The organism is Pseudomonas sp. A-RE-22, assembly GCF_019956035.1.
In the GTDB taxonomy this organism is placed as follows: Bacteria; Pseudomonadota; Gammaproteobacteria; order Pseudomonadales; family Pseudomonadaceae; genus Aquipseudomonas; species Aquipseudomonas brassicacearum.
Map to the genome: position 1 here is coordinate 170,980 of NZ_JAHBCZ010000055.1, position 57,671 is coordinate 228,650.

Genomic DNA, 57,671 nt, shown 5'->3' on the forward strand with positions numbered 1-57,671 from the left:
AAACCTATGACGTCATTGTCGAACCAACCCAGGAGGCCTACACCCTGTTCGCCCAGTCCATGGACCGCACCGGCTATGCCCGCGGCACCCTCGCGGCCAGGGCCGGGTTGTCGGCACCGGTGCCGCCCCTGGACCCGCGGCCATTGGTGACCATGGACGACATGGGCATGGGTGGCATGGACCACGGCTCGATGCAGGGCATGGCCGGGATGGACGACAGCCAGATGCAAGGTATGGATCATAGCCAGATGCAGGGCATGGGCGACATGGCCGGGATGGATCACGGTGCCATGCAGGGCATGGACGGCATGCTGTCGCATCCCGACACCGAGAAAGACAACCCCCTGGTGGACATGCAGGCCATGACCGTCAAGCCCAAGCTCGACGACCCGGGCATGGGGCTGCGTAACAACGGCCGCAAAGTGCTCACCTACTCAGACCTGCGCAGCACCTTCCCCGACCCCGACGGCCGCGAGCCGGGCCGTACGATCGAGCTACACCTGACCGGGCACATGGAAAAATTCGCCTGGTCGTTCAACGGCGTGAAATTTTCCGACGCCGCGCCGCTGCTGCTCAAGTACGGCGAGCGACTGCGCATCGTGCTGATCAACGACACCATGATGACCCACCCCATCCACCTGCACGGCATGTGGAGCGACCTGGAGGACGAGAGCGGCCAGTTCATGGTGCGCAAGCACACCATCGACGTGCCACCGGGTGCCAAGCGCAGCTACCGCGTCACCGCCGATGCCCTCGGGCGCTGGGCGTACCACTGTCATCTGCTGTTTCACATGGAGATGGGGATGTTCCGTGAAGTTCGGGTGCAGGAATGAGGAGCCGACCATGACCACTGTTTTTCACTACCCCATGGCACTCATTGCCAGCCTGACCCTCGGCGCCACCACCTCGGCCTGGGCGGCGGGCAACGACATGCAAGGCATGGATCACAGCCAGATGCCCGGGATGGACCATAGCCAGATGCAAGGTATGGATTCGATGCAAGGCATGGACTCGATGCAGGGCATGGAACCCATGCAATCAGCGCCGACCACCAGTCGCACGCCGATCCCGGAACTGACCGCCGCCGACCGCGCCGCCGTCTACGAGGATCATGGCGGACACGCGATGCATGACAGCGCCATCAATTCGTTTTTCCTCATCGACCAGCTGGAGTGGCAAGACGCCGATGACGGCAGCGCCCTGAGCTGGGATGCCTCCGGCTGGATCGGTGGCGACATCGACCGTTTGTGGCTGCGCTCCGAAGGTGAACGCCTCAACGGCAAGACCGAAGAGGCGGAACTTCAGGCCCTGTGGGGCCACGCCATCAGTCCTTGGTGGGACGTGGTGGCCGGCGTACGCCAGGACTTCAAGCCGGGCGATCCACAAACCTGGGCCGCCTTCGGCGTGCAAGGCATGGCGCTGTACAACTTCGAAGCCGAGGCCACCGCGTTCATCGGCGAAGGTGGCCAGAGCGCGGCGCGGCTGGAAGGCGACTACGACATCTTGCTGACCAATCGGTTGATCCTGCAGCCCACCGCCGAGGTCAACTTCTATGGCAAGAACGATCCTGCCCGCGGCGTCGGATCAGGGCTGTCGGACACCGAACTCGGCGTACGGTTGCGTTATGAAATACGCCGCGAATTCGCACCCTACATTGGCGTCACCTGGAATCGGGTCTACGGCAACACCGCCGATTACGCCCGTGAAGAAGGCGAAGACCGCAGCGAAGCCCGCCTGGTGTTGGGCGTGCGCATGTGGTTCTGAGCCACTGACCTGTTTCACTCAAAACTAAAAAACCAAGCTGTAGGAGTCCTTGCATGTCATTCATCAAAACCGCTGTTGTTGCTGTCGCCTTGTCCACCGGCCTGTTGGTCAGTGGCCTGGCCCAGGCCCACCCGAAACTGCTGTCCTCTACCCCTGCCGAAGGCGCCGAAGGTGCGGCACCGGCAAAGATCGAGCTGCATTTTTCCGAAAACCTGATGACCAAGTTTTCCGGTGCCAAGCTGATGATGACCGAGATGCCCGGCATGGCGGCGCATTCGCCCATGCCTATGCCAGCCAAGGTCTCCGGCAGCGATGACCCGAAAACCATGGTCATTGTCCCGAATGGTCCCCTCACCGCCGGCACCTATCAGGTCCAATGGCGCGCGGTGTCGTCCGACACTCACCCGATCACCGGTAACGTCACGTTCAAGGTGAAGTGAGTTGATGAGCGACTCGATCAACATTGCGCTGCGCTTTGCCCTGTACCTGGATTTGATGTTGTTGTTCGGCCTGGCCGCGTTCGGGCTCTATAGCCTGCGAGGCCAGGAACGGGTGTCAGGCGCGCAACTGCCTTTCACACCGCTGTTAGTGACCACGGCGGTGCTGGGCGGGTTGCTCTCCCTCGCCGCCATGGCGTGCATGGCCTGGGCCATGAGCGGCGTTGCAGACTGGGCCGAGCTGTGGCCGCACATTGAAATGATGGTGTTGGAGACCGACGTCGGCTCGAGTTGGACACTGCGGATGGCGGCGCTGCTGCTGGCCGTTGTCGCCGTGACGCTCAATAAACGTTGGCCGACTGCCAGCCTGGGCCTGGTCACGCTAGGCGGGGCCGTGGCCTTGGCGACGCTGGCCTGGGCAGGACACGGCGCCATGGACGAAGGCGCACGCCGCAACTGGCACTTCATCACCGACTTCCTGCACCTCTGGGCAGCGGGTGGCTGGGTCGGGGCCTTGGCCGCGTTTGCCCTGCTGCTTCGCCAGGCCGAACCGCAGTTGGCGGTACTGGCTCGGACATTGATCGGGTTTGAAACCGCCGGGGCGGTGATCGTGGTGCTCATCACCGTGACAGGGGTGGTCAATTATCTGTTCATCGTCGGCCCAAGCGTCGAAGGACTACTGGACAGCACCTATGGTCAGTTGCTGGCGCTCAAACTCGTCTTGTTCGCGGCCATGCTGGTGTTCGCCGCGCTGAACCGCTTTCACCTGAGCCCATTGCTGGAGCAGGCCCGACACACCGGCGAGCACAGGGTCGCGGTGACAGCCCTGCGGCGCAGCATGGTCCTGGAGTTCGCTGTGGCGGTGGCCATCCTTGGGTTGGTGGCATGGCTGGGGACACTGAGCCCGATGCCGGATTAAACCTTCCCCTCTGTGGGAGCGAGCTTGCTCGCGATAGCGGTGGGTCAGCTCGTACTGATGTGCAGGTATTGCCGCCATCGCGAGCAAGCTCGCTCCCACAAGGGATGGGCATTGGGCTCTCGGACAAGCTCCGTAGCGCTATCGAATTTTTAAATACCTCTGTCCAATTTTCAATTTGCCCACAACGTCCGGAGCCAGCCTAAATGCCCCTTTGCCCAGCAAAGGCGGCTCCATGGAAAATATTCGAACCTCAAGCACCCACGCCATCTGGCTGATGGTCAGCATCGTCTTGGTGGCGCTGAACCTGCGGCCCTCGATGGCAGCGGTCGGGCCGTTGTTGTCAGCTATTCGCGGCGAGGTGCCCTTGAGTTTCAGTACCGCCTCGCTGCTGACCATGTTGCCTGTCATGGCGATGGGCCTGGCGATGTTCTTGGGCATGCGCATCGCCCTGCGCATCGGTGAACACCGCACCATCGTGCTGTCGCTGTTGATCATTGGCATCGCCACGGCCTCGCGCTTGTACCTGGACAGCGCCGCCGGGTTGATCGCCAGTGCGATCGTGGCCGGGCTCGGGATCGCCTTGATCCAGGCTGTGATGCCGGCACTGATCAAGTCGCGCTTCGCCGACAACGTCTCGCTGTTCATGGGCTTGTACGTGACCTCCATCATGGGTGGGGCGGCGATTGCCGCATCGTTTTCACCCTTTGTCCTGACCCAGACCGGCAGTTGGCGCGTCGGCCTGGCAATCTGGGCATTGTTGGCGCTGGTCGCCCTGGGCTGCTGGTATGCCCAGCGCTCGAACATCACGCCCTTGCCCGACGCAGCGTCCCGGCATCACGAAGCGTTTTCCAGCAACGCCCGGGCCTGGCTCCTGGCGATTTTCTTTGGCCTGGGCACCGCCTCCTACACCTGCGTGCTGGCCTGGCTGGCACCGTACTACGTGGAAAAGGGCTGGAGCGAACAGCACGCTGGCCTGTTGCTGGGGTTCCTCACGGCAATGGAAGTGTTATCCGGCCTGGTCACTCCGGCGATTGCCAACCGCAGCCGGGATAAACGCCTGGTCCTGGCCGTCCTGCTGGCCCTGATCATCGGCGGCTTCTGCGGCCTGATCCTCAGCCCGGAACGCTTCAGCCTGCTCTGGGCCTGCCTGCTGGGGCTGGGGATCGGCGGCCTGTTCCCCATGAGCCTGATCGTCTCCCTCGACCACCTGGACAACCCACGCCGGGCCGGCGGCCTTACCGCGTTCGTGCAGGGTGTCGGCTATCTCATCGCCGGCCTCTCGCCATTGATTGCCGGGATGATCCGCGACCAATTGGGGAGTTTTGAGTGGGCCTGGTGGTCGCTCACGGCGGTCATGGTGTTGATGATGGTGATGGTATTGCGGTTTGACCCAAAGGGTTATGGGCGACATATCCGCTAACGCTACTACTTTGTCCCGGTGAAAAAACGACTGCTGTACTCTTCCAAGGCTCGGATTTTCTCCTCGGTATCGGTCGAGAAGCGCAGTTGCAAGGGATCTTCGTCAACAACGGAAGTCGCCGCCGTGTAGGACAGCAGGTAACTGGCAAGGCCACTCTTCCAGGCAAGGATGCCGATCGCCTTGGTCAGCTCGTTCAGGTTCAGCGGCAGCGCATCTTCAATGGTGAATAAACCGATACCGTAATTGGGGTCGAACAACACCAGCTTGTCCCCGCCTCGGATGATGTAGCCAATATGGTTGGTCAGCCATTTGGAGTTTTTCAAGTAGGACGCATAACCCAGCACTGGAAACCATCCCGACAAGCTCAGGAGGACTTTACAGCCTCGCGCTTCAAACTTGGACTTATGCAGGTCACCGCAGACGTCACGGGTTTGCTGGTATCGGCCCAGGACGGCCTGCAGCGTTTCGGCCGTGTTGAGGTTGGAATTGATCTTCAGCAACGCCGCCTTGGCTTTTACAAAAGCGACATGCTCGACCCAATGCCCAAAATCGGGTTGCCCTTCCACATCATAGGAGCCGACGGCAATGCCGACCGTGGCGGTTACCCCGGCACACCATCCGCCCTTGATATCAGCCTTGATATCCTTGCCCTGATCGAATGGAGCAAACTGGGTAATTCGCAGCTTCATGTCGAATCCTCCTTGATCGAACCTCTCGCGTTTTATAACGAGGTGCACGCTGCGCTTGAACAAGGAGCGGGCTTCAACAGTCTAGGAGTTGAGGCCGGCTTTTCCAGGTTAATGGCGTAATCTCCCAAGGACTGGCGCCACACCAGTCAGATTCGGGACTTGTCCGGCCACTTTCTCGCAGGCAAAAAAAAATCCGGAAATCCTCACTTTCGTGGGCCTTCCAGACTTTTAAAACTGCAAAAAATGGTGGGTCGTGTGGGATTCGAACCTACGACCAATTGGTTAAAAGCCAACTGCTCTACCAACTGAGCTAACGACCCGCTGTGTGGTGGCGCGTATAATACTGATTTCTAAGGACTATTCAACACCTAATTTGAAATAAATCAAAAATAACGGGTTGGATCGCTCACACCCGCCGCAGCGAAGCCTTCTGCGCGCAGGCGGCAGCTGTCGCATTTGCCGCAAGCACGGCCCTGATCGTCGGCCTGATAGCAGGAAACAGTGAGCCCGTAGTCCACGCCAAGCTTCACACCGGCCTTGACGATGTCGGCCTTGCTGAGATTCTGCAACGGCGCCAGGATGCGGAAACCCTGCCCTTCTACACCGGCCTTGGTCGCCAGGTTCGCCATGCGCTCGAAGGCTTCGACGAACTCCGGGCGGCAATCCGGGTAACCGGAGTAATCCACGGCATTGACGCCGATGAAAATGTCACGAGCGCCCAGCACTTCGGCCCAGCCCAATGCCAAGGACAGGAATACGGTGTTACGCGCCGGCACATAGGTCACCGGAATGCCTTCGCTAGGCGCCTCCGGCACGTCGATGGAACTGTCGGTCAAGGCCGAGCCACCAATGCCATTGAGGTTCAGGCCGATCACTTTGTGTTCCACCACGCCCAGGTCCCGGGCCACTCGCTCGGCAGCGTGCAGTTCAGCGCGGTGGCGCTGGCCATAATCGAAACTCATGGTGTAGCAGCGGTAACCCTCGGCACGGGCCATGGCCACGACGGTGGCCGAATCCAGGCCGCCGGACAACAGGATGACCGCACGTTTTTCAGCAATGTTCGAGTGTTCAGTCATATCAGCGCCCCGGCTCGTCGTTCCAAAGATATTTATGCAGCTGCAGTTGCAGGCGCACCGGCAGGTTATCCGCCACCACCCAGTCCGCCAGGTCCCGGGCGCTCAAATCGTGATGGCTCGGCGACAACAACACTTCGCCGGCACGCTGGTCGAGCCCATACTGAATCAGCTTGGACACGGCCCAGTCGTAATCTTCCCGCGAACAGATCACGAACTTGACCTGATCGTTGGAGGTCAGCAGCTCGATATTCTCGTAACGGTTGCGGTGCGCTTCCTTGGAGCCTGGAGTCTTCAGGTCCACGACGCGACTGACGCGCGGGTCGACGGCCGAGATATCCAGGGCGCCGCTGGTTTCCAGGGAAACCTCGTAACCGGCATCGCACAACTGCTTGAGCAAGGGGATGGCGTTGGGTTGCGCCAATGGCTCACCACCCGTGACGCAGACATAACGCGGACGATAATTGGCCACTTGCTCCAGGATATCGTCGAGGGTTCGCAAGGTGCCGCCGCTGAACGCGTAGGCACTGTCGCAGTATTGGCAGCGCAACGGGCAACCGGTGAGGCGCACAAATACTGTGGGCAGCCCAGCCGTCCGCGTTTCACCCTGCAACGAGTAAAAAACTTCGGTGATTCTCAATGTGTCTTGCATAGTCGCCACGGGCGTAACAGCTAAACAGGCTGTCCGCCTCCGTCAGGCACTTCAAGGAACCCCGCCAACGCGCAGATCCCAAAAAGCGTGTTTCATAAAATGGGCGTGAATTCTAACGAAAAAACCCGCGACAGGCGCGGGTTTCTTCAAAACAGGTCAAGCCGACTTACATGCGTTGCAGATCACGCTGGGCCAACTGGGCGGCGGATGTACCCGGATATTGGGCCACCACCTGCTGCAGAATGCCTTTTACCTTGTCGGTGTGACCGAGGCGGCGCTCTACATCAGCCAGCTTGTACAGCGAATCCGGCACCTTGGCGTGCTTGGGATACAGTTGCGAAACCTTGGCGAATGCCTGGCCGGCACCTTGCAGGTCGCCTTTGGCCAGGTTCACTTCACCCAGCCAGTATTGGGCATTGCCCGCGTACTGGCTGTTTGGGTATTTGCGCAGGAAGGCGGCAAAGGCCTGGCTGGCCTTGTCGAAATCCTTGGCCTTGATCAGGTCGAAGGCAGCATCGTAATAGAGCTTTTCCTTCGCCGGATCAGCCGGCTCGCCACCGGCGGCAGGTGCTGCAGGGGCAGCTGCCCCCGCACCTGCGGCTGCACCGGGGGCGTTCAAGTCGCCACCGGCAGGAGAATTCTCAGGAGTCGCGGCAGGTGCAACGCCGGTTCCTATGCGCCGATCAAGATCCTGGTATCGCTCCAGGTTTTCCTGCTTCATGCGCGAAATATCATTCTGCAGAACTTCGATCACGCCTTGCTGGCGCGAAAGCTGATCCTGCATTTGCTGGAGCTGGTTGAACAGCTCGCCCTGTGCCGAGACAGGGGCCGAAACCCCTCCCCCGGCATAGGCGCCGTTCGTACCGTAACCTGCAGGCGGATAGCTGCTCCCGCTATTGTTATAGCCGGCATCGTTATCGACCACAGGAACCGCAGCCCACGCCGCAAGCGGCGCGAGGCTGAGAGCCAGAACAGTTACAGCACGACGGCACGTTCGCATGACGAATTACTTACGCAGTTCGACGCGACGGTTTTGAGCCCAGGACTGCTCGTCGTTGCCGGTAGCAACTGGACGCTCTTCGCCGTAGGAAACCAGTTCCAGCTGAGCTGGGGAAACACCTTGCAGTACCAGGTAGCGTTGAACGGCTTTCGCACGACGCTCGCCCAGTGCCATGTTGTACTCACGAGTACCACGTTCGTCGGTGTTGCCTTCCAGAACAACGCGAGCGCCGTTCGACTTCAGGTCTTTGGCGTGAACATCCAGAGCGCGCATGGCTTCTGGCTTCAGGTCCGAGCTGTCGTATTCGAAGTAGAAGGTGGTGATTGCGCGCAGAGCAGCTTCTTCGCTCAGGGAGCCGTCAACTGCACCGGTGTTAGCGCCGTAACCAGCGTTTGGATCAACAGCGCCTTCACCGGCATTGTCGCCGCCTTTGGACGAGCAACCTACAGCTACAGCCATGGCCAGAGCCAGCGCAGCAAATTTACCAAACTTCAGCATTTCCATCGTGAAACTCCTAATGAACCCCAGTGTGTTAAGTAAAACGTATAGCGCCGCGTCAGTTCAGGTAAGGGGACCAGGACGGTTCTCTGACTTCGCCTTGAGCGGTAGGAAGCGGGAGCCTCACGCGTCCATTAATGGACACGAGCATCAAGACTCCCCGGCCCTGCTGGCGGGTGGCGTAGATTACCATGGTGCCGTTGGGCGCAACAGTGGGTGACTCGTCCAGAGTGCTATCAGTGAGGATTTTTACGCTACCGCGCTGCAAATCCTGGGCCGCCACCTTGAAATTAGTGAAACCATCCTGGCGATGGATCATTACCAGGGTCTTTTCGTCCGCCGACAGTTTAGGGTTGGCGTTGTAGTTACCGACGAACGTCACGCGTTCGGCACCGCCACCACCAGCACTGGTCTTGTAGATCTGTGGCTTGCCGCCACGGTCGGAGGTGAAGTAGATGGTCGAGCCATCCTTGCCCCAGAACGGTTCGGTGTTGATGCCCGGGCCATTGGTGACGCGGGAGATCGAACGCGAAGCCAGGTTCATCACATAGATGTCCGGGTTACCGTCCTTGGACAGCACGAACGCCAGGCGCGAACCGTCCGGCGACCAGGCTGGCGCGCCGTTCAGGCCTTCGAAGTTGGTGATCTGCTCACGACGACCGGTGTCGATGTGCTGCACGAAAATGCGCGGACGCTTCTGCTCGAACGAGACATAGGCGATGCGCTTGCCATCGGGGGCGAAGCGCGGCGACAGGATTGGCTCGCGCGATTGCAGCAAGGTCACTGCACGGGCACCGTCATAGTCGGAGCGCTGCAGGGTGTAGCGGGTGTTGTTTTCGGAGAAGCGCTCGGCCGTCACGTAGAGCATGCGGGTAGAGAACGCGCCCTTGATGCCGGTGAGCTTCTCGAACGACTGGTCGGCGATGTAGTGCGACATGTCGCGCAACTGATCGACGCTGCCCGACACGCTGCCGGTCAGCACTTGCTGCTCGGTGGCGACGTTGAACAGGGCGTACTGCACCTGCAGGCGACCGCCGGCCGGAACGATGCTGCCGACCATGATGTACTGGGCGCCCAGGGCCTTCCAGTCACGGTAGATGACTTCGCTGGCCTGGGTCGGCAGGCTGATCATGTTCTGCTTCGGAATCGGCGCGTAGTAACCCGAGTTGCGCAGGTCGTTGCCGATGATTTCCGCCATGTCGTCCGGCAGGACGCTACCGCCCTGCCAACCGAACGGTACGACGGCGATCGGGGTCGCCCGGTCGCTGCCGCTGGTGACCAGGATGTTCTTTTCCTCTGCTACCGCTATCCCTGCCAGGCAGCAGATAACGACCAGCATTGATCGAAGAAGGTTTCTCACAAGGCTAGATCCTCAGGTGTGAATGTCATCTTGAATGAACGATAGGGAGCAAAGTCGCTCGGTTTCATTCCTTGCATTTCCGTCAATCGCCCAATGTTCTTGACCGCTGCGACCGCCGAAGCGTCGAACGGACCGTCACCACTGGACTTGGCGACGCTGACCGAGGTAACCGTACCGTCGGGCAACATGCCGATTTGCAATACTACCGTCATGCCTTTGCGCGCCGAAGGGGGACGAGCCCAGCCTTCCGCCGCTCGTGCGCGAATCAAATCATCGTAGCTGCCGGCGACTTCATCGCCCTGCTCATCAGCCAATGCCTGCTGGCGCTCCGGCGTGTCGGAAAGCAGATCTGCCAAGGCCTGGGCCTTTTTGTCTTCGGCGGATTTACGCGCTGCGTCCTGGGCCTTTTTCTTGGCAGCGTCGGCGGCGGCTTTCTTCTTCGCGTCTTCGGCGACTTTCTTTTTCGCCTCTTCAGCTTCAGCTTTCTTCTTGGCGTCTTCGGCCGCTTTCTTCTTCGCGTCCTCGACGATCTTTTTCTTCGCTTCTTCAGCGGCCGCTTTCTTGGCCTCTTCTTCAGCGGCTTTCTTGGCTTCTTCTTCGGCCTTCTTCTTGGCTATATCAGCCAATTGTTTCTCTTCTGCCTTTTTGGCCTCGGCGGTTTTCTTCGCTTCGTCGGCTTTCTTGGCTTCGTCAGCCTTTTTCGCCTCGTCAGCTTTCTTCGCCTCATCGGCCTTCTTGGCTTCCTCGGCCTTTTGAGCCGCTTCCTCTTTCTTTTGTTCCGCGGCCTTTATCGCTTCCTGCTCGACCTTCTTCTGCTCCATCTGCTCGACTTCAGTCTGGCGCGCGGCGGATTTCTTCGCCTCACCGGCAAGCTTCTGGTTGGTCTGGGTGGTCGCCTGGCTTTTCGACTTGAGCTGGTACAACGTCGCCTGCACGATCGGCTTGGCCGGCGGCAGCTCAGGGGTCATGGCAAAACTGACGAACAGCATGCCGAACACCAGTACGTGCAGACCGATTGCCAGGACACTAGGCCAGAAGTAGCTTTCCGAGGCGGACGGCTCTCGCTGTTGCTGCATCAGGGCGCCTCAGTGATCAAGCCAACATTACCGACCCCGGCTTTCTGCAGGCCGCCCATGGCGCCCATCACGGCACCGTAGTCGACGGTCTTGTCACCGCGAATGAAGACCTGCGTGCGCTTGCCGGCGTCGTTGCCGACACGAATGATCTTGGTCACCGCATCGGTCATCTGCGGCAAGGTCATGGCCCGGTCCTGCTGCTTCTCGGTGTCGACTTCGCTGCCAAGGTTCCAGTAGTAGGTCTTGTCAGCCTTGATCGAAATGGTCAGTACCTGGGTGTTGTTGTCCTGCGGCAAGGCTTCGCTGGAAACCTTGGGCAGATCGACCTTCACGCCCTGATTGAGCATCGGCGCGGTCACCATGAAGATGACCAGCAGCACCAACATCACGTCGATGTAGGGCACCACGTTCATCTCGGCAACCGGCTTGCGCTTGTTTCGGGCTCGAGCGATTAAAGCCATGGGGAAATACCTGCTTATTCTTCGCTGGTGTGCACTTTGCGGTGCAGGATCGCCTGGAATTCATCGGCGAAGGTGTAGTAACGGCTGGTCAGCGCTTCGCTACGGGCAGCGAAGCGGTTGTAGGCGATCACGGCCGGAATGGCCGCGAACAGGCCGATGGCGGTGGCGACCAGTGCCTCGGCAATACCCGGGGCCACGGTGGCCAGGGTCGCTTGCTGGGCAGAGGCCAGGCCACGGAAGGAGTTCATGATCCCCCACACGGTGCCGAACAGACCGATGTACGGGCTGACCGAACCAACGGTGGCGAGGAACGACAGGCCTTGTTCGAGTTTTTCTTCCTCGCGGGAGATGGCCACGCGCATGGCACGAGCCACGCCTTCCATCACCGCTTCCGGGTCAACGCCTGGCTGCTGGCGCAGACGGGAGAATTCCTTGAAGCCGGCACGGAAGATCTGCTCCACGCCCGAATCCGGGTCCGGGTTGCTCCCTGCCTGACGGTAGAGCTTGGACAGGTCGATGCCGGACCAGAAGCGCTCTTCGAAGCTCTCCAGGGCACGGCGACCGGCGCGCAGCATGTTGCTGCGCTGAAAAATCATGATCCATGAGGTCACCGATGCGGCTACCAGGATCAGCATTACCAACTGCACCACGACGCTGGCATTGCTGACCAAGCTCCACATGGAGGTATGGTCGACGACGTTAGCTTCCACGCTTTATCTCCTGCTCTGAGTGTGTACCCGCGCCGCTCACGTCGGCAAAGGCCGCACGTAGAGCTTCGGGAATGGCCCGGGGTTTCAAACTATGGGTGCGCACACAGGCCACCAAAAACTGCCCTTCACAGAGCAGCACGTTATCCGTAGCCCGCCTGACCTGCTGCTTGAAACGCAGGCTGACACGGTTCAATTCGATGACATCGGCACTTACCACCAGTTCGTCGTCCAGTCGCGCCGGCGCGTGGTAGCGCGCTTCGCTGGAATGCACGACGAATAACAGGTCCTCCCCTGCCAGCGCGGATTGGGCAAAACCCAGTTCCCGCAGCCGTTCGGTTCGAGCCCGTTCCATAAACTTGAGGTAATTGACGTAGTAGACGATGCCGCCAGCATCGGTGTCCTCGTAATAAACGCGACAGCGATGTGCGAACGACTCCAGCCCGTTTTGCGCGCGCATACTCTAGTGCTTACTCCTCAGGTTGCCAATCGGCCAGGCAACTGTTTTTTCATTCTCGAACGCATTGACGCTCCAGGCGTGGTCTGGGACAGCACGAACTGGAAAAAAGTCGGCGTACAGAGCTCGTTCAATCGTCCACGGCATCGAGGAATTCGTCTACCACCGGCATCTCACCCATTCGTGTCGGGATGTTTAAGCCAAAGTGCAAATAAGCATGACGGGTCACCACGCGCCCGCGAGGGGTACGCATGATGTAGCCCTGCTGGATCAGGTACGGTTCCAGCACATCTTCAATGGTGTGGCGCTCTTCGCTGATGGCCGCCGCCAGGCTGTCCACGCCCACCGGGCCACCGTCGAATTTCTCGATCATGGTCAGCAGCAGGCGCCGGTCCTGATGGTCGAAACCGCGCTCGTCGATGTCCAGCAGGTTCAACGCCAGGTCGGCAATCGGCTTGGTGATGTGGCCCTTGGCGCGGACTTCGGCAAAATCCCGGACCCGGCGCAGCAGGCGGTTGGCGATCCGCGGCGTACCCCGGGCACGCCGGGCGATCTCATACGCACCGTCCGGGTCCAGCGGCAACCCGAGGATGCCCGCCGAACGACTGACAATCGTCGCCAGGTCGGCGTTGTTGTAGAACTCCAGGCGCTGGACGATACCGAAGCGGTCCCGCAACGGGTTGGTCAGCATGCCAGCGCGGGTGGTGGCGCCCACCAGGGTGAAGGGCGGCAGGTCGAGCTTGATCGAGCGTGCCGCCGGCCCTTCGCCGATCATGATGTCAAGCTGGAAATCTTCCATGGCCGGGTACAGCACTTCCTCGACGATCGGCGACAGCCGATGGATTTCGTCGATGAACAGCACGTCATGGGGCTCAAGATTGGTCAGCAGCGCCGCCAGGTCACCCGGCCGCTCGAGGACCGGCCCGGACGTGCTCTTGATCGAGACGCCCATTTCCTGGGCAATGATGTTGGCCAGGGTAGTCTTGCCCAGGCCCGGCGGACCGAAGATCAAGGTGTGGTCCAGCGACTCGCTGCGCCCACGGGCGGCCTGGATGAACAACTCCATCTGCTCGCGCACGGTCGGTTGGCCGATGTAGTCGGCCAGGCTGACAGGACGAATCGCGCGGTCCTGGATTTCCTCGCGGTCACGGGGCGCGCCCGTGGCGGCGATCAGGCGGTCAGCTTCAATCACTTAAATCATTCCCTTCAGGGCACGGCGAATCATGTCTTCAGTGCTCAGGCCTTTTTCCTTGATGGCGGAAATCGCCTTGCTGGCTTCCTGCGGCTTGTAGCCCAGGGAGATCAGCGCGGTGACCGCATCGTTTTCGGCGCTGACCGCAGGCGCAGGCGCGTCCGGCTGGTTCGGCACCAGGGCGAACATAGCCGGCACCGCCTCCCAGGCCTTGAAGCGGTCCTTGAGTTCGACCAGCAGGCGCTCGGCGGTTTTCTTGCCCACACCCGGCACCTTGGTCAGGGCCGAGGTGTCCTGGGACTGCACGCAACGGACCAATTCATCGACTTCCAGGCTCGACATCAAGGCCAGGGCCAGTTTCGGGCCGACGCCATTGAGACGGATCAGCTCGCGGAAAAAGTCTCGCTCGCGCTTGCCGACGAAGCCATAGAGTAACTGCGCATCCTCGCGCACGACCAAATGGGTGTGCAGGGTCAGCGGCTCGCCGACCGACGGCAAGCGATACAGCGTGGTCATGGGCACTTCCAGCTCATAGCCCAGGCCATTTACATCCAGAATCAGGTGCGGCGGCTGTTTTTCAGCCAGGGTGCCGCGCAAGCGTCCAATCACGTTTCAGATCCTTGGGTGTTGGCCAGCCTGCTGGCTGGCGAGTAACAGCCCGGGCAGGAAGGCCGACGACACAGGCGCAAGATGCTCGGGCTCACGAAAGATTGCGCTGATGCTATCAGAGACGCAGGCGCCCGCCACGACTGCGTGCGGTTCCCAGGCCGTGAGGCAACAGGCTGGAACGGGTATGGGCATGGCAAATGGCAATGGCCAGGGCGTCGGAGGCATCGATCTGCGGCTTGCTGACCAGTTTCAACAGGTGCATCACCATCATTTGCACCTGCTCCTTGTTCGCCGCCCCGGTTCCGACGACCGCCTGCTTGACCTGGGTCGCGCTGTACTCGGCGATCTCCAGGTTTTCCTCGGCGCCAGCAACGATTGCCGCACCCCGGGCCTGCCCCAGCTTCAAGGCCGAGTCGGCGTTGCGCGCCATGAAAACCTTTTCGATGCCCATGGTGACCGGGCCGTAGGTCTGGATGACCTCACGCACGCCGCGATAAACGATCTGCAAGCGCTCGTGCAGTTCACCCGCCCCGGTGCGGATGCAACCAGACGCGACGTACACGCAGCCGCGCCCGGTATCGCGAACCACACCGTAGCCGGTGATGCGCGAACCAGGGTCGATACCAAGGATTAAAGTCATAGCGCCTGCGGTTTGAAGGGGAGTTATCCAGACCTGTGGGAGCGAGCTTGCTCGCGATGGCGTCGGATCAGCAAGCACAGTGTTGACTGATGTATCACTATCGCGAGCAAGCTCGCTCCCACAGGTTGATCATTGGCAATCGTCAATATTTGAACTGGCTTTCTCAGCCCAGCTGTTCAGCCACCGACTCCGGAATGTCAGCGTTAGAGTAGACGTTCTGCACATCGTCCAGGTCTTCAAGCATGTCGATCAGCTTGAGCACCTTCTCGGCGCCTTCGAGGTCCAGTTCGGCACTGGTGGTCGGCTGCATGACGATCTCTGCGTCGGCGGGCTTGAAACCGGCCGCCTCCAGGGCGTTGCGCACGGCATAGAAGCTGGCGAACGAAGTAAACACGTCGAACGAGCCGTCTTCGTGGCTGACCACGTCATCGGCGTCGGCCTCCAGGGCCGCTTCCGTCAGGGCATCTTCATCGAGGCCCGGCGCGAAGCTGATCTGCCCCTTGCGCTCGAACAGGTAAGCCACCGAACCATCGGTGCCCAGGTTGCCACCGCATTTGCTGAAGGCGTGACGCACGGCGGCGGCAGTACGGTTGCGGTTGTCGGTCATGCATTCGACCATCACCGCCACGCCGCCAGGGCCATAACCTTCGTAGGTCAGCTCTTCAACGTTGTCAGCCTCGGTCGCACCGGCGCCACGGGCGACGGCCCGATCGATGATATCGCGGCTCATGTTGGCACCCAGCGCCTTGTCCAGGGCCAGGCGCAAGCGCGGGTTGGAACCCGGGTCGCCGCCACCCTGGCGGGCCGCGACCGTCAGCTCACGGATCCACTTGGTGAAGATCTTGCCTCTCTTGGCATCCTGACGTTCTTTGCGGTGCTTGATGTTCGCCCACTTGGAATGACCTGCCATAACTCGCTCCGTTTCTCTTTGGAACATTGCCCGCCCTGCGCGTACACAGTGGCCGGCAATCAGAAATATCGACCCCAATGAAAAGGCGCATCCGAAGATGCGCCCTCTCAGGTGCCAGCCTTACTCAGCCTTTGGCTGTTCACGCAGACGAATGTGCAACTCGCGCAATGCCTTGGCATCCACCACACCCGGCGCCTGGGTCATGACATCGGCCGCGCTCTGGGTTTTCGGGAACGCGATCACTTCACGGATCGACTGGGCGCCGGTCATCAGCATCACCAAACGGTCCAGGCCGAAGGCCAGGCCACCGTGGGGCGGTGCACCGTACTTCAGGGCGTCGAGCAGGAAGCCGAACTTCTCTTCCTGCTCGGCTTCGTTGATGCCCAGCAGGCGGAACACTGCCTGTTGCATTTCCTTGCGGTGGATACGGATCGAACCGCCACCCAGTTCGGTGCCGTTCAGGACCATGTCGTAAGCGCGCGACAGAGCGGTGGCCGGGTTGGCCTCCAGCTCTTGCGGCGAGCACTTCGGCGCGGTGAACGGGTGGTGCAGCGCCGAGAAGCTGCCGTCGTCGTTTTCTTCGAACATCGGGAAGTCAACGACCCACATTGGCGCCCATTCGCAAGTCAGCAGCTTCAGGTCGTGACCCAGCTTGATACGCAGCGCGCCCAGGGCTTCGCTGACGATCTTGGCCTTGTCGGCACCGAAGAACACGATGTCGCCGTCAACCGCGCCCACGCGATCGAGGATCACATTGAGGTTGGCTTCAGGGATGTTTTTCACGATCGGCGATTGCAGGCCATCAACACCCGCGGCGCGCTCGTTGACCTTGATGTAGGCCAGGCCCTTGGCACCGTAGATGCCGACGAACTTGGTGTAGTCGTCGATCTGCTTGCGCGGCATGCTGGCGCCGCCAGGAACGCGCAAGGCCGCGATACGGCATTTCGGGTCGTTGGCCGGGCCGCTGAACACCTTGAACTCGACGTCCTTGAGCTGGTCAGCCACGTCCACCAGCTCCAGCGGGTTACGCAGGTCTGGCTTGTCGGAACCGTAGCGGCGCATGGCCTCTTCGAAGGTCATGTGCGGGAACTCGCCGAATTCCAGACCCAGCACTTCCTTGAACAGGTTGCGGATCATGCCTTCGGTCAGGCCCATGATGTCTTTTTCGTCGAGGAAGCTGGTCTCGATGTCGATCTGAGTGAACTCAGGCTGACGGTCGGCACGCAGGTCTTCGTCGCGGAAGCACTTGGCGATCTGGTAGTAGCGATCGAACCCGGCCACCATCAGCAGTTGCTTGAACAACTGTGGCGATTGCGGCAAGGCGAAGAAGCTGCCGGGGTGGGTACGGCTCGGCACCAGGTAGTCGCGGGCGCCTTCCGGCGTGGCGCGGGTCAGGATCGGCGTCTCGACGTCGAGGAAGCCGTTCTCGTCCAGGTAACGACGGATGCTGGTGGTCATGCGCGAACGCAGGCGCAGCTTCTCGGCCATCTCCGGGCGACGCAGGTCGATGAAGCGGTAGCGCAGGCGGGTTTCTTCGCCCACGTCGGAGTATTCGTTGAGCGGGAACGGCGGGGTTTCCGATTCGTTGAGCACTTCCAGCTCGTAACCCAGCACTTCGATCATGCCGGACGCCATGTTGGCGTTGCCAGCACCGGCCGGACGCAGGCGCACCTTGCCGGTGATCTTGACCACATATTCGCTGCGCACGCGGTCGGCGGTGGCGAAGGTGTCAGCGCGGTCCGGATCGAACACCACCTGGGCCAGGCCTTCACGATCACGGATATCGAGGAAAATCACCCCGCCATGGTCACGGCGACGATGGACCCATCCGCAAAGAGTAACTTCCTGACCTTCCAGGCTTTCGTTCAGTTGGCCGCAATAATGGCTGCGCATCATGGTAGTGGTTTCACTTCTCGTAATTCGAAATTCGGTTGGAGGACCTGCCCGTGCAAGCACTCGCGCGTGTTCAACTCAATCAGCTTTGTCGCCACCGGCCAAATTCTTCTTGGCGCCGGTCTTGAAGTCGGTTTCATACCAGCCTGTGCCGCCGAGGCGGAAACCAGGCATGGACAGCATCTTTTTCAGTTCTGGCGCCTGACAGGCAGGGCAGTCGACCAGCGGCGCCGCGCTGATCTTTTGAATGGCTTCCATCTGATGACCACAGGAAGCACATTGGTAGTCGTACATCGGCATGGGGTTGTCTCGGCGATCAGGTTACTCGCGCAAAGGCTGGGCTTTGCGGCAAAGAGCGGGATTATATCCATTAAATGCGGCCTGTGCAGCCGTAAGACCGCACAGGCCATTTCCGGATGCTGTGTAGGAGCTGACGAGTGCAACGAGGCTGCGATCTTGCCCCAGACACTTGAGTCGCAAGCGCAAGATCAAGATCCAAAGATCGCAGCCTTCGGCAGCTCCTACGCCGCACCATGATCCATCCCGGTCTCCTTCAAACTGTGCACCACGCAGACCACACGTACCAGCGCGCTGAAATTGCGCACCCCGCCATGGCGCAGGTGCACCTCCCTGTCGACATGGGACAGCAACGTGCTGATGGAACAGCTGTTGAGCTGGGCCATGTCACCGAGGATATCCCAATAGACCTGTTCCAGCCGCAGACAGGTGGCGAACCCGTTCAGACGAATGGATCGGGCCAGGGGGCGCACCAGCTGCATATCGAACCCCCTGACGAACGGATCGACGCTGATGGACTGAAAGCGCCCACGCAAACCCTCCCCCGGTTCTTTTCCTTGAATCATACCGTTGACACTCCTTTGCCATACGAACCTCTCAGTTGGAACACTCCATCTGTGGCTCTATGGAAGCTCAACGGCATCGCCAGTTCCAGACGACTTTATGACCATGGACGTAGGACAAGCCAACAGCAGGCAGGCGATGAATTACGCCGTCCTACACGCCACGTCATCACCTGCCTGAGGTTACTAACCCTCCAGCAACGCCCGCAGCATCCACGCGGTCTTTTCGTGAACTTGCATGCGCTGGGTCAGCAGGTCGGCGGTGGGCTCATCACTGACCTTGTCCAATAAAGGAAAGATGCCCCGGGCCGTACGCGTCACCGCTTCCTGGCCCTCGACCAGTTGCCGGATCATGTCTTCGGCGCCAGGCACGCCTTCCTCTTCCTTAATAGAAGACAGGCGCGCGTACACCGAGTAGGCCCCCGGGGCCGGGAAACCCAGGGCGCGAATTCGCTCGGCAATCAGGTCCACCGCCAGGGCCAGCTCGTTGTATTGCTCCTCGAACATCAGGTGCAGGGTCCGAAACATCGGCCCCGTGACGTTCCAGTGGAAATTGTGGGTCTTGAGATACAGCACGTAGGTGTCCGACAGCAGGCGCGAAAGCCCGTCGACGATGGACTTGCGGTCTTCTTCACTGATACCGATATCAATTGCCATGTTGGTTGATCTCCTGACGGTGATGAATTCGACAACGCCCCAAACTCTAGTGGTTTTGGCCGCCTATGGCCTGCGACAGATCGCCAGCCCTCCTGAACCGACAAGCCGGGACAGCGAGCGGTTCCGACCCCCCGAGGAATTCAACGCCGTTTGCCTGGCACCTTCAAGCACCGGCGGGTCTTTTCTGGCCGACGAACAGCGCGGTACGTGCCCGTAACGAGTTTGAGAAGGCCGGGGCTTTGCTGTTAAATAGACAGTGTGTCGCTACGCTTATTTTCCCGGGTGTGGCGCATAGGCTGATTCGGGTACGTGTCCAACGCCTCTCATTGTTTCGAAGCGAACCGCCCCCGACCAGCTCTTCCTTGTGATCTGTCTTAACCGTGAGCCAATCAAAATGTTGAAAATCGTCCACTTGCTAATGGGCGCAGCTGCCCTGCTGCTGTCCTTCATCCCTAGCCTGGGTTCCGAAGCCACACCTTACCTGCAACACCCCGATGCACTGTACCTGGCCTTTTTCGGCCTGCTCAACCTGACCCTCGCACCTGTTATCCCTTACTGGAACAAAGGTCCACGTCACCAACTGCAAAACCTGGTCAGTGCCCTGCTGGTGCTGGCCGTTGCCCTGCAAACCTTGGCCCTGCTGGCGCCTATGCCGGAAATCGGCGGTCAACCGGCCATTCTGTTCAGCCTGGGTGCAGCACTACTCGCCGTGGCACTGCACCTGGCCGTCAGCTTCTACAAGAAGTCGTCGCCGGCCGCCGCCGCTGCGCAGAACTACGACATGTCCAACCGCGATACCGGCACGGTGAAGTGGTTCAACACGTCCAAAGGGTTCGGCTTCATCTCCCGCGACTCCGGCGATGACATTTTCGTGCATTTCCGGGCCATTCGTGGCGAAGGCCATCGCGTCCTGGTGGAAGGCCAGCGCGTGGAGTTTTCCGTGATGAACCGCGACAAGGGCCTGCAGGCCGAAGATGTGATCGCCGCGCTGCCGCGCCGCTGATCCCAGCATAAAAAAACCGCGATGCAGCCTGGCTGCTCGCGGTTTTTTTATTGCCCGTCAAACGAGAGTCGGGCCTGGTCAGTAGTGAGGAGGCGGTGCCTCTTCTTCGAACGACTCGAACTGCCCGGCCATTTCTTCCTGGCGCTTGAGCAACGCCGCCATCTGCAGCTGCAGACGCTCGACGATCCGCTGCTGCTCCACAAGCACGTCGTTCAATGCCTGGATGGTGTCATCCTGAAACGCCAGACGGCTTTCCAGATCGGTTACGCGGTCTTCAAGGTTCATGGTTCAGCCCTCCAGAAACTTGAAATCATCGGTCAAGGCCACTCGCAACCGTTCACGAATGGCCGCGACCTGCCCTGCATTATAAGGCTGGGCTGGGTGTTTGCCCCAGACCGGCGCAGGCCAGGCGGCATCATCACGCTTGCGCACGATGACGTGCATGTGCAATTGACTGACGACGTTACCCAGGGTTGCAACGTTCATCTTGTCGGCATCGAACGAATCCTTGAGGGTTTCGGCCAGCGCCGTGGTTTCTTTCCACAGCTGTTGTTGATCAGCGTCATCCAATTGAAACAATTCGCTGATATCTTCCCGCCGCGGTACGAGGATGAACCACGGGTAGTTCGAATCGTTGGACAAGAGCAACCGGCACAACGGGAAATCACCGATGGGCAATGTGTCTTGTTGCAGTCGTGGATCTAAAGCGAACACCGCGTGTACTCCTCGCTCGTTATTGGTTCTGCCCGGTTTGGCGGCCCGCAGGCCTGCATAGGACTCAGATGCGCAGCATACCCGCGAACGCCGGATCGATCACTGCGTACCGTGCTGATGCCCGGCCTTCGAATGATTTTTTTCAACATACGGCATCAACCTGTGCAACCTGACGCACCAACACAGCGCAAGCGGCACGGTAAGGTCCTGACAGGACCATGCCAGAGCCCAGGCAAAGCCTCGACGCTGTAAGATTTTCGTACAACCTCAAATTTTTTTGCACCAAAACAGCACAGTGCGTCTACGCTCAGTGCACAAAGTATCCGTGATTTACTCACTGGGTAGGGTGAACCGGTAACGTTTTTGATTGTCTTGCCACGTTTGCTGGCGTCAAACACGAGAGCCGCACACGAGTCAACCCTATTTAAAACAAGGCCTTTGGAGCCCGGTTTCATGAGGTTTCACCGCGTCAATCGATAAAATGTGAAAAAAATGTAAACGAAAATCGGGTTTGAGCATGCTTGTTGCATTCATCCCCGCACTGTCCAAAGGTCCCGCCGGACGCGGGAACCTGCCGACATACAAAATTAAAGTGGCAAGGCTGCCCTCAGGAGCTTCAAGCGCAGTAATGACGGACTCTTTACACCGATGCCGGAAAAAGAAAACGACATTAAAGTTGTGAATACGGTTGCGTCGGGATAGCTGAAATACGACATGGATCGAGCCATTGGCGACATGGTCGTAAAGAAGCTGAAAGGTTGAATGGGCAAGTATCGCCAATAATGTCGTCGTGATATAAGTTTGCGCCGACACAAAAAGAAAGAGCCGCCCAGATAAAAAAACAGGTGGGACGGCAGTACTCTTCTAAAAACCAAAGGAGCAAATCACGATGCGCGTGATGAAGTGGAGCATGATCGCACTGGCTGTATCGGCCGGTACCTCGCAGTTCGCAATGGCGTCCTCCCAGGATGAATCCAAAGGTTTCCTTGAAGACCAGAGTCTGAAAGCCAAGACCCGTATGGAATACATGAACCGTGACTACAAGAATGGGGACAGCAACCCATCTTCTGGCACTAGCGGTTATCGTCAGGACACCGGTATCAGCGAGCTGATTACCTATGAATCCGGCTTTACCCAAGGCACCGTAGGCGTCGGCCTCGATGCAATGGTCATGGGTTCGGCCAAGCTGGACGGCGGTTCGGGTCGTCGTGGCAACGGTCTGTTTGCCAACGACAGCGACGGCAATCCGGAAAAAACCCAGTCCAAGGCAGGCGCAGCTATCAAGTTCCGTCTCTCCGACACCACTCTGAAATACGGCCAGCAATTCGTTGCCAGCCCTGTCTTTGCAACCGATGACAGCCGTCTGATCCCTGAAGTGGCTACCGGTACCCTGGTCACTTCCAAAGAGATCAAAGGCCTGGAGCTGAGCGCAGGTCGCTTCACGTCCCTGAGCAAACAAACCGGGATGGGCCGTGACAGCATCGGCGGTCTGCCTGATGAAAATGGTAACGGCGGTAAAGGCCTGACCAACATCAACATCTTCGGCGCCAGCTACGCCTTCACCGATAACTTTACCGGTGCTTTGGCTGCATCCGATGCTGACGACTACTTCAAGAAGTACTACGTCAACCTGAACTACACCCTGCCGATCAACGACGAACAGTCGCTGAACTTCGACTTCAACGGCTACAAAACCAAAGGCGAGAGCCGCGGCGATCTGGTTGATGCCATCGGCGACGGTACCCGAGGCGTTGATAACAACCTGTGGTCCCTGGCTGCTGCCTATAGCATCGGCGCTCACAAGTTCACCATCGCTCACCAGCGCTCCAGTGGCGACAACGCTTACTACTATGGCGTTGACGGCAACGGCACCATCTTCGTATCCAACTCCATTCAGATCTCCGACTTCGTGGGCCGCGACGAGCGTTCCTGGCAGGCTCGCTACGACCTGAACATGAAAACCTATGGTGTACCGGGCCTGAGCTTCATGACCCGTTACGTAATGGGTGACAACATCAGCACCAACGGCCTGGGCGAAGGCAAAGAAAACGAGTGGAACGTTGAATCCAAGTACGTTCTGCAAGAAGGCCCAGCCAAAGATCTGTCGTTCCGCGTGCGTTTCGCCAACTACCGTTCGAACGGCGCTTACAGCGGCTACTCGGGTGACGTGTATGACACTCGCGTAATCGTCGAATACCCACTGAGCATCTTGTAATTCAGTGCTAATTCGATAGCTGCACCCGCAACAAAAAAAAACCGCTCACCTGATCCAGGTGAGCGGTTTTTTTATTCCGACTGCATTCAGTCTTTATACAACTTCTTAATTAGCAAGCTAACTAAATATAACCTGACCCCAGCGCCAGGTTATAGTCGAATCATTATTGCGCTGGCCCTTCCTGAACGACCCGAATCACTCGCTGTGGAAACGGAATATCAATACCCGCGTCCTTCAAGCGATCCCGCGCCTGTTCATTGAGCATGAACATCACGTTCCAATAATCCGCCGTCTTGACCCAAATGCGCAGCGACACCGTGATGGAACTGTCGCCCAAGGTGGAAATCACCGCTTCAGGCGCTGGATCAGCCAGCACGCGCTCATCCTTGGCCAACGCCAACAACACTTCCCGGGCTTTTTGCAGGTCAGCCTGATAATCCACGCCTACATCGAACACGACCTTGCGGGTCGGCTGGCGATTGGTATTGGTGATGATGCCGTTCGACAGATTGCCGTTTGGCACGATGACAGTCTTGTTGTCACCGGTGCGAATCACGGTGTGGAAGATCTGGATGCTGTCGACCGTACCGGCCACACCCTGGGCTTCGATCCAGTCACCAATGCGGAACGGGCGGAACAGCAGGATCAGCACGCCACCGGCGAAGTTCGCCAGGCTGCCTTGCAAGGCCAGGCCAATCGCCAGGCCGGCGGCACCGATGGCGGCGACGAATGAGGTGGTTTCCACGCCGATCATCGAAGCGACGCTGACGATCAGCAATATCTTCAGGATGATGTTGGCCAGGGTACTGATAAACCCTTGCAGCGCCAGGTCGGCGTTACGCAAGGCCAGCAACGCGCCGAGTTTCTGCGTCACTTTGTTGATCAACCACCAGCCGATGGCCAGGGTGATGACGGCCAGCAACACGCGGCTGCCATATTCCATGATCATGGGGATCCAGGTCTGGGAAGCCTTGACCAGGTTGTCCACTTCAGCATTCAAATCCATCTTTCTCTCCTATTCCTGTTGCACGCAGCATTTTGTGGCGAGGGGATAAATCCCCTCGCCACAATGTTTAATACAACCCAGTATCAGTCGCGGAAGTTGTTGAATTGCAGCGGCATGCCGAATTCCTTGCCGCGCAGTGCCGCAATGGCTTCCTGCAAGTCGTCACGTTTTTTGCCGGTGACCCGCACCTGCTCGCCCTGGATGGCGGCTTGCACCTTGAGCTTGGCGTCCTTGATATGAGCGACGATCTTCTTCGCCAGCTCCTTGTCGATGCCTTCCTTGAGCACGGCTTCCTGTTTCATCAGCTTGCCCGAGGCATAGGCGTCCTTGACCTCAAGGCACTGCACGTCGATCTTGCGCTTGACCAGCGCCAGCTTGAGGATCTCGATCATCGCCTCGAGCTGGAAATCGGCCTCGGCGGTCAGGTTCACGGTCAGGTCTTTTTCCTTGAACTCGAAACTGCCCTTGCCCTTGAGGTCATAACGACGGTCGAGTTCCTTGACGGCGTTTTCAACCGCGTTGGTGACTTCGTGTTTGTCCAGTTCGGATACCACGTCGAATGACGGCATGTAGTGTTCTCCAAATAAAAAGGCGCGCCAGTATCAACGGCGCGCGCTTGGCTTATGGTTAAAATCGGGCTCATTATAACGGCTCTTTTCCTGCCGACACGGCGAGCCCTCAGATGCCTGCGCCAATCCGAGTAAAAAACTGATGTCTACCACCTGGCATGTCCTGGGGGCCGGCAGTCTCGGCACATTGTGGGCCACGCGCCTGGCCCGGGCCGGGTTGCCGGTGCGGCTGGTGCTGCGCAACGAAGCCCGCCTGCAGGCCTACCGAAGCGTCGGCGGCCTGACGTTGGTGGAACAGGGACAGGCGCAGAGCTACCCGATACCTGGCGAAACGGCGGACAGCCCGGAACCGATCAGGCGCCTGCTATTGGCCTGCAAAGCCTACGACGCGGAAGCGGCCGTGGCCTCGGTGGCCCATCGCCTGGACGCCGAATCAGAACTGATCCTGTTGCAGAACGGCCTCGGCAGCCAGGACGCGGTGGCCAATTGCGTACCCCAAGCCCGTTGCATCAGCGCCTCCAGCACCGAAGGCGCGTTCCGCGACGGTGACTGGCGCGTGGTGTTCGCCGGCCACGGCTACACCTGGCTGGGCGATCCTGCTCACCCAGTGGCGCCGTTCTGGCTCGACGACCTGGCCGCCGCCGGCATTCCCCACGAATGGAGCGCCGACATCCTCACCCGGCTCTGGCGCAAGCTGGCGCTCAACTGCGCAATCAACCCGCTGACCGTGCTGCACCACTGCAAGAACGGCGGCTTGCAGGAACACCGCTGCGAAGTGGCGACCCTGTGCGCAGAGCTCACCGACCTGCTCGAACGTTGTGGCCAGCCCGCGGCGGCCGAAGATTTGCAACCGGAAGTCGAACGAGTGATCCAGGCCACGGCCGCCAATTACTCCTCGATGTACCAGGATGTCGCCAATCGGCGCCGCACCGAAATCAGCTACTTGCTCGGTTACGCCTGCAAGGTCGCCCAACGCCATGAACTGACCGTGCCGCACCTGGAACAACTGCGGCAGCGACTGATTGCCCACTTGCACAACCTCGGATTGCCCAGCGACTGAGCAGCGGCTACGCTGGCCCTCGTATTCCCTTTTAGCGACGAGTCTGATGCCATTGCGCCAGCGCCTTGAAAACCTCCCGGTCGGCCAGAAACTGCTGGCCGCCCTGTTGGTGTTGTTGACCACTGTCCTGCTGGTGGCCAACCTGACCTTTATCAGCGCCGCCTACTACATTTCCCAGGAAAGCATGGCACCCCAGGCCCTGCAGACCATTGGCCGGCTGGTGGCCAATCCAAGCCTGATCTCCGACGCCCTGCAGTCGCCACAAAGCGCCCAACGCTTGCTCGACGAGCTCAACAGCTACGCACCGCTGAGGGCGGCGGCACTGTACGACGGCCAGGGCGAACGCCTGGCGCAGCTGCAACATGCCGAAAAACTCAAGCTGCCGGACCATTACCGCAATATGCAGGCTTGGCAGGCCGGTGAATTCCGCAGCAACCAGGTCATTACCCTGCCCCGTCCCGGCACGCTGCCCGGTCATCTGTTGCTGGTAGCCAGCAGCGAATTGCCGACCGCGTTCTACACCGGCACCCTGACCGCCAGCCTCGGCATCCTGATTTTCAGCGTGTTGCTGTGGCTGATCATTGCCCAGCAGATCAAGCGCCTGATCACCCAGCCGATTCATCAACTCGAAGAACTGTCACGCCAGGTCACCCGCGAAGAGAACTACGCCCTGCGTGCCGCACGCGGCAACCACGATGAGATCGGCAGCCTGGCCGAGGCGTTCAACACCATGTTGTCGCGGATCGAAGCCCGGGAGCAGCAACTCAAGCGCGCGCGGGACGACTCCCAGGCCGCCTACGACCAGGCCCAGGGTTTGGCGGAAGAAACCCGTCATACCAATCGCAAGCTGGAGCTGGAAGTCCAGGTGCGCAGCAAGATCGAGAAAAAGCTCACCGGTTTCCAGAATTACCTCAACAGCATCATCGACTCGATGCCGTCGGCGCTGATCGCCCTCGACGAGCAACTCTACGTCACCCAATGGAACCAGGAAGCCAGCGCCCTCTCCGGCACACGGCTGGACGAGGCGCTGAACCAGCCGATTTTCCTCGCCTTCGAACCGCTCAAACCCTACCTGCCGCAGCTCAAGCAGACCGTCGAGCAACACACGGTGGCCAAGATCGAACGCGTCACCTGGACCAAGGACGACGAAGCCCGGCACTACGCCCTCACCTTCTACCCACTGATGGGTGGAGCCGGGCGTGGCGTGGTCATCCGGATCGATGACATCACCCAGCGCCTGTCGCTGGAAGAAATGATGGTGCAATCGGAGAAAATGCTCTCGGTCGGCGGCCTCGCGGCGGGCATGGCCCATGAAATCAACAACCCGTTGGGGGCGATCCTGCACAACGTGCAGAACATCCGCCGCCGCCTGTCGCCGGAGCTGCCCAAGAACCTCGAACAGGCCCAGCTGCTGGGTATCCCGTTAGAGGAGGTCAATCGTTATCTCCAGGGTCGGGAGATCCCGCAGTTGCTCGACGGTATCCAGCAAGCCGGCGCCCGGGCGGCAAAAATCGTCACCCACATGCTCAGTTTCAGTCGTCGCAGTACCCGGCAAATGGCGCCTTGCGACCTGCCCGCGCTGATCGACCAGGCAGTGGAAATCGCCGGCAACGACTTCGACCTGGCAATCGGTTTCGACTTCAAGGGCCAGGCGATCACCCGTCAGTTCGATCCGAACCTGGGCCCAGTGCCCGGCACGGCCAACGAGCTGGAACAGGTGCTGCTCAACCTGCTGAAAAACGCCGCCCAGGCGATCCATCAACGCCAGGACGACAGCGAACCGGGGCGCATCATCCTGCGCACGCGGTTGAATCCACCGTGGGCGGAAATCCAGGTCGAGGACAATGGCATCGGCATGAGCGAGAACGTGCGCAAACGTACCTTCGAACCTTTCTTCACCACCAAGGAGATCGGCCAGGGCACGGGCCTCGGGCTGTCGGTCTCGTATTTCATCATCACCAACAACCACAAGGGCCAGATGGAAGTGCAGTCGGCGCCGGGTCAAGGCACCTGCTTCACCTTGCGCCTGCCCCTGGCGGGCACTTCGATGGTGCCGCAGGAAAACAGACAACTGGAGCGCTGAGCATGGGTTTTCGCCTGTCGAAGATTTACACCCGCACCGGCGACAAAGGTGAAACCGGGTTGGGCGATGGTCGCCGCGTGGCAAAGGACCACCCACGGGTCGAGGCCATCGGCGAAGTGGATACACTGAATAGCCAGCTGGGGTTGTTGCTGGCCGGGCTCGCCACTGAAACGACCCGACATCCGGGGCTGAAGGAGGTCAGTGACGTGCTGGCGACTTGTCAGCACCGTCTGTTCGACCTCGGCGGGGAACTGGCGATGCCGGCTTATCAGGCCTTGAACGTGGCGGAAATCGAGCGACTGGAAGCGGCGATCGATGGGTGGAACGAGGAGTTGGGCCCCCTGGAAAACTTCATCCTGCCCGGTGGCTCGGCGCTGGTGGCTCAGGCCCACGTCTGCCGCAGCCTGGCCCGCAGCGCCGAACGGCGTTGCCAGCAATTGAACGCGGTGGAACCGCTGGCCGGGCCGGGGCTGGCCTATATCAATCGGTTATCGGATCTGCTGTTCGTGGCCGCTCGGGTCATTGCCCGGCGGCAAGGGGTAGCGGAGGTGCTTTGGGTGGCGGCGGCCAAGCCTGAGGGCTGATCACCTGCATGATCGTTCCCCACGCTCTGCGTGGGAACGCAGCCCGGGACGCTCCGCGTCCCTCCAGAGCCGAACGCGGAGCGTCCGTTGAGGCATTCCCACGCGGAGTGTGGGAACGATCAGTTCACTGCAGCTTCAAGCCTCTGGCCAAAACGCCCGAATCCCCGCCACACCCTGCGCCCCGGCCTCCCAGGCTTTTTGCCGCTCGCCAGGCCCGACCCCACCCAACAGATAAACCGGCCTGTTGAAGCCCTCGATCAAGCGTGCGGCCTCGGCCCACCCCAACGGCTGTGCGTCAGGGTGGGTCTGGGTCGGCTGCACCGGCGAGAGCGTCACGAAGTCCACGTCCATCTGCTGCGCCAGGGACAGTTCCTCGGCGCTATGGCAGGAGGCCGCCAGCCAGCGGTCCTTGCCAAACGGTCGACCGGCCGCTGCATGCTTGCGCAACTGCGCGGCGGTAATGTGCCAGCCGGCGGAAGGAAAATCTCCCAGCCATTCGAACGGCCCCTTGAGCATCAGCTGGGCCTTGCCGGCACACAGCCCCGCCGCATCCACCGCCAGATCGCGGTATTTCGGGTCGTAACCACCGGGGGCACGTAGCTGGACCAACTTGATCCCGCCGGCAATCGCCTTCTGCATGCCGCGCAGCAAGGCCGGCGTCTCAAGGCCGTCAGGCGTGATCAGGTACTGACCCGGCAAACGGGCCGCCGCGACGATCGGCTGATTGGCCGCCGGGAACTCATAGTTCGTCAGGTCGCGGGCCGTCACCCAGGCCAACGGCTGCCCTTCGGCGCCGTGGGGCTCGCCGGTGAACGCCGAGACTTCCCAGACATCCAGCAACACCTGTTTGTCCGGGTAGTCGTGACGCACCTTGATCAACGGCCGGGCGGCATCGACGACAATACCCAGCTCTTCATGAAGTTCGCGGGCCAGGGCGGTTTCGACGGATTCATCGGCCTCGACCTTGCCACCGGGGAACTCCCACAGGCCACCCTGGTGCTGGGTGTCGGCCCGTCGGGCGATCAGGATTTTACCGGCGGCATCGCGAATGACCGCTGCCGCCACATGGACTCGTTTCACCGCGCAGTGTCCTCCAGGCCAGCTTGTTGCCACGCCTTGAACGCCGGCCATTGATAAAGGGTTTCGACGTAGGCCTCATCGACCTCCGACAGTTTCACCTGATAAGTGCGCAAGCGCACGGCAACAGGGGCAAAAAACGCATCGACCAGGCTCACGCGGCCAAACAGGTAGGGACCGGTTTCGGTCGCCGCGGCACGGCATTCGGCCCACAGCGCCAGCATCCGCTCGATTTCCGCCTGGACGTCAGCCGGCATGGGCGACAGCGGTGCATCGTGCAGCAGGTCAAAGGGCATGTTGCTGCGGACGGCGAAGAAACCGCTGTGCATTTGTGCACAGGCCGACCGCGCCTGGGCCCGGGCGGCCACATCCTTTGGCCAGAGGCCGGCATCCGGGAACTGTTCAGCCAGGTATTCGGCAATCGCCAGGGAATCGGCGATCACGCCGAACTCGGTCTTGAGCAACGGGACCTTGGCCGTGGCCGAATACTTGAGCAGCTTCTCGCGGGTGTCGGGTTGGTCGAGCCTGACCAGCTCTTCGGTGTACTTTGCGCCGGTCAGCGCCAGGGCCAACGCGCCGCGCAGGGACCAGGAAGATAGATCTTTGTCGCCGATGATCAGGTGCAGGCTCATGTCTGGATTCCTTTCTTGTGGTTCTGAGGGTGTCTGTTCTGACGCCATCGCGAGCAAGCTCGCTCCCACAGTGGATTTGTGTTGAGACCACTATCGATGCCACTCAACAAATCCCTGTGGGAGCGAGCTTGCTCGCGATTGGAGCAGCTCGGTCCCGGGCCTGTTAAGTCCGGTACTCAGCGTTGATCTTGACGTACTCGTGGGACAGGTCGGTGGTCCAGATCGTTTCGCTGCAATCCCCACGTCCCAGCTCGATACGGATGGTGATTTCTTCCTGCTGCATCACAGCCGCGCCCTGGGCTTCGGTGTAGGTCGCAGCGCGAGCGCCTTGGCTGGCGATGCAGACTTCACCGAGGAACACGTCGATCTTGCTCACGTCCAGCTCAGGCACGCCGGCACGGCCAACGGCAGCGAGGATCCGGCCCCAGTTCGGGTCGGAGGCGAACAGCGCGGTCTTGATCAGCGGCGAGTGGGCCACGGTGTAGCCGACATCCAGGCATTCCTGATGATTGCCACCGCCATTGACCTGCACGGTCACGAACTTGGTCGCACCTTCGCCGTCACGGACGATGGCCTGGGCCACTTCCATGCACACTTCGAACACCGCCTGCTTCAGGGCCGCGAACAGCGGGCCGCTGGCTTCGGTGATTTCCGGCAGGCTGGCCTTGCCGGTGGCGATCAGCATGCAGCAGTCGTTGGTGGAGGTATCACCGTCGATGGTGATGCGGTTGAACGATTTGTTGGCACCGTCAAGCATCAGGTCTTGCAGCACCTGGCGCGAGACTTTGGCGTCGGTGGCGATGTAGCCGAGCATGGTCGCCATGTTCGGGCGGATCATACCGGCGCCTTTGCTGATACCGGTGACGGTGATGATCACGCCATCATGCTCGAACTGGCGGCTCGCGCCCTTGGGCAAGGTGTCGGTGGTCATGATGCCGGTGGCTGCTGCTGCCCAGTTGTTTTCCGACAGATCATCGAGAGCGGCTTGCAACGCGCCTTCGATCTTCTCGACCGGCAACGGCTCGCCGATCACGCCGGTGGAATACGGCAGCACCTGGCTGGCATCGACACCGGTCAGTTGCGCCAACTTGGCGCAGGTGCGCTCGGCAGCGGCCAGGCCTGGCGCGCCGGTGCCGGCGTTGGCGTTACCGGTGTTGGTCAGCAGGTAACGCACCGGCCCCTGCACGCGCTGCTTGGCCAGGATGACCGGCGCGGCGCAAAAGGCATTGAGGGTGAACACGCCAGCGACCGTCGAGCCTTCGGCGCAACGCATGACCACGACGTCCTTGCGCCCGGGGCGCTTGATGCCCGCCGAGGCAATACCGAGTTCAAAACCGGCAACCGGGTGCAACGTTGGCAACGGACCAAGACCAACAGCCATGAATGCGCTCCTTAAATGAGATGTATATCGACACCGTCTCCATCGGGACGGTAGATCAAATGGCAAAACGCCGCGACGGCTGGAAGCCGGTCGCGGCGCGGGTCGTTCAGCGTTGAAACGGGATTATTGGATCTGCCCGTGGCAATGCTTGTATTTCTTGCCCGAACCGCAATAGCACAGTTCGTTACGGCCCAGCTTCTGCTCGTTGCGCACCGGTGCGGTCGCCAAGGCGACATCCACATCGACGCCCTCTTCGGCGACCACTTCCAGGCCCGGGGCTTCGGCGTGTTCGAACTGCATGCGCGCAGCCAGGGCTTCGGCTTCCTGGCGCAAGCGGGCTTCTTCTTCGGCCGGGTCTTCGCGGCGAACCTGAACGTGGGACAGCACACGGATCGAGTCGCGCTTGATCGAGTCGAGCAACTCGGAGAACAGCGTGTAGGACTCGCGCTTGTACTCCTGCTTCGGGTTCTTCTGGGCGTAACCACGCAAATGGATACCGTGACGCAGGTGGTCCATGGTCGACAGGTGGTCTTTCCACAAGTCGTCCAGTACCCGCAGCACAATCTGCTTCTCGAAGGAACGCAGCGCCTCGGCGCCCGCCTGGTCTTCCTTCTCGTTGTAGGCGGCGATCAGTTCGGCCAGCAGTTTCTCGCGCAGGGTTTCTTCATACAGGTGATCGTCTTCGTCGAGCCATTGCTGGATCGGCAATGCCACGCCGAAGTCGCTCTGCAGGGCGGCTTCCAGGCCGGCGACGTCCCACTGCTCCGGCAGCGACTGCGGCGGGATGTGGGCGCTGACGGTTGCGTTGAGCACGTCCTGGCGGAAATCGGCGATGGTTTCGCCAATGTTGTCGGCGGCCAACAAACTGTTACGCATGTGATAGATCACTTTACGCTGTTCGTTGTTGACGTCATCGAACTCGAGCAATTGCTTGCGGATATCGAAGTTGCGACCTTCGACCTTGCGCTGGGCCTTCTCGATGGCGTTGGTCACCATGCGGTGCTCGATCGCCTCGCCCGGTTGCATGCCCAGGGCCTTCATGAAGTTCTTCACCCGGTCAGAGGCGAAGATGCGCATCAGGCTGTCTTCCAGGGACAGGTAGAAACGGCTGGAACCGGCGTCACCCTGGCGACCGGCACGGCCACGCAGCTGGTTGTCGATACGACGCGACTCGTGACGCTCGGAAGCGATCACCTGCAAACCGCCGGACTCCAGCACCTGCTGGTGACGTTTCTGCCAGTCGGCCTTGATCTGCGCGATCTGCTCTGGGGTCGGGCTTTCCAGGCTGGCGACTTCCACTTCCCAGTTGCCGCCCAAGAGAATGTCGGTACCACGGCCAGCCATGTTGGTGGCGATGGTCAGCGCACCCGGGCGACCGGCCTGGGCGATGATCTCGGCTTCCTTCTCGTGGAACTTGGCGTTGAGGACCTTGTGCTCGATGCCTTCCTTGTTGAGCAGGGCGGACATGTGCTCGGAAGTCTCGATGGTGGCGGTACCCACCAGGATCGGACGGCCCTGGGCCATGCCGTCCTTGATGTCGTTGATGATCGCCGCGTACTTCTCTTCGGCGGTCAGGAACACCAGGTCGTTGTAGTCTTTACGGGCCAGCGGCTTGTTCGGCGGAATCACCACCACTTGCAGGCCGTAGATCTGGTGGAACTCGAACGCTTCGGTATCAGCGGTACCGGTCATGCCGGACAGCTTGTTGTACAGGCGGAAGTAGTTCTGGAAGGTGGTCGAGGCCAGGGTCTGGCTCTCGGCCTGGATATTCAGGCCTTCCTTCGCTTCGATGGCCTGGTGCAGGCCTTCGGACAGGCGACGACCCGGCATGGTACGGCCGGTGTGTTCGTCCACCAGTACGACCTGGCCGTCCTGCACGATGTATTCGACGTTGCGATGGAACAGCTTGTGCGCACGCAGGCCAGCATAAACGTGGGTCAGCAGGCCCAGGTTGTGGGCCGAGTACAGGCTCTCGCCTTCGGCCAGCAAACCAACACGGGTGAGCATTTCCTCGACGAACTGGTGACCCGCTTCGTTGAGCTCGACCTGACGGGTCTTCTCGTCAACGGTGTAGTGCCCGGCCTGGGTCACTTCGCCTTCGACTTCCTCGACGTGCAACTTGAGCTGCGGGATCAGCTTGTTGATCTCGATGTACAGCTTGGAGCTGTCCTCGGCCTGACCGGAAATGATCAGCGGGGTACGGGCTTCGTCGATGAGGATGGAGTCGACTTCGTCGATCACGGCAAAATTGAGTTCACGCTGGAATTTTTCTTCCATGCTGAACGCCATGTTGTCGCGCAGGTAGTCGAACCCGAATTCGTTGTTGGTGCCGTAGGTGATGTCGGCGGCGTAGGCGGCGCGCTTCTCTTCCGGCGGCTGGAACGGCGTGACGACGCCGACAGTCAGGCCGAGGAACTCGTAGAGCGGGCGCATCCAGTTGGCGTCGCGGCGGGCCAGGTAGTCGTTGACCGTCACTACGTGCACGCCCTTGCCGGACAGCGCGTTGAGGTACACACCCAAGGTCGCCACGAGGGTCTTGCCCTCACCGGTACGCATTTCGGCGATCTTGCCTTCGTGCAAGGTCATGCCGCCGATCAACTGAACGTCGAAGTGGCGCATGCCCATGATCCGCTTGCCGGCTTCACGGGCGACCGCAAAGGCTTCAGGCAGGAGCTGGTCAAGGGTTTCCCCCTTGGCGATGCGGTCCTTGAATTCGGCAGTCTTGGCGCGTAACTGATCGTCCGAAAGGGCCACCATTTGCTCTTCGAAGGCATTGACAGTCTGTACCGTCTTGAGCATGCGCTTGACTTCACGCTCGTTCTTGCTTCCAAAAAGTTTCTTTAACAAAGGCGCAAACATATCGGCAGGATCTTCCACACTAAAGGGATGGAGGGCGGCCCCGTGAGTCGCCCGTGCAGCCCTCATGGCCGCATGCGAACGAGCATTCTACCCGGAAACGATGGAGAGGAAAGTGGCGTTATTCCACGATGCTGGCACAGCGCTGTGACGGGGCTTGCATAAAATAAGGGCTTTTGCGCGAACTTCAACCCACCCAGCGCAGAAGTTAATCATTGATTGTGCAGCCAAAAGCCGCTGGGCGAGAGGGTCGAGGCGCATCCGGCGCTTTCTGCTACCATGGTGCCTCTGTCACTTGCGGTATTCATTCATGGCCTTTCGCCCTCTTCCAGCCAAGGCACCCGCCGTTCTGCTGCGCGAAGCCAAGCCGCTGAAAGCCATCTTTGGCCACGCCAAACGCCTGGGCCACTTGCAACGCCTGCTCGACAGCCAGTTGCAACCGGCCGCGCGCGAGCATTGCCACGTGGCCTCCTGGCGCGAAGGCAGCTTGCTGCTGATCGTCACCGACGGCCACTGGGCCACGCGCCTGCGCTACCAGCAAAAACGCCTGCTGCGCCAACTCCAGGCGTTCGAAGAATTCGCCAACCTGACGCGAATCCTGTTCAAGGTGCAACCGCCCACCGTCCAGGTCGGCGCCAAGGGGCACACGCTGGATTTGTCCACCGACGCCGCCGCGACCATTCAGGCCACGGCGGATGGCATCACCGACCCCAACCTGCGGGCGGCGCTGGAGCGGTTGGCGGCGCATGCGCGGCCAAAGGATTGAGACTTTCGGCGCCGGTTGGATAGCTATCGCGAGCAAGCTCGCTCCCACAGGGGATCTGCGGCGGACACCTATTTCGTGTACGACGCCAATCCTTGTGGGAGCGAGCCTGCTCGCGAAGGCGGCGACTCGGCCCTGACTACCGGCGCTTGCTGCCACCGAGCAACGACCCCATCAACCCACGCACCAATTGCCGGCCCAACTGATTGGCCGCCTGGCGCATGGCCGATTTCAATGCCTGGCCGGCCGCGGTGCCGAGAAACTCGCCGGCCTTTTCGGTGAAGCTCGGTTCTTCCGCCGTCGGCTTGCCCGGCGCCTCTTCGGCCTGCGGTTCCAGCCCTTTGCGGCCCATCAGCACTTCATAGGCCGATTCGCGATCTATGGGTTTGTCATAGCGCCCTTGCAACGGCGAACTGGCGATCAACCCGGCGCGCTCGGCTTCGCTCAGCGGCCCGATGCGAGATTGCGGTGGCGCCACCAACACCCGCTGGACCACTTCCGGCGTACCTTTTTCCTGCAAGGTGCCCACCAGGGCTTCACCGATGCCCAGTTCGGTCAGCACCGCCAGGGCATCGAACTGCGGGTTGGGCCGGAAGCCGTCGGCCACCGCCCGCAGGGATTTCTGCTCCTTGGCAGTGAAGGCCCGCAACCCGTGCTGGATGCGCAAGCCCAACTGCGCCAGCACGTCGTCCGGCAAGTCGCCCGGCGACTGGGTCACGAAATACACCCCCACACCCTTGGAACGGATCAGCCGCACCACTTGCTCCAGGCGTTCCTGCAAGGCCTTGGGAGTGCCGGCAAAAAGCAAATGCGCCTCGTCGAAGAACAGCGCCAACAGCGGTTTGTCCGCATCGCCGCGCTCGGGCAACTGCTCGAACAGCTCGGCCAGCAGCCACAACAGGAACGTCGCGTAGACCTTCGGCGCCTCATGGACCAGACGGCTGGCGTCGAGCAAGTGAATGCGACCACGGCCATCACTGGCCGGTTGCAGGATGTCTTCGAGCTGCAACGCCGGCTCGCCGAACAACGCGTCCGCGCCCTGCTGTTCCAGGGTGGACAAACGTCGCAACAACGCCTGGCTGGAGCCGGTGGTCATCAGGGCCGCGTCGTCCCCCAGCAACTCGGGGTTGTCCTTGAGATGGTTGAGCAGCGCCTTCAGGTCCTTGAGGTCCAGCAGCAACAGCCCTTCGCGGTCGGCCACCTTGAACGCGGCGTAGAGCGCCGACTGCTGGCTGTCCGTCAGTTCCAGCAGACTGCCGATCAACAACGGGCCCATTTCACTCAAGGTGGTGCGCAGCGGATGACCGGACTGGCCGTGGATATCCCACAAGGTCACCGGATAAGCCTGGGGCTTGTGATTGAGCCAAGGCATGCCGGCGATGCGCTCGGCGATCTTGCCCTGGGGGTTGCCCGCCGCGCCGAGGCCGCACAGGTCACCCTTGATGTCCGCCGCGAACACCGCCACGCCGGCGTCGCTGAACATTTCGGCCAGGCGCTGCAAGGTGACGGTCTTGCCGGTACCGGTGGCGCCCGCCACCAGACCATGACGGTTCGCCAGGCGCATGGCCTGGGCGATGGGCTGGCCGCTAAGGTCGGCCCCGATAACGAGTTGCGATGAGTCAGGCATGTGGTCACCCGTGGTGTTTGCGATGTGACGCCATTTTGCACGCTTATATAAAAGCATGCCTGGCGCATTAAGCTCCTGGCGTCAGGAATAATAGCCTGCGAACCCGGACTGGCCCTATCGCGAGCAAGCTCGCTCCCACATGGGATCTGTGCCTCTCCTGTGGGAGCGAGCTTGCTCGCGATGAGGCCCTGTCAAACCCCACAACCCCACAACCCCACAACCCCAACCGAACATCTATTCTTACTAAAGGTCAACACAGGAGAACACTGACCGGAGGGACGTTCATCGTGCATATAGCGGACATAACCATGTTCTACGCCCCCGCCAGCGGAGGCGTGCGCACTTATCTGGATGCCAAGCATCGGCGCCTGGGCGATCGGCCCGGTATTCGCCACAGTCTGTTGATCCCCGGCGCGCATTTGAGCGAGCACGATGGGATCTACAAGGTTCCGGCCCCTGCACTGCCGTTCGGCAAGGGCTATCGCTTCCCCCTTCGCCTGGCCCCCTGGCGCAATGTCCTGCGCGATCTACAGCCCGATCTGATTGAAGTCGGCGATCCCTACCTCACGGCCTGGGCCGCGCTGGATGCCCGTCGCCAGCTCGACGTGCCCGTCATCGGTTTCTATCACTCCGACCTGCCACTGCTGGTCAGCAACCGCATGGGCAACTGGTTCACCCCCAACATCGAAGCTTATGTCAGCAAGTTGTACGGCAATTTCGACCGGGTCCTGGCGCCGAGCCAGGTCATGGCCGACAAACTGACCGGGTTGGGGGTCAAGAACGTCTACGTGCAACCGTTGGGCGTCGACCTGCAAACCTTCAACCCGGCCGCCCGTGACCCGGAGTTGCGCGCAGAGCTGGGCATCGCCGAAGACGCGCGCCTGCTGATTTTCGCTGGTCGCGGCTCCAAGGAAAAAAACCTGCCGGTGCTGCTCAAGTGCATGAAACGCCTGGGCGAGCGCTACCACCTGCTGTTGGTGGGCTCGTCGATGCCCGCCTTGGTGCCGGACAACGTCACGGTGATCGATGAATTCTGCCCGGCGCCGCAAGTCGCCCGGCTCATGGCCAGCGCCGATGCCCTGCTGCACGCCGGTGACCAGGAAACCTTCGGCCTGGTGATCCTCGAAGCCATGGCCAGTGGCATTCCCGTGGTGGCGGTGGCGGCCGGGGCCTTCACCGAAATCGTCGACGAAGACTGCGGCCTGCTGTGCATGCCCAACAACCCACAGGCCATGGCCAACGCCGTGCGCCAACTGTTTTCCGAAGGCTGTCAGCGCCGGGGGGTATTGGCACGCCGGCACGTGGAGCGTCATTACGCCTGGGATACCGTGGTCAACAGCTTGCTGGGGCACTACTACGCCGTGCTCGGCGAGCAGATGCCACTGCTGGCCAATGGTTGAGGCGAGGTCCGTGTCGATGAATCAATCGTCCAGTGTCCTGTTTCGCAAATACGTTTCTTTCTTGGCGAGTGGCTGTTGTCGTCAGGCAAGGCGCCGCGACGAGTCATAGCCCGCTATGGCGAGGAGCGGCAACGCAGCATGACGACAACAGACACCGTCAAAAAGGAACAGTATTTGTGATACAGGACACTAGCGTCCTCCTGGTGCTACACGACGTGGCACCGCAAACCTGGCCCGACTACCAGCCCTTCGTCGAAGCCGTTGATGCCCTCGGCCAGGTACCGATGACCTGGTTGGTGGTGCCGGACTTTCATCGCCACAATGCCTTGGAGGCTCATCCTGGCTTTCGGCGCCTGCTCGACAGCCGGGTCGAGCGCGGCGACGAACTGGTGTTGCATGGCTACTACCATTGCGACGACGGTCCTGTTGCCCGTCACCCCAAGGACTGGTTCATGCGCCGGGTCTATACCCACGAAGGTGAGTTCTACAACCTGTCCGAGGCCGCCGCCCTCGCCCGCCTGCGCGCCGGGATCGACACCTTTGAACGCTACCACTGGCCGCTGGAGGGTTTCGTCGCCCCCGCCTGGTTGATGAGCGAAGGCACGCGCCAGGCCTTGCGCCAGTTGCCGCTAAGCTACACCAGTGACACCCAACACCTTTATCGCCTGCCCGACTTCACTGCCATCGACGCGCCGGGGCTGGTCTGGAGTGCCCGCAGCGTCTGGCGCCGTGGCCTGTCGAAAGTCATCAGCGACCAACGCGAACAGCGCTGGCGCCAGGCCCCGGTGATTCGCCTGGGCCTGCACCCAGTGGACATGCGCCATACCTTTTCCCGGGACTATTGGCTGCGCACCCTCGAACGCCTGCTCAACGACGGTCGTGTACCCATGACCAAAGTCGGCTGGCTGGCGACCCAGGGGCTGCGGGTCAGCAGCGCCGCATGAAACGGCTGATCTGGCTGGGCGCCGCCCTGCTCACGGCGCTACTGGTGCCGCTGCTGGTCGGCGGCGGGGAAATGTGGTCACGGGTGCAGCGCTTTCCGTTGTCGCTACTGCTGGCCATGCTCGGCATGATCGTGCTGTGCTGGGGCTTGAACTCCGTGCGCTTGCGCCTGCTGCTGGGGGAACACCGTGGGCGCATCGGCGGGCTGAAAAGCATCGGCGTGGTGATGTCCACCGAGTTCGCCATGTGCGCGACGCCCGGTGGCAGTGGCGGCCCACTGACGCTGATGGCCCTGCTGGCGCGCAACGGCGTGCGCCCGGCCCATGGCAGCGCGGTGTTTGCCATGGATCAATTGAGCGACTTGCTGTTCTTCCTCTGCGCCTTGGTCGGCATTCTGTTTTACGCGCTGTTCCAGAATCTCAGCCAGCGCATGGAATGGATGTTGGCGTTAAGTGCGATTTCATTGTTTGGCGGGCTGTTTGGCTGCGTGTTGGTGGCCCGCTATCACCGCAGATTGATTCTGCTGGGCGCTCGACTGCTTCGCCACCTGCGCGTAAAAGCCGTTACCCGTCGACGCTGGGCGCGCAAGATCCTGAGCTTCCTGGCGGCGTTCACCGACACCTTAAAACTGCCAAAACAGACACTGTTCCAGGTCTTCGGCCTGACCTGCCTGCATTGGGCGCTGCGCTACAGCGTGTTGTACCTGGCGTTGAAGGGGCTGGGAGCGGATCTGCAGTGGGCCTGGAGTTTCCTGATCCAGATGCTGTCCTTGAGTGCGGGACAGTTCAGCCTGCTGCCGGGCGGTGCCGGGGCGGCCGAATTGACTTCGGCGGCGCTGCTGGCCCCCATGGTGGGCAAATCCACCGCAGCGGCGGCGATTCTGATCTGGCGGGCGGTGACCTATTACTTTTATCTAGTGGCCGGCGGGCCGGTGTTCTTCCTGATGGTCGGGCGACCGTTGCTCAAGAAACTGGTCAGGCTCAGACAGGCCTGACGCATCACGGCTTCTGTTCGGGCTCGTCCTGGGGATGCAGTTGCTCCCACAATTGCGCGGCATCGGGAAACTCAGTGCCGTCCTCCGGGCCCAACGCATCTGGGTCATAGCGGCTGAGGCAGCCCTCGCCCAGGGTCGCCGGCGCCTTGGAGGTGGCTTTGTCCAATGGATCGGTCATGGCGAACCTCATGAAAAAAGGGCCTGGCGATCGCTCCTCCAGGCCCTTTGCAGTGTAGTCAGAACACCACGGTCTTGTTGCCGTGCACCAGCACCCGGTCTTCCAGGTGATAACGCAGGCCCCTGGCCAACACCATCTTCTCTACGTCACGGCCGAAACGCACCATGTCTTCGATGCTGTCGCTGTGGCTGACGCGCACCACGTCCTGCTCGATGATCGGGCCGGCATCCAGCTCTTCGGTCACGTAGTGACAGGTGGCGCCAATCAGCTTCACACCGCGCATCGACGCCTGGTGGTACGGCTTGGCACCGACGAACGATGGCAGGAAGCTGTGGTGGATGTTGATGACCTTATGGGCGTATTCGCGGCACAAGGCCGGCGGCAGGATCTGCATGTAGCGGGCCAGCACCACCACCTCGGCATCATGCTGCTTGACCAGCCGCGAGACTTCGGCGAACGCCGGCTGCTTGTCCTGAGGGTTGACCGGCACATGGTAGTAAGGGATGCCGTGCCATTCCACCATGCTGCGCAAGTCGTCATGGTTGGAAATCACACAGGCGATGTCGCAATCGAGCTCATCGCTGTGCCAGCGGTGCAGCAGGTCAGCCAGGCAATGAGACTCGCGGCTGGCCATCAGCACCACGCGTTTTTTCTGCGCGGTGTCGGTGATACGCCAGTCCATCGAGAACTCTTCGGCAATGGGAGCGAATGCTTCACGAAAGGCTTCGATACCAAAGGGCAGCGAGTCGGCACGAATCTCGTGACGCATGAAAAACCAACCGCTTTGATTGTCCGAGTGATGGCTCGCTTCGGTGATCCAGCCGTTATGGGACGCCAGAAAGTTACTGACTTTAGCAACGATGCCGACGCGGTCCGGACAAGCAATCACCAGACGAAAAGTGCGCATTAGGGAAACTCCAGAACTTCGCAAAGGCGGCCATTCTAGCCATTGCGCGGCAAAACTGCAGTATCGATGACGCGCCGAATCATGGGCGACAGCCCAGGTCACAGCCTGCGAGGGTCGGGAAGGCGGATTATATGTGTGAACAGATGTGAAGACTCTGCCGCAGTATTTAACTGCAACAGGCGTTTTTGTGGCACAGCACTAATTAATTAAATAAAACACCGGTTAAATGTTTACTTGATGAAACTGTCTGATTACTATTGCCACACTGTCTCCTTGTCACCCGCGTCCTACATAAGGTAGTCCACATGTCCTTGATCAATGAATACCGTGCCACAGAAGAAGCCATCAAAGAACTGCAAGCTCGCCTGAAAAACCTGTCCCAAGACGACAAACTGCAAACCGAGCTTGAATTCGAAGGCAAACTGCGCACACTGATGGGCGAATACTCCAAGTCGCTGCGCGACATCATTGCCCTGCTGGATCCAGAAGCCAAGTCGAGCAAAGCCCCACGTGGCGCCGTCAAAACTACCGGCACCAAACGCGCTCGCAAAGTTAAGCAATACAAGAACCCGCACAACGGCGAAGTCATCGAAACCAAAGGTGGCAACCACAAGACTCTGAAAGAGTGGAAAGCCAAGTGGGGCGGTGACGTGGTTGAAGGCTGGGCAACCCTGCTGGGTTAAGCCTCACCGGTTCGCACCGTTCTTAGCGAACAAAAAACGCCAGCGATTGCTGGCGTTTTTTTGCCTGTCATCTTTTCACTTCATCACGGCTCAAGGCTTAAACGTTTGCGCAATTGCTGACTGTAACCCTGCCACTCCCTGAGTACTTCTTGCTGTACTGGTGTAGACAGGGCCATCCACTCCCTCATCGCCGCATCAAAACTTTCCAAGGTATTAGGCGCTCCCCATTCCGGGGATGACAGCCGTTGTTGACAGAAAAGTCTCCAACGCCCGTGCTCTTCGGGATTCAACGTGTCTGGAAAGTTGCGCGCGCGATATCGGAACAATAGTTCCGGCAAACGCTCATCATCAAAAGGCCAGCGTTCTTGGGTCAATTGCAGCGGATCCGCCATACGGACTTGTTCACATAAACGTCGATCGCGATCCCCCAGGAAGCCCGCGTATAACTGTTGCTCGGGATCCTCGCTGGCGGTGAAATCCTCCCGACCATAAATAGCCTGAAGTTTATCCTGCCAAACTTTCTGTGCGTCAGTTAGCCGCAATGCCCGTTGCTGATAGCCCTCCATGTCCAGTTCCAGTCGCTGCTGGTCCTCGGCACGCAGCACCGACAACGGCGCGATCACCGGGCATTTGTTGATATGGATAAGCTTGAGCGGCACCGGCAACTCACCTTCGAGCAGTTCTTCACGGCGGGTATACAAACGCTGGCGCAGGCTTTCGGCATCGTGGTCCAGCAGGCCCTGGGGGTCCAAGTGCAGGTCGCAGACGATCAGGGCGTTGCGGTTTTTCGGGTGCCAGGCCAGCGGCAAGACCACGCCGATGTAGTTGCGCGCCGCCGAGAAGCGACCGGAAATATGCACCATCGGCTGCAACAGGCGGATCTGGTCCATTACCTTCTGTTTGCTGCGCAACTGGAACAGCCAGTCGTAGAGCCGGGGTTGCTGCTGACGGATCAGCCGAGCCAGGGCAATGGTCGCGCGCACGTCCGACAACGCATCGTGGGCCTGGCCATGGTCGATGCCATTGGCGGCGGTCAGGCGCTCGAGCTTGAGGGTCACGCGACCGTCCTCTTGCGGCCAGACAATGCCTTGCGGGCGCAACGCATAGGCCGCGCGCACCAGGTCGATCAAATCCCAGCGACTATTGCCGCCCTGCCATTCCCGCGCGTACGGGTCGAAGAAATTTCGATAGAGGCTGTAGCGGGTCATTTCATCGTCGAAGCGCAGGGTGTTGTAGCCGGCGCCACAGGTACCGGGCGCGGCCAGTTGCCCGTGGACACGGGTCATGAAATCGGCTTCGCTCAAGCCTTTTTCGGCCAGGCATGTCGGGGTGATACCGGTAATCGCACAGGCCGCCGGATGAGGCAGGATGTCATCGCTGGGCCGGCAATACAGGTTCACCGGTTCGTCGATTTCATTGAGCTCGAAATCGGTACGGATACCCGCCACCTGCAAGGGTCGGTCGCAACGCGGGTTGATGCCGGTGGTTTCGTAGTCGTACCAGAAAATGGAAGTCACGGGCTGTTCCTGAACTGAAGACTGGCGAAGTCTAGGCGCTCGAACCCGCCTGCGACCAGCAGTCCTGTAACTTTTGAAGACTAATGCGCCGCTCCACCACCCACCCCATGTGGGAGCGAGCTCGCTCGCGATAGCGGTGGTTCAGCTTGCATCAATGTTGAATAGACTGATGTCATCGCGAGCAAGCTCGCTCCCACAGTTGATCTGCGGTACCCACGAATCTTGTTGCAAACCATGAAATGACACACACAGTTCTATCGTTTGCCCGCACGAAGACTGCTAGCATCTGGGCCGAGATTGAACATTCGGTCTGGCCCATCACAGGTTGCCCATGCTCGAGACACCAGCACTGCAAAGGAACGCGACGCTGCCCGCGCCCCTGGACACGCGCTATCAGGTTGAAACGCCCGAAGGCATCGACCTGCCGCTGCGCCCGGCGGGATTGATGCCGCGAGCCATCGCTTTCGCCATCGACCTGGGCATACGCGGGCTGGTCCTGGGGCTTTTCTTCCTGGTCCTGGCGTTTTTCGGCGAACTGGGGATCGGCCTGGGCTCCATCCTGCTGTTTGTCGTCAGTTGGTGGTACATGGTGCTGTTCGAGGTGCTCAACCAGGGGCGCTCTCCCGGCAAGCAGATCATGGGGCTGCGCGTGGTGCAGGACGATGGCCGGCCCATCGGCTGGTCGGCGTCGTTGATCCGCAACCTGCTGCGTTTCGTCGACATGCTGCCCTTCGGCTACACCTTCGGGGCCATCAGTTGCCTGCAACATCCGGCGTTCAAGCGCCTGGGCGATCTCGCGGCCGGCACGCTGGTGGTATATCGCGAACAACCGGTCAAACGCCCCGCCTTGCCGATGGCAGCACCGATACGAACACCTTTCACCCTCAGCCTGCATGAGCAACGCGCCGTGCTGGGCTTCGCCGAACGCCAGGCAGAACTGTCCCCAGCGCGGGTCAACGAACTGGCTGCCATCCTGGCCGCGCCACTGAACGTCCAAGTGCCGAATGCCGCGGCCGAACTCAATGGCGTCGCCCGCGGCCTGCTGGGGCCGACATGAAGCAAAGCCTGTTCGAAAGCCGTCACCAAGGGGAATGGGAGCACCTGACCCGGCAACTGGACCAACTGGAGCGCAGCCGCAGCGTGCCCCAGAGCAGCGACTTCCCCGCTACCTACCGACGGCTTTGCCATCACTTGGCACTGGCCCAGGCCCGGGGCTACAGCAGCTTGCTGGTCGACACGCTGCAACAACTGGCGCTGCGCGGTCACCAGCAACTCTACCGGGACCGCAGCCGACCCTCGGCCAGTCTCTCGGCGTTTATCCTCGCCGGTTTTCCCCGACTGGTGCGTGAACAATGGCGATTCGTGCTGGCCGCCAGCCTGATGTTCCTGGGCAGCCTGGTGGGCATCGGGCTGCTGGTCTATCTGTTCCCGGAGCTGGTCTACAGCGTGCTCGGCGCCGACGAAATCAGCCAGATCCGTAGCATGTATGACCCGGCGTCCGGGCACCTGGGGCGCTCGGTCGAACGGGCCGCCAGCGAGGACTGGGTCATGTTCGGTTACTACATCATGCACAACATCGGCATTGCCTTTCAGACCTTTGCCAGTGGCTTGATGTTTGGCCTGGGGAGCGCGTTTTTCCTGTTTTTCAATGGCCTGACCATTGGCGCGGTGGCCGGGCACCTGACCCAGATCGGCTCTGGCGGGACGTTCTGGTCGTTCGTGATCGGCCACGGCGCCTTCGAACTCACCGCCATCGCCCTGGCCGGGGCCGCAGGCCTGCAACTGGGCTGGGCGTTGATCGCGCCGGGGCGCCTGACCCGGGGCGAGGCCTTGCGGCTCGCGGCGGGCAAAAGCGTGCTGATGATCGGCGGTGTGATGCTGTTTTTGCTCATGGCCGCGTTCATCGAGGCCTACTGGTCTTCCAGCGCCGTGACACCGGCCACCAAATACACGGTGGGCGCCTTGTTGTGGTTGTTGGTGATCAGCTATCTGTCGCTTGCCGGACGGGTCCGCCATGCGCCTGAGTGACGCCACCGTCGTCATCCGCCCACGCACCACCTGGGAAGCCATGGACCTTGGGGTGTTGATGAGCCAGCAGCATCGACGCCTGCTGATGACCAGTTGGGCGATCATCACGCTGCCGGTGTACCTGTTGCTGACCCTGCTGCTGTGGGACTCACCATCACTGGTGGTGATGCTGTTCTGGTGGTTGAAGCCGGCCTTCGACCGGCTGCCGCTGTACATTCTGTCCAAGGCACTGTTTGGCGAAACCCCCACCTTGCGGCAGGCGTTGCGTCAGTGGCCTGCGCTGCTCAAGCCGCAGTTGCTGGCCAGCCTGACCTGGCGCCGGCTGAGCCTGAGCCGCAGCTTCGTGATGCCGGTTGTGCAACTCGAGGGCCTCGCCGGTGAGGCGCGAGCGCAGCGCTTGCGGATATTGCAACAACGCAACCGCGGCGCGGCGCAATGGTTGACCATCATCGGCATGCACCTGGAAACCGCCTTGTGGTTCGGCCTGACGGCCCTGTTCTATCTGTTCGTGCCGCAACAAGTCGAACTGCAATGGGATTGGGAAACGCTGGTGTCAGCGGCCGAGCACGACTGGTTGTGGTTCGAACACCTGGTCAACTTCCTCTATCCACTGCTGCTGATCCTGTGGGAGCCGGTGTATGTCGCCTGCGGCTTCAGCCTCTACCTGAACCGGCGCACGATCCTCGAGGCGTGGGACATCGAACTGGTATTCCGGCGCCTGCGCCAGCGCCTGAGCGGCGTGGCCCCAGTGCTGATGCTGCTGGTGTTCATGCTGCTGCCGCTGGCGCCCCCGACGTTTGCCGCCGAAGACAGCGACGCCCCCGACAGCCCGCGGCTGCTCAACCAGCCCCTCACCAGCGAGGCCTCCCGGGACGGTATCAAGGCAATCCTCGACGCCCCGCCGTTCAAGAACCCCGAGACCGTCATCCGTTATCGTTTCGGCGAAGAAACGGCCGAATCCCCCAAGACCGAGACCGAGGCGAAATCGAACTGGCTCAAGACCCTGTTCAAATGGCTCGGCAGCCAACGTTTCGACATCGCCGCCGCACTGATCCAGGTGGTGCTGTGGGCCTGCCTGGTGGCGGCGATCGTCTGGCTGGCCTGGCGCTACCGTGAACGACTCAAGGCCCTGGTCAATCGCCGACCGACGCAGCGCCTGCCGGTGGAGCGTGCCGCACCTGCGCGCATGTTTGGCCTGGATATTCGCGAAGAGAGCCTGCCCGCCGACGTGGCCGCCAGCGTCGAACAACTGTGGGCCACGCAACCCCGTGAAGCCCTGGGCCTGCTGTACCGGGCGTTGCTCAGCCGATTGCATCATGACTTCAAGATCCCCTTGAAACCGGCCGACACCGAAGGCCAGGTGCTGGAACGTGTCGAACAGCTCAAGCAGGGCAACCTGCTGGGCTTCAGCAAAAACCTGACCCTGCATTGGCAGAACATTGCCTATGGGCATCGTCCACCGCCGCCACACCTGCAACAGGAACTGTGTGACGGCTGGCGCGAGCTGTTCGGTCCGGGAGCGTCTCGATGAGCCGGCACGCAGGGTGGCTGATCGGCGCCGTGCTGGCCGCGCTGGTGTGCGCATTCGGCCTCTACCTCTACACCAAGGCCGAGCCCTATGAAGAGGTCGTCGAGCACGGCCCCTCCCCTGAAGCCCAGGCCAATCCTTACCTGGCCGCCGAACTTTTCCTGCGCCAGCGGGGTATCAACGTCGAGCACGCCAACAGCCTGGACGTGCTGCCCACCCTGGAACCTCGCCAGCACAGCCTGCTGTTGCTGGGCGAGCGTACCCACATGACGCCACGGGAAGTCGAACAACTGATGAACTGGACCCGGGCCGGCGGGCGCTTGCTCTTCGTTGCCGAAGCCTTGTGGGACGACAGCACCGGCAGCAGCGGCGATCTGCTGCTCGACCGCGTGCGCCTGCGGCAACTTTTGAGCAAGGACCTCAAGGAGCCAGCCCCTGAATTGATCAAGGACCGTTACCCGGAACTGACCAAGCTCTATCTGGAAGATGAAGAGGCGCCGGCGTATATCGGCTTCGACACCGACTTCCACCTCGAAGACCCGCATAACCTGGCCCAGGCCTGGGCCAACAGCGCGCTGTCGACCCACATGATGCAGTTGAACCTCGGTCTGGGCTCGATCACCGTGATCACCGACGCCGAGCTGTGGAAGAACGACTCCATCGAGCAGTACGACAATGCCTGGCTGCTCTGGTACTTGAGCGCCGACACGGACGTCACGCTGCTGTTCAACAGCGACCACGACAACTTGCTGACCCTGCTGCTGCGTTATTTCCCTCAGGCACTGGTGGCGCTGCTGGCCTTGATTGCCCTGTGGTTCTGGCGTTCAGCGGCGCGCCATGGCCCACTGCAACAACCGGCCTCCAAGGCGCGGCGTCAGTTGGAAGAGCATGTGCAGGCCAGCGCCGGTTTCCACCTGCGGCACAACGGCCAGGAGTACCTGTTGCATGCCTTGCAACAAGACGTGCTGCGCCGGGCCCGTCATCTTCACCCAGGCTTCGAACAACTGGCCGTCGCCGAACAATGGCAGGTACTCGCCCGCCTGACCCGACAACCGACGCGAGCCATCAGCCAGGCCTTGAGCCCCCGGCCGAAACAGCGCCTCTCCCGCGCTGACTTCTGCCGCCAGGTCGCCCATTTGCAAACCCTCAGGAATGCCTTATGACTGAACAGAACGAACCTGTCGACGGCCAGGCCCACGCCGCCCAACAGCGCCAGCGCGCCAGTCAGTTGGCCCAAGCCATCCGCACGGAACTGCGTAAAGCGGTGGTCGGCCAGAGCGCGGTGATCGACGATGTGCTCACGGCACTGATCGCCGGCGGGCACGTGCTGCTCGAGGGTGTTCCCGGGCTGGGCAAGACTTTGCTGGTGCGAGCCCTGGCTCGCTGTTTCAACGGCGAGTTCGCGCGTATCCAGTTCACCCCCGACCTGATGCCCAGCGACGTCACCGGGCACGCGGTGTACGACTTGCAGACCGAGCAGTTCAAGCTGCGCAAGGGCCCGGTGTTCACCAACCTGCTGCTGGCCGACGAGATCAACCGCGCACCGGCCAAGACCCAGGCCGCGCTGCTCGAAGCCATGCAGGAACGCCAGGTCACCCTCGAAGGCCGTGCCCTGCCCATCAGCCAGCCGTTCATGGTCCTCGCCACCCAGAACCCCATCGAACAGGAAGGCACCTACCCGCTGCCGGAAGCCGAGCTCGACCGCTTCATGCTCAAGGTGCGCATGGACTACCCGGACGCCGACCAGGAGCTGGACATGGTGCGCCAGGTCAGCCGCTCGACCCGCGCCGACATGCTCGACGTGCAGCCGCTGCGCATAGTGTTGCAGGCCAAGGACGTGCAAGCGCTGCAACGCATTGCCAGTGACCTGCCGATGGACGACCAGGTACTCGACTACGCCGTGCGCCTGGCCCGTACTACCCGCAGTTGGCCGGGCTTGACCCTAGGCGCCGGCCCGCGCGCCTCGATTGCGCTGGTACGTTGCGCCCGGGCCCGGGCGTTGTTGCGCGGGGGCGAGTTCGTGGTGCCGGATGACATCAAGGGCTGCGCCCTGGCCGTGCTGCGCCATCGCGTACGCCTGGCGCCGGAACTGGACATCGAAGGGCTGTCGGTAGACCAGGTGCTGGGGCAACTGCTCGATCAAGTGCCGGCGCCGCGGTTGTGAGTAACACCAACATGGCGAGGGGATTTATGTGGGAGCAAGGCTTGCTGTGGGAGCAAAGCTTGCTCGCGAAACAGGCACCTCTATTTCTGAGAGACCGCATTGCTTCAATCGCGGGCAAGCCTTGCTCCCACAAAAGTCCCCTTGCCACAAAAGCCCACTCTGCATTTCTCCCAAAGGGAATGTGTCGATGAAACCCTCGCGCCTGCTGCTGACCTGGCTCGCCGTGCTGCTGGCCGTGAGTATCGTGCTCGGCGCCTTGCAGGCGCTGGGCATCGCGCTGCCATCGACACTGCTGTCGATCAACTGGGGGCTGCTGTTGGCCTTGCTGGCCCTGGCGCTGCTCGACGCGGTGCGCGTCAGGCGCCTGCCTTCGCCCCGGGTGCAACGGCAAATGCCTGGAAGCCTGGCCCTCGGTCGCTGGGGTGAAGTCCGCCTGGAGATCAGCCATGACTTTGCCCAAGCGCTGCACGTGCAGGTCTTCGATCACGTACCCGACGGCCTGGACTTCGAAAACCTGCCACTGTCCGTCGAGCTGCAACCCGACCAACGCAGCCAGGTCGGCTACCGCCTGCGCCCGCTCAAGCGCGGGCACTTCGCCTTCGAACATTGCGAGATCAACCTGCCGAGCCCATTGGGCTTGTGGACAGACAAGCGTCTGCTGGATGCGCTCGATGAGACTCGGGTCTACCCGGATTTCGCCAGGCTCTACGACGGTCAACTGCTGGCGGTGGACAACTGGCTGAGCCAGCTCGGCATCCGCCAGCGGCAACGACGCGGCCAGGGCCAGGAATTCCATCAACTGCGCGAATTCCGCGAGGGCGACAGCCTGCGCCAGATCGACTGGAAGGCCACGGCCCGCCATCGCACGCCGATTGCCCGGGAATACGAAGACGAACGCGACCAACAGATCATCTTCATGCTCGACTGCGGCCGGCGCATGCGTAGCCAGGACGGCGAGCTGTCGCACTTCGACCACGCCCTCAACGCCTGCCTGCTGCTCAGTTACACCGCGCTGCGCCAGGGCGATGCCGTGGGCCTGAGTACCTTCGCCAGCGAACAGTCGCGCTACCTCGCGCCGGTCAAAGGCACGGGACAGCTCAATGTGTTGCTCAACACCGTCTACGACCTCGACAGCAGCCAGCACCCCGCCGACTACCAGGCCGCTGTCACCCAACTGCTGGCCCGGCAGAAACGCCGGGCCTTGGTGGTGTTGGTGACCAACCTGCGGGACGAAGACGATGAAGAACTGCTGACCGCCGTCAAACGGCTGGGTCAACGGCATCGGGTATTGGTGGCGAGCCTGCGGGAAGAGGCGCTGGACCGGCTGCGCCAGGCGCCGGTGCAAACCTTGCCCGAGGCGCTGGCGTATTGCGGGACGGTGGAGTATTTGAATGCCCGGGCGACGCTGCATGAACGGCTGAGCGCCCATGGGATGGCGGTGCTGCAAGCCCGGCCCGGGGAATTGGGGGCCGAGCTGGTGACGTTGTATTTGGGGTGGAAGAAAGCGGGGGATTTGTAGGCGATGTTGTCAGGTCCCATGAACATTCACCTCGGCGTCGATTGACCGCGAGGGCAGGTCCGGACTTCTTAACTCCAACGTGAAAGAACCCCAATGTGATGCTTTGGTCAGGATCGACCAACTCAAGGGGACTGTGGTCACGGGCTGTGGTTGAAACAACGGCGGATCGAAAACCAACTGAAGCGCGTCTCCTCCCGACATCCACAAAGCGACACTCGTGGCGTTTATCAGGGCGCTATCTTCCTTGGCTCGCAGCTCCCAGGTGTTATTGGTTCCATCTTTCAGGCTGAGCCTTCTATGAGCCAGATCGAATTCCTGACTGTTCAGGTAGAAGGTGAACTCCTCCAGCCAGCTATCTTCATCGCGAGTAATCCCTGACAAAGGAGGCGACGGTGGCATTTCGGTTATCAAGGGAATATCGAATTCCAGAACAAAAGGCCTGTTTTGCGCCTGGTCGGTAAAAATAGTCCAACTCAAAGAAGTACCGCCCTGCTCCATCGCAACCAATTGCCCCAAAGGCGGATCGAACACCAGACCCTGCACCTCTTCTCCCGGCTTGAATTGCAGACAAATCTGGGCATCCGGCTCGCCAATCAGCCAACTGCCCCCATAATCCAGCTTCAGCGTGCAAACCTGTCCTGCGAATACATTCAACTTGACTTCAGACCACTCTACGGGCCTGCCATCAACGTAAGGTCTGAAGTCCTGCAACCATGTCATGTCATTGGGCAGCAGCTCAAAGCTGAGAGCTGCCATCTCCCATCCCGCATACCCCCCCGTGACAATGGCGTATAGAACCCCCTTCCTGACTCCGGGCAGCCTGAATTGCACCTCGGCTTGCCCATCGACATTTGTTCTGGTCGCTGCAATCGTGATCTGGGGATACTCCCATCGCACCTCGACGTCCTCCAGAGGTTCGCCAGTCATGGCCGACACCACAGTCACGACCGCTGAAACCAGCTCCCCTAGGTGACCGTTGGGTTTGTCGCTGATGAGCGACTGGATTTCCCGGGGCTCGTGCAAAAAGTACGACAGCGCCACCGATGACGCGTACTGCCCTTGCCCCACCGTCGCAGTCAACTGCGCGGCGCCGGGCGTGGTGGGAACATAGCGCACGCGCGCCACCCCGTAATAATCGGTCACGGTGGTCACTTCCCCCAGGTCATCACCACGCCAGATCACGGTCACCCCGGCAATCGGCTTGCCGCTGATGGAAGAGACCACGGCGACCTGTTCGACCAGTTCCTGCTCCCAGTCCAGTGTCTGGTGAACACCGCTGTCCCAGCGGATCTCCAGCACTTGCTCGCCCTCGCCCAACGACATCGCGTTCGCCGGGGAGAGGCTGGCCAGGCGCTGGGACGCCAGGCGCAAAGCAAAGCCCCCGTCCTTCAGATCGCCGGCCTTGAGCGTGAACCGCAGGCCATCGCTGGGAAACTCGCGAGGCATTCCCAGGGGGTCAGGCAAAAAGCTGATGCCCAGTTCGCTCGGCCCGGTTCCGGTCATGCCAAGCGTCAGCTCGCGCTCAAACAGAGGACTGTTCTCGGGAGCCATCAGCTCAAAAACATGTTCACCCTTGCGGCGTGGGAAGTAGGTTTTTTCGCCCCAGGGCTGCGCCGCGGCGCCATCAAAGCTGACCGTCAGCCCGGCCCAGGGATCAGTTGCCAGCGCCGTGACTTCAAAGGGGCGCTCCTCTTCGTAGCCGTCGTAACGACTGCTCACGGAGGCCTTCACCGCCTGGGTTCCGGCGGCGGCCGGCGCCACGGGAAAACCGGACCAGCCTTCGGCGTCGGTGGGTTGCGCGCTTGACCTGCCCGCTGTCCAGGTCACCGGAACCTGACTCACGGCAAGCCCTGTGAAATGAGAAACCACTTGGACCCACAGCCACGCAGGATCCTGCCCGACCACCGGGTCGACCGGCGATTCGCGCCAGCCCTGGATCCTGACTTTGTTATGCGCCAACGTCATCGGCTTGGCGGTGGCGACGAAGTCCAGCGCAGGCACTGCCCACGCCAGGGCAAACTCGCCCGGTTGCTCACTGGCGGTAAAATCCAGCATCCAGATCGCGCCGCCGTCGTTGATCGGTTGCGCAAGATTCAACACCGGACGAACCGTTGCCCCCAACTCCTCGGCGGGTGTCCCGGACCATGCCAGCGTTGATTCCAACCCCACCAGCGGGCTCAGCGCATTGGGCAAAACGCTAAACCGATGAAGCGCCCCCAGGCACGGATAAAGCGCCTGGGCGTCCAGTGCTGCGGCAATCTGGTCGAGTCTCAGGCTGACTTCTTCCGCCAGGTCCTCGGACACCAATCGCCCCGTCAGCTCGCGAACGACTGAAACGCTCTCAAGACGCAACTCCAGCTCAAACAGGCTGCTGGTACTGCTATTGACCTGTGAGGCGAGCGTCCATTGGGCGCCAGCCGCCTCCAACCGCTTGGGCGTTCCAAGGTCACTGGGCAACAGCCCAATATCCGGCGCGGCCCCTCGCCAATGCAAACTGATGTTTTTATCGATCCACAGGCTGCCGGCGTTGGGCACGACTTTCAGTGTGTGGGTCTGCCCGCGTCGACAGAGCACACCGAGCGTATTGCGCTGGACCACCTCGCCATCGAGCAGAATACTGACTTCGCTTTTCCAGGGGCTGGTCGCAATCGCCGTCACATCGAAAGGCTGCTCCACCGCAACGGCTTGCTCGTGGGCCTTGATGCTGGCGATGACCACCTTGTCCCCAGCGCTCTGCGGCGTGTACAACACACTGGCCCAACCACCGGCGCCCGTGGTGACGGTGGAAATCGACTCGGCGCCAGCCTTCCATTCGACCTGGGCATTGATGACCGGATCGCCGTCGCCGCTGGCCACGAAGTGCACCACCTGCACCCGCAACAGCACGCTTTCGTTTTCGTCCACCACGGGAAATTTGTTGGCCTCTCGGACGTTTCCCACCCGGACCAGATTGCGCGCCAGCGACATGGTTTTTTTCGGTGAAGGCAGCAACAGTTTCGAGCAGGCCAGTTGCAGCTCGAAGCGACCGTCATAACGATCTTCGCTGGTCAGGGTCCAGACCAGCTCGGCACCGGTGACCGGCACCGCCGCTTCAAGGGCCGGATTGACGACAACCCCCAGTTGCTCGTGGGAATCACCGCTCCAGTGCAACGACAGCTGCGTCCCCTGCAAGGGACTGGCGGCGGGCAGTTTCACGTCGAGGGGATAATCCGAGCCGCGGTTGGGGTAACCGGTTTTTTCCTCCCAAGGCGACTCAACCCCCTCGACCACCGTTCGCACATCCTTCCACGGATCCGTCGCCAGCACCCGCACCATCAAGGTTTGAGTCAACACGCCAGAGGCGTAGTAAAGGCTCTCGACCGACGCCTGGATCTCGACATCACCGGCCTGCGCCGGCTGAAAATCAAAGTAGGCCCAGCCGTCAGTTCGGGTGATGGCAACGCTGGCGACCTGCCCGGTCGTGGAAGTCCAGTTCACGGTGCGGTCGCTCAAGGGTTGCCCGGTGTAATAAGAAGTGACCTGCACCCCCAAGCGCACACTTTGGTCGTATTCCAGCACCGGGTAATACGCCGCCTCGAGCACTTCACGAAAAGCCAATCGATGATGACCCAGGGACACCTGCACCGGATAGACCTCAGCGGCGTACTGGTTGACCAGGTCCATGGAGAACGAATACGGCCCGTCTTCACCGATTGCCGGGCAGTCCAGGGTCCAGGCCGAATCCAATGGGTGATCCACGCCCCAGGCCGGGGTCGCCATCAGCGCCTCCTGGGGATTGTCGTCGCTGGTCAACGCCGCTTGGGTGCCGACCCAGGCATTGCCCGGATCGGGAACGAACTCTAGCTGGTGAGCCAAGTCACCCGAGGCCCCCAGGCACACGTACAAGCGCCCGGTTGCCGGCCGTGTTTGCTCATCAAGTTTGAGTGCTTGCATCAGCGCTGGCTCAAGGTGCAACTGGAGGTTGATACGCGTGATGCGGACATCCGAGAAAACGTCACCGGGAACGTTTCGCGGGCTATGAATACTCACCGTGAGGATGTCTTGAGCGTTGAACGGCAGGTCCAACGGGACGTTGTAGGGAATGGGTCTGTACTCCCGCGGCTGACCGTCCCTGCGTCGCGCCTGATCCTCCTGCGCATCCCGGGCCGGACCCGGCGGCAACAGGATTTCCTGCTCCTGCGGCTGTTTATCGCTGCTAATGAGCAGCCTGCCCGGTTCGGTGTGCCTCGTCTCGCACAGGAACGTGAGGACGTAGCGAGCTTGAGCGCCCGGATCCTTGGGCGCCGTCAGCGCCTGATTGACCGAAGCCCCATTGCCGGCGGTCAGAAAACGAACGTGCTGGCCCTCCTCTTCATACCAATCGCTCGCAGTCCCCAAGTAACCCGAAGCCGGTTCCTGTATCCAGTGATCGATCCATTGTTCGAAGTCGCCATTGAGCACCAGATTTTCATTGGCCAGGATAATCGGTTTATTCATGGCGACCTGCTCCTTCGACGGTTGAGAAGGGGGACAGTTTGCTTTCGGTCTTGGTGATCTGATCTTCGACGGCTCGCACGAAAGGCGGCTCTCCGGCCCTGGCCATGTAACGGATACGCACGATGATGTCCGTCAAGGACAGCAGCATGCTCTTCTGCGGTTCCTTTTCCGGCCTTGGGAAGCTCAACAGCCAGCGTGAAACCACCCCGGTGTTTTCGAAGGGATTGAGCAGGCTGTCATCGAATTTCATCGCCACCATGCCGTGGTCGCCAAGCCCCATCGACAAGGCTATCTGCTGACCGCTGCGCAGGTTGATCTGCACATCGGAAGGCGCCACGCGACCCGCGGGATCATGCAAGTACTCCACCGCCGGAATGGTGGCCTTGGTAGCCGTCATGCTGCTGATCTGCAGCAAGGTGGCACGTACATGTTCATAAGGCCCGATCAGCACAGGCAGGTCGACCTCGACCGAGCTGATTTGCCGACAGTAATGCCCCGGATGGTCGCGGTCGAACAGCAATTGCGAGAGTTTGAACTCCAGCGTTCCTTTGGTACGCAACTGATCCAGTGCGTTGGCCCAACTGCTGTTGGTGCCCGCCTGCGGGTCGCTCGCGTCATCGAACAACTGGCGCAAGGAAAGGGTCTTGACCAGCTCCAGCCGCCGTTCATAGCGTTGCAGGTACTCGCGCTCCATGCGCAGCAAATGCCCGCGCAGGTGTTCGCCTGCCGTCAGGCCGTGGCGATTGTCCAGCCAGACCTGGGGCAAGGGGATCTGCGAATCATAATCACCGGTTTCGGCACTCAGCGAGGCCTGGGCGCTGAGGCACAGACTGACGACGGCATCGTAGGCCTGGTAGTGCAACGCCTTGAACTGGCCCAGCAGCCAGCCGTACAGCTCGGCGTTGGTTGCGCGCTTTTTGATGAAGTTGTACACCGTCAAGGCCTGGTTGTTGGCCAGGAGGGTTTGATCCAGTGTGGTTTGAGCGGCGCTCACCGCATGGGTCTGGGCGGTGATTTGTGCATCGAGCGCACGCACCTCCGCCAGTGCCTGATTACGCTGCAGTAGCCACTCTTCGCGGCGGCGACGGTAACTTTCGGTGGTGGCCTGTTTGTCCGCGTCTATCTGCATCGTCGACGACGCTATATCCAGGCCGAAACAAACCGCGTCGACCATTTTGTCGATACGATGCCCACCGTTGGCCAAACCAAAAATAGTGGGCAGCGAGGCAATCACGGCGCCCGCAGGTTTGATGCTTGCCGAGGTCAGCGCCAGGATTTTGGAGATCTGCAAGTTCTCCATGACCTCGTACTCAACCTTCGACACATTCTCGTCATAGAGAAGCGCATAAGCGATTGCCCGCTCCTCTGCCACGGCCCGGCTTTGCTCCAGCGCGCTCTTGCTCGCCTGTAGCTGAGTGATGTTCTGTTCCTGCACAGTCCGGGCGTAGATACCCAGTTCCACCAAATGGTTCTGCTGCAGTTCCTGCTGTTCGATCAGGTCCCGTTGTTCGAGTAATCGCAGCACCTGGGTGCCGTGTTCCTGGAGCGCCTGCACGGCGCGCAATGCCACCTCGAACGTCGTGCGCCAGCGGAAAGCCCCCACCACCAACCGCCCGCCCATGGGTCTTGGCGCACCGGAACCACCGGCCGCCAGGTCGCGCAGCAACGCGTTGGGATCGGTGGGCGGGCTGAACAGCGCGAGTTCCAGTGGCTTGCCGTCCAGGGTGAGGTTGTTGCGCAGGTTATGCAGGCGCTGGCCAGGCAAATCGTACAGCGCGAGCAACTGTTCATTGATCGGTGCCTTGAAGGGCTCGTTGGCCAACAGCCCCAGCAGCGGCGGCGCCTCGGCGGCAGCAGGAAAGTCCGCCAGGCTGAACGCGAGGTTTTGTTCAAATTGTTCAAGGGCCGGTCGCGACATGCTTTTGTTCATCAAGCTGTCCACCGTGTCGGTTTCCCAACGGTTGACCGTTCGCACCGCTGGCGCCTTGCCCATCAGGAATTCGGCCTGCACGTAACACAGCTTGGCCGCTACCAGGCTGTCACGGGTGAGTTGGCGGTAATACCAGTCGCCCCAGGCCATCAGGTTCTTGACGTACTCCGAGAACACCAGAATCTGGAAGTGCCGGGGCGCCGAATAGCCGATGGCGTCGGGGTCAGTGGGCGCCCGGGTTTCACAGCCCAGGTTGCCGGCGCTACTCAAGGGGCGGCAGCGCCAATACGCCGGTTTTGGATTGGGGTACTGGCCGTTGTCGGGGTCGGCCGGCGCTTGCGGGTCGAACAGGTAATGCGACCAGTTCTGCGCTTCCAGGAAGCGGTCCTCGGTGCGCAAGCGTGTGGCCACCAGGTGCGGCAGGTGGAAAAACAGTTCCCAGAAGAACAGACCGTTAGCACCGTCGAAGGCCCCGTTGGGCTCACTGATCGTTTTCGATTCCGGGGGCGGCTCCGGCAGAAACTGCGTGTCCCAATCCAGCACCGCATCGACGGAGATATT

53 protein-coding genes and 1 tRNA gene (2 of these 54 only partly in view) are annotated in these 57,671 nt (G+C 60.9%); 21 read left to right on the forward strand and 33 right to left on the reverse strand.

Annotated elements, in window-relative coordinates:
- From KGA89_RS24225 to KGA89_RS24245, 5 genes are all read left to right on the forward strand, one after another.
- Positions 1-833, forward strand: partial view of a copper resistance system multicopper oxidase gene (locus KGA89_RS24225; protein WP_003205013.1) — the 3' end only. 943 nt of this gene lie to the left of the window's left edge; only the last 833 of its 1,776 coding nucleotides appear in the window; its start codon lies beyond the left edge, outside the window; it ends in the stop codon at positions 831-833.
- 10 nt (positions 834-843) lie between these two features.
- The gene (locus tag KGA89_RS24230; protein WP_003205015.1) at positions 844-1,764 is read left to right on the forward strand and encodes a copper resistance protein B; all 921 of its coding nucleotides are present in this window, start codon (positions 844-846) and stop codon (positions 1,762-1,764) included.
- Positions 1,765-1,817: 53 nt separating this feature from the next.
- Positions 1,818-2,204 carry a copper homeostasis periplasmic binding protein CopC gene (gene copC, locus KGA89_RS24235; protein WP_003205017.1) on the forward strand — a complete coding sequence of 129 codons (387 nt, stop codon included), beginning with the start codon at positions 1,818-1,820 and terminating at the stop codon, positions 2,202-2,204.
- A gap of 4 nt (positions 2,205-2,208) precedes the next feature.
- A complete protein-coding gene (gene copD / locus KGA89_RS24240) occupies positions 2,209-3,120 on the forward strand; it encodes a copper homeostasis membrane protein CopD (RefSeq protein ID WP_223472709.1) in 912 nt (303 codons plus the stop codon).
- Positions 3,121-3,352: 232 nt separating this feature from the next.
- A complete protein-coding gene (locus KGA89_RS24245) occupies positions 3,353-4,540 on the forward strand; it encodes a cyanate transporter (protein ID WP_223472710.1) in 1,188 nt (395 codons plus the stop codon).
- A gap of 5 nt (positions 4,541-4,545) precedes the next feature.
- Here KGA89_RS24245 and KGA89_RS24250 read toward each other — a convergent pair whose 3' ends face one another.
- The 19 genes from KGA89_RS24250 to KGA89_RS24340 all read right to left on the reverse strand — a co-directional run bounded on the left by KGA89_RS24250 (position 4,546) and on the right by KGA89_RS24340 (position 19,274).
- Entirely contained in the window at positions 4,546-5,229 is a 684-nt protein-coding gene (locus KGA89_RS24250; RefSeq protein WP_003205022.1) for a hypothetical protein, read from the reverse strand.
- A 244-nt stretch (positions 5,230-5,473) separates the two neighbouring features.
- Positions 5,474-5,549: transfer RNA gene (locus KGA89_RS24255), tRNA-Lys, on the reverse strand.
- A 63-nt stretch (positions 5,550-5,612) separates the two neighbouring features.
- On the reverse strand, positions 5,613-6,287 hold the full coding sequence (gene queC / locus KGA89_RS24260; RefSeq protein WP_161796660.1) for a 7-cyano-7-deazaguanine synthase QueC: 675 nt from the start codon (positions 6,285-6,287) through the stop codon (positions 5,613-5,615).
- 19 nt (positions 6,288-6,306) lie between these two features.
- Positions 6,307-6,954 (reverse strand): 7-carboxy-7-deazaguanine synthase QueE, encoded by a 648-nt coding sequence (queE, locus tag KGA89_RS24265; RefSeq protein ID WP_223472711.1) that lies wholly within the window; start codon positions 6,952-6,954, stop codon positions 6,307-6,309.
- A 166-nt stretch (positions 6,955-7,120) separates the two neighbouring features.
- Positions 7,121-7,954, reverse strand: a complete 834-nt coding sequence (gene ybgF, locus KGA89_RS24270; protein WP_100264203.1) for a tol-pal system protein YbgF — start codon at positions 7,952-7,954, stop codon at positions 7,121-7,123.
- A gap of 6 nt (positions 7,955-7,960) precedes the next feature.
- Positions 7,961-8,458, reverse strand: a complete 498-nt coding sequence (pal, locus tag KGA89_RS24275; RefSeq protein WP_003205029.1) for a peptidoglycan-associated lipoprotein Pal — start codon at positions 8,456-8,458, stop codon at positions 7,961-7,963.
- Positions 8,459-8,510: 52 nt separating this feature from the next.
- The gene (gene tolB, locus KGA89_RS24280; RefSeq protein ID WP_003205031.1) at positions 8,511-9,812 is read right to left on the reverse strand and encodes a Tol-Pal system beta propeller repeat protein TolB; all 1,302 of its coding nucleotides are present in this window, start codon (positions 9,810-9,812) and stop codon (positions 8,511-8,513) included.
- Positions 9,809-10,888 carry a cell envelope integrity protein TolA gene (gene tolA / locus KGA89_RS24285; protein ID WP_003205033.1) on the reverse strand — a complete coding sequence of 360 codons (1,080 nt, stop codon included), beginning with the start codon at positions 10,886-10,888 and terminating at the stop codon, positions 9,809-9,811. The genes tolB and tolA overlap by 4 nt, the downstream gene beginning before the upstream one ends.
- Positions 10,888-11,340 (reverse strand): protein TolR, encoded by a 453-nt coding sequence (gene tolR / locus KGA89_RS24290; RefSeq protein ID WP_161796096.1) that lies wholly within the window; start codon positions 11,338-11,340, stop codon positions 10,888-10,890. Before tolR ends, tolA begins: the two co-directional genes overlap by 1 nt.
- A gap of 23 nt (positions 11,341-11,363) precedes the next feature.
- Positions 11,364-12,059: a protein TolQ gene (gene tolQ / locus KGA89_RS24295; RefSeq protein WP_003205035.1), complete on the reverse strand. Its 696-nt coding sequence runs from the start codon at positions 12,057-12,059 to the stop codon at positions 11,364-11,366.
- Positions 12,049-12,516, reverse strand: a complete 468-nt coding sequence (gene ybgC, locus KGA89_RS24300) for a tol-pal system-associated acyl-CoA thioesterase (protein WP_223472712.1) — start codon at positions 12,514-12,516, stop codon at positions 12,049-12,051. The genes tolQ and ybgC overlap by 11 nt, the downstream gene beginning before the upstream one ends.
- 127 nt (positions 12,517-12,643) lie before the next feature.
- On the reverse strand, positions 12,644-13,705 hold the full coding sequence (gene ruvB, locus KGA89_RS24305; protein WP_003178599.1) for a Holliday junction branch migration DNA helicase RuvB: 1,062 nt from the start codon (positions 13,703-13,705) through the stop codon (positions 12,644-12,646).
- Positions 13,706-14,314, reverse strand: coding sequence for a Holliday junction branch migration protein RuvA (ruvA, locus tag KGA89_RS24310; RefSeq protein WP_058542614.1), 609 nt, complete (start codon positions 14,312-14,314; stop codon positions 13,706-13,708).
- 115 nt (positions 14,315-14,429) lie between these two features.
- The gene (gene ruvC, locus KGA89_RS24315; protein WP_003178595.1) at positions 14,430-14,954 is read right to left on the reverse strand and encodes a crossover junction endodeoxyribonuclease RuvC; all 525 of its coding nucleotides are present in this window, start codon (positions 14,952-14,954) and stop codon (positions 14,430-14,432) included.
- Positions 14,955-15,117: 163 nt separating this feature from the next.
- Complete coding sequence (locus KGA89_RS24320; RefSeq protein ID WP_003205041.1) at positions 15,118-15,864, reverse strand: YebC/PmpR family DNA-binding transcriptional regulator; 747 nt, start codon at positions 15,862-15,864, stop codon at positions 15,118-15,120.
- Between the two features lie 120 nt (positions 15,865-15,984).
- Positions 15,985-17,760 carry an aspartate--tRNA ligase gene (aspS, locus tag KGA89_RS24325; protein ID WP_003205043.1) on the reverse strand — a complete coding sequence of 592 codons (1,776 nt, stop codon included), beginning with the start codon at positions 17,758-17,760 and terminating at the stop codon, positions 15,985-15,987.
- A 75-nt stretch (positions 17,761-17,835) separates the two neighbouring features.
- Positions 17,836-18,057 carry an FmdB family zinc ribbon protein gene (locus KGA89_RS24330; RefSeq protein ID WP_003178589.1) on the reverse strand — a complete coding sequence of 74 codons (222 nt, stop codon included), beginning with the start codon at positions 18,055-18,057 and terminating at the stop codon, positions 17,836-17,838.
- 221 nt (positions 18,058-18,278) lie between these two features.
- The gene (locus KGA89_RS24335; protein WP_003205045.1) at positions 18,279-18,620 is read right to left on the reverse strand and encodes a ribbon-helix-helix domain-containing protein; all 342 of its coding nucleotides are present in this window, start codon (positions 18,618-18,620) and stop codon (positions 18,279-18,281) included.
- A gap of 183 nt (positions 18,621-18,803) precedes the next feature.
- Entirely contained in the window at positions 18,804-19,274 is a 471-nt protein-coding gene (locus tag KGA89_RS24340) for a Dps family protein (protein WP_003205047.1), read from the reverse strand.
- A 394-nt stretch (positions 19,275-19,668) separates the two neighbouring features.
- Between KGA89_RS24340 and KGA89_RS30585 the strand changes: the two genes are divergently transcribed.
- On the forward strand, positions 19,669-20,277 hold the full coding sequence (locus tag KGA89_RS30585; protein ID WP_317846350.1) for a cold-shock protein: 609 nt from the start codon (positions 19,669-19,671) through the stop codon (positions 20,275-20,277).
- A 78-nt stretch (positions 20,278-20,355) separates the two neighbouring features.
- Here the strand turns inward: KGA89_RS30585 and KGA89_RS24350 are convergent, their stop codons facing one another.
- Together KGA89_RS24350 and KGA89_RS24355 are read right to left on the reverse strand one after the other, a co-directional pair.
- On the reverse strand, positions 20,356-20,562 hold the full coding sequence (locus KGA89_RS24350) for a SlyX family protein (protein ID WP_003205050.1): 207 nt from the start codon (positions 20,560-20,562) through the stop codon (positions 20,356-20,358).
- 3 nt (positions 20,563-20,565) lie between these two features.
- Positions 20,566-20,991 (reverse strand): HIT family protein, encoded by a 426-nt coding sequence (locus KGA89_RS24355; protein WP_003205052.1) that lies wholly within the window; start codon positions 20,989-20,991, stop codon positions 20,566-20,568.
- 889 nt (positions 20,992-21,880) lie between these two features.
- On the opposite strand from KGA89_RS24355, the gene KGA89_RS24360 reads away from it, so the two are divergent.
- Positions 21,881-23,206, forward strand: a complete 1,326-nt coding sequence (locus KGA89_RS24360) for an OprD family porin (protein ID WP_053163185.1) — start codon at positions 21,881-21,883, stop codon at positions 23,204-23,206.
- A gap of 163 nt (positions 23,207-23,369) precedes the next feature.
- Here KGA89_RS24360 and KGA89_RS24365 read toward each other — a convergent pair whose 3' ends face one another.
- Together KGA89_RS24365 and KGA89_RS24370 are read right to left on the reverse strand one after the other, a co-directional pair.
- On the reverse strand, positions 23,370-24,212 hold the full coding sequence (locus KGA89_RS24365) for a mechanosensitive ion channel family protein (RefSeq protein ID WP_003205055.1): 843 nt from the start codon (positions 24,210-24,212) through the stop codon (positions 23,370-23,372).
- An 83-nt stretch (positions 24,213-24,295) separates the two neighbouring features.
- Positions 24,296-24,781: a YajQ family cyclic di-GMP-binding protein gene (locus KGA89_RS24370; RefSeq protein WP_003205057.1), complete on the reverse strand. Its 486-nt coding sequence runs from the start codon at positions 24,779-24,781 to the stop codon at positions 24,296-24,298.
- Positions 24,782-24,923: 142 nt separating this feature from the next.
- On the opposite strand from KGA89_RS24370, the gene KGA89_RS24375 reads away from it, so the two are divergent.
- Genes KGA89_RS24375 through KGA89_RS24385 form a run of 3 tightly spaced genes read left to right on the forward strand, consistent with a single transcriptional unit; the run spans position 24,924 to position 28,508 of the window.
- Positions 24,924-25,841, forward strand: coding sequence for a putative 2-dehydropantoate 2-reductase (locus KGA89_RS24375; protein ID WP_223472713.1), 918 nt, complete (start codon positions 24,924-24,926; stop codon positions 25,839-25,841).
- A 46-nt stretch (positions 25,842-25,887) separates the two neighbouring features.
- Complete coding sequence (locus KGA89_RS24380) at positions 25,888-27,924, forward strand: HAMP domain-containing sensor histidine kinase (protein ID WP_223472714.1); 2,037 nt, start codon at positions 25,888-25,890, stop codon at positions 27,922-27,924.
- 2 nt (positions 27,925-27,926) lie between these two features.
- Positions 27,927-28,508 (forward strand): cob(I)yrinic acid a,c-diamide adenosyltransferase, encoded by a 582-nt coding sequence (locus KGA89_RS24385; protein WP_223472715.1) that lies wholly within the window; start codon positions 27,927-27,929, stop codon positions 28,506-28,508.
- Between the two features lie 135 nt (positions 28,509-28,643).
- Here KGA89_RS24385 and KGA89_RS24390 read toward each other — a convergent pair whose 3' ends face one another.
- The 4 genes from KGA89_RS24390 to secA form a co-directional block, all read right to left on the reverse strand.
- Positions 28,644-29,588, reverse strand: coding sequence for a Nudix family hydrolase (locus KGA89_RS24390; RefSeq protein ID WP_003205066.1), 945 nt, complete (start codon positions 29,586-29,588; stop codon positions 28,644-28,646).
- On the reverse strand, positions 29,585-30,217 hold the full coding sequence (locus KGA89_RS24395; protein ID WP_223472716.1) for a glutathione S-transferase family protein: 633 nt from the start codon (positions 30,215-30,217) through the stop codon (positions 29,585-29,587). The genes KGA89_RS24390 and KGA89_RS24395 overlap by 4 nt, the downstream gene beginning before the upstream one ends.
- Positions 30,218-30,380: 163 nt before the next feature.
- Positions 30,381-31,598: a bifunctional glutamate N-acetyltransferase/amino-acid acetyltransferase ArgJ gene (gene argJ, locus KGA89_RS24400; RefSeq protein ID WP_003205069.1), complete on the reverse strand. Its 1,218-nt coding sequence runs from the start codon at positions 31,596-31,598 to the stop codon at positions 30,381-30,383.
- Between the two features lie 123 nt (positions 31,599-31,721).
- Positions 31,722-34,457, reverse strand: a complete 2,736-nt coding sequence (gene secA, locus KGA89_RS24405; RefSeq protein WP_003205071.1) for a preprotein translocase subunit SecA — start codon at positions 34,455-34,457, stop codon at positions 31,722-31,724.
- A gap of 307 nt (positions 34,458-34,764) precedes the next feature.
- Between secA and KGA89_RS24410 the strand changes: the two genes are divergently transcribed.
- Entirely contained in the window at positions 34,765-35,220 is a 456-nt protein-coding gene (locus KGA89_RS24410; protein WP_003205074.1) for a DUF721 domain-containing protein, read from the forward strand.
- Positions 35,221-35,356: 136 nt separating this feature from the next.
- On the opposite strand, the gene KGA89_RS24415 is transcribed toward KGA89_RS24410, so the two are convergent.
- Entirely contained in the window at positions 35,357-36,844 is a 1,488-nt protein-coding gene (locus tag KGA89_RS24415; protein WP_003205079.1) for a helicase HerA-like domain-containing protein, read from the reverse strand.
- Between the two features lie 308 nt (positions 36,845-37,152).
- On the opposite strand from KGA89_RS24415, the gene KGA89_RS24420 reads away from it, so the two are divergent.
- From KGA89_RS24420 to KGA89_RS24430, 3 genes are all read left to right on the forward strand, one after another.
- Positions 37,153-38,244, forward strand: coding sequence for a glycosyltransferase family 4 protein (locus KGA89_RS24420; RefSeq protein WP_003205082.1), 1,092 nt, complete (start codon positions 37,153-37,155; stop codon positions 38,242-38,244).
- 179 nt (positions 38,245-38,423) lie between these two features.
- Positions 38,424-39,188: a DUF2334 domain-containing protein gene (locus KGA89_RS24425; protein ID WP_223472728.1), complete on the forward strand. Its 765-nt coding sequence runs from the start codon at positions 38,424-38,426 to the stop codon at positions 39,186-39,188.
- Positions 39,185-40,180 (forward strand): lysylphosphatidylglycerol synthase transmembrane domain-containing protein, encoded by a 996-nt coding sequence (locus tag KGA89_RS24430; protein ID WP_003205085.1) that lies wholly within the window; start codon positions 39,185-39,187, stop codon positions 40,178-40,180. The genes KGA89_RS24425 and KGA89_RS24430 overlap by 4 nt, the downstream gene beginning before the upstream one ends.
- A 4-nt stretch (positions 40,181-40,184) precedes the next feature.
- On the opposite strand, the gene KGA89_RS24435 is transcribed toward KGA89_RS24430, so the two are convergent.
- Together KGA89_RS24435 and purU are read right to left on the reverse strand one after the other, a co-directional pair.
- Entirely contained in the window at positions 40,185-40,358 is a 174-nt protein-coding gene (locus KGA89_RS24435) for a hypothetical protein (RefSeq protein ID WP_003205087.1), read from the reverse strand.
- Between the two features lie 58 nt (positions 40,359-40,416).
- Positions 40,417-41,265: a formyltetrahydrofolate deformylase gene (gene purU, locus KGA89_RS24440; RefSeq protein ID WP_003205089.1), complete on the reverse strand. Its 849-nt coding sequence runs from the start codon at positions 41,263-41,265 to the stop codon at positions 40,417-40,419.
- Positions 41,266-41,570: 305 nt separating this feature from the next.
- Here purU and mvaT point away from each other — a divergent pair, with 305 nt between their 5' ends.
- Entirely contained in the window at positions 41,571-41,948 is a 378-nt protein-coding gene (gene mvaT / locus KGA89_RS24445; protein ID WP_003205091.1) for a histone-like nucleoid-structuring protein MvaT, read from the forward strand.
- A gap of 83 nt (positions 41,949-42,031) precedes the next feature.
- Here the strand turns inward: mvaT and sbcB are convergent, their stop codons facing one another.
- Complete coding sequence (gene sbcB, locus KGA89_RS24450) at positions 42,032-43,465, reverse strand: exodeoxyribonuclease I (RefSeq protein ID WP_013694117.1); 1,434 nt, start codon at positions 43,463-43,465, stop codon at positions 42,032-42,034.
- A gap of 331 nt (positions 43,466-43,796) precedes the next feature.
- Here sbcB and KGA89_RS24455 point away from each other — a divergent pair, with 331 nt between their 5' ends.
- The 6 genes from KGA89_RS24455 (at position 43,797) to KGA89_RS24480 (ending at position 50,704) form a co-directional block, all read left to right on the forward strand.
- A complete protein-coding gene (locus tag KGA89_RS24455) occupies positions 43,797-44,522 on the forward strand; it encodes an RDD family protein (RefSeq protein WP_223472717.1) in 726 nt (241 codons plus the stop codon).
- Positions 44,519-45,493 (forward strand): stage II sporulation protein M, encoded by a 975-nt coding sequence (locus tag KGA89_RS24460; RefSeq protein ID WP_223472718.1) that lies wholly within the window; start codon positions 44,519-44,521, stop codon positions 45,491-45,493. Before KGA89_RS24455 ends, KGA89_RS24460 begins: the two co-directional genes overlap by 4 nt.
- Entirely contained in the window at positions 45,480-47,024 is a 1,545-nt protein-coding gene (locus tag KGA89_RS24465; RefSeq protein WP_223472719.1) for a DUF4129 domain-containing protein, read from the forward strand. The genes KGA89_RS24460 and KGA89_RS24465 overlap by 14 nt, the downstream gene beginning before the upstream one ends.
- Positions 47,021-48,184 carry a DUF4350 domain-containing protein gene (locus tag KGA89_RS24470; protein WP_223472720.1) on the forward strand — a complete coding sequence of 388 codons (1,164 nt, stop codon included), beginning with the start codon at positions 47,021-47,023 and terminating at the stop codon, positions 48,182-48,184. Before KGA89_RS24465 ends, KGA89_RS24470 begins: the two co-directional genes overlap by 4 nt.
- A complete protein-coding gene (locus KGA89_RS24475; RefSeq protein ID WP_003205102.1) occupies positions 48,181-49,185 on the forward strand; it encodes an AAA family ATPase in 1,005 nt (334 codons plus the stop codon). Before KGA89_RS24470 ends, KGA89_RS24475 begins: the two co-directional genes overlap by 4 nt.
- Before the next feature lie 187 nt (positions 49,186-49,372).
- Positions 49,373-50,704, forward strand: coding sequence for a DUF58 domain-containing protein (locus tag KGA89_RS24480; RefSeq protein ID WP_223472721.1), 1,332 nt, complete (start codon positions 49,373-49,375; stop codon positions 50,702-50,704).
- Between the two features lie 9 nt (positions 50,705-50,713).
- Here KGA89_RS24480 and KGA89_RS24485 read toward each other — a convergent pair whose 3' ends face one another.
- On the reverse strand, positions 50,714-55,180 hold the full coding sequence (locus KGA89_RS24485) for an Ig-like domain-containing protein (RefSeq protein ID WP_223472722.1): 4,467 nt from the start codon (positions 55,178-55,180) through the stop codon (positions 50,714-50,716).
- Positions 55,173-57,671: the 3' portion of a neuraminidase-like domain-containing protein gene (locus KGA89_RS24490; protein WP_223472723.1), read on the reverse strand. Its footprint extends 1,620 nt past the window's final position; only the last 2,499 of its 4,119 coding nucleotides appear in the window; the start codon falls outside the window, past its right edge; the stop codon is at positions 55,173-55,175. The genes KGA89_RS24485 and KGA89_RS24490 overlap by 8 nt, the downstream gene beginning before the upstream one ends.

Bases quoted from the DNA above. Each gene is read 5' to 3' on its own strand.
- KGA89_RS24230 (WP_003205015.1), top strand. From the start codon at position 844: ATGACCACTGTTTTTCACTACCCCATGGCACTCATTGCCAGCCTGACC.
- copC (WP_003205017.1), top strand. From the start codon at position 1,818: ATGTCATTCATCAAAACCGCTGTTGTTGCTGTCGCCTTGTCCACCGGC.
- copD (WP_223472709.1), top strand. From the start codon at position 2,209: ATGAGCGACTCGATCAACATTGCGCTGCGCTTTGCCCTGTACCTGGAT.
- KGA89_RS24245 (WP_223472710.1), top strand. From the start codon at position 3,353: ATGGAAAATATTCGAACCTCAAGCACCCACGCCATCTGGCTGATGGTC.
- KGA89_RS24250 (WP_003205022.1), bottom strand. From the start codon at position 5,229: ATGAAGCTGCGAATTACCCAGTTTGCTCCATTCGATCAGGGCAAGGAT.
- queE (WP_223472711.1), bottom strand. From the start codon at position 6,954: ATGCAAGACACATTGAGAATCACCGAAGTTTTTTACTCGTTGCAGGGT.
- ybgF (WP_100264203.1), bottom strand. From the start codon at position 7,954: ATGCGAACGTGCCGTCGTGCTGTAACTGTTCTGGCTCTCAGCCTCGCG.
- pal (WP_003205029.1), bottom strand. From the start codon at position 8,458: ATGGAAATGCTGAAGTTTGGTAAATTTGCTGCGCTGGCTCTGGCCATG.
- tolA (WP_003205033.1), bottom strand. From the start codon at position 10,888: ATGCAGCAACAGCGAGAGCCGTCCGCCTCGGAAAGCTACTTCTGGCCT.
- ybgC (WP_223472712.1), bottom strand. From the start codon at position 12,516: ATGCGCGCGCAAAACGGGCTGGAGTCGTTCGCACATCGCTGTCGCGTT.
- ruvC (WP_003178595.1), bottom strand. From the start codon at position 14,954: ATGACTTTAATCCTTGGTATCGACCCTGGTTCGCGCATCACCGGCTAC.
- KGA89_RS24320 (WP_003205041.1), bottom strand. From the start codon at position 15,864: ATGGCAGGTCATTCCAAGTGGGCGAACATCAAGCACCGCAAAGAACGT.
- aspS (WP_003205043.1), bottom strand. From the start codon at position 17,760: ATGATGCGCAGCCATTATTGCGGCCAACTGAACGAAAGCCTGGAAGGT.
- KGA89_RS24330 (WP_003178589.1), bottom strand. From the start codon at position 18,057: ATGCCGATGTACGACTACCAATGTGCTTCCTGTGGTCATCAGATGGAA.
- KGA89_RS24335 (WP_003205045.1), bottom strand. From the start codon at position 18,620: ATGATTCAAGGAAAAGAACCGGGGGAGGGTTTGCGTGGGCGCTTTCAG.
- KGA89_RS24340 (WP_003205047.1), bottom strand. From the start codon at position 19,274: ATGGCAATTGATATCGGTATCAGTGAAGAAGACCGCAAGTCCATCGTC.
- KGA89_RS30585 (WP_317846350.1), top strand. From the start codon at position 19,669: ATGTTGAAAATCGTCCACTTGCTAATGGGCGCAGCTGCCCTGCTGCTG.
- KGA89_RS24350 (WP_003205050.1), bottom strand. From the start codon at position 20,562: ATGAACCTTGAAGACCGCGTAACCGATCTGGAAAGCCGTCTGGCGTTT.
- KGA89_RS24360 (WP_053163185.1), top strand. From the start codon at position 21,881: ATGCGCGTGATGAAGTGGAGCATGATCGCACTGGCTGTATCGGCCGGT.
- KGA89_RS24365 (WP_003205055.1), bottom strand. From the start codon at position 24,212: ATGGATTTGAATGCTGAAGTGGACAACCTGGTCAAGGCTTCCCAGACC.
- KGA89_RS24370 (WP_003205057.1), bottom strand. From the start codon at position 24,781: ATGCCGTCATTCGACGTGGTATCCGAACTGGACAAACACGAAGTCACC.
- KGA89_RS24375 (WP_223472713.1), top strand. From the start codon at position 24,924: ATGTCTACCACCTGGCATGTCCTGGGGGCCGGCAGTCTCGGCACATTG.
- KGA89_RS24380 (WP_223472714.1), top strand. From the start codon at position 25,888: ATGCCATTGCGCCAGCGCCTTGAAAACCTCCCGGTCGGCCAGAAACTG.
- KGA89_RS24385 (WP_223472715.1), top strand. From the start codon at position 27,927: ATGGGTTTTCGCCTGTCGAAGATTTACACCCGCACCGGCGACAAAGGT.
- KGA89_RS24395 (WP_223472716.1), bottom strand. From the start codon at position 30,217: ATGAGCCTGCACCTGATCATCGGCGACAAAGATCTATCTTCCTGGTCC.
- argJ (WP_003205069.1), bottom strand. From the start codon at position 31,598: ATGGCTGTTGGTCTTGGTCCGTTGCCAACGTTGCACCCGGTTGCCGGT.
- secA (WP_003205071.1), bottom strand. From the start codon at position 34,457: ATGTTTGCGCCTTTGTTAAAGAAACTTTTTGGAAGCAAGAACGAGCGT.
- KGA89_RS24410 (WP_003205074.1), top strand. From the start codon at position 34,765: ATGGCCTTTCGCCCTCTTCCAGCCAAGGCACCCGCCGTTCTGCTGCGC.
- KGA89_RS24415 (WP_003205079.1), bottom strand. From the start codon at position 36,844: ATGCCTGACTCATCGCAACTCGTTATCGGGGCCGACCTTAGCGGCCAG.
- KGA89_RS24420 (WP_003205082.1), top strand. From the start codon at position 37,153: ATGTTCTACGCCCCCGCCAGCGGAGGCGTGCGCACTTATCTGGATGCC.
- KGA89_RS24430 (WP_003205085.1), top strand. From the start codon at position 39,185: ATGAAACGGCTGATCTGGCTGGGCGCCGCCCTGCTCACGGCGCTACTG.
- KGA89_RS24435 (WP_003205087.1), bottom strand. From the start codon at position 40,358: ATGACCGATCCATTGGACAAAGCCACCTCCAAGGCGCCGGCGACCCTG.
- purU (WP_003205089.1), bottom strand. From the start codon at position 41,265: ATGCGCACTTTTCGTCTGGTGATTGCTTGTCCGGACCGCGTCGGCATC.
- mvaT (WP_003205091.1), top strand. From the start codon at position 41,571: ATGTCCTTGATCAATGAATACCGTGCCACAGAAGAAGCCATCAAAGAA.
- KGA89_RS24455 (WP_223472717.1), top strand. From the start codon at position 43,797: ATGCTCGAGACACCAGCACTGCAAAGGAACGCGACGCTGCCCGCGCCC.
- KGA89_RS24460 (WP_223472718.1), top strand. From the start codon at position 44,519: ATGAAGCAAAGCCTGTTCGAAAGCCGTCACCAAGGGGAATGGGAGCAC.
- KGA89_RS24465 (WP_223472719.1), top strand. From the start codon at position 45,480: ATGCGCCTGAGTGACGCCACCGTCGTCATCCGCCCACGCACCACCTGG.
- KGA89_RS24470 (WP_223472720.1), top strand. From the start codon at position 47,021: ATGAGCCGGCACGCAGGGTGGCTGATCGGCGCCGTGCTGGCCGCGCTG.
- KGA89_RS24475 (WP_003205102.1), top strand. From the start codon at position 48,181: ATGACTGAACAGAACGAACCTGTCGACGGCCAGGCCCACGCCGCCCAA.
- KGA89_RS24480 (WP_223472721.1), top strand. From the start codon at position 49,373: ATGAAACCCTCGCGCCTGCTGCTGACCTGGCTCGCCGTGCTGCTGGCC.
- KGA89_RS24485 (WP_223472722.1), bottom strand. From the start codon at position 55,180: ATGAATAAACCGATTATCCTGGCCAATGAAAATCTGGTGCTCAATGGC.